Origin of the sequence: Chelatococcus daeguensis (assembly GCF_001887265.1) — a bacterium.
Taxonomy (GTDB): domain Bacteria; phylum Pseudomonadota; class Alphaproteobacteria; order Rhizobiales; family Beijerinckiaceae; genus Chelatococcus_A; species Chelatococcus_A sambhunathii.
In genome coordinates this window covers 57,672-113,808 of the sequence record NZ_CP018096.1, presented here as the reverse complement: position 1 = coordinate 113,808, position 56,137 = coordinate 57,672, and the positions used below count along the sequence as shown (strand labels likewise).

53 protein-coding genes and 2 pseudogenes (2 of these 55 only partly in view) are annotated in these 56,137 nt (G+C 68.0%); 33 read left to right on the top strand and 22 right to left on the bottom strand.

The window, feature by feature from the left end; translation table 11 throughout:
* From BOQ54_RS17455 to BOQ54_RS17425, 7 genes are all read left to right on the top strand, one after another.
* Positions 1-591 carry the 3' portion of an ABC transporter ATP-binding protein gene (locus tag BOQ54_RS17455; protein WP_063188999.1) on the top strand. The gene continues 336 nt to the left of window position 1, outside the view, so only the last 591 of its 927 coding nucleotides appear in the window; its start codon lies beyond the left edge, outside the window; it ends in the stop codon at positions 589-591.
* Positions 588-1,349 (top strand): ABC transporter permease, encoded by a 762-nt coding sequence (locus BOQ54_RS17450; RefSeq protein ID WP_055458788.1) that lies wholly within the window; start codon positions 588-590, stop codon positions 1,347-1,349. Before BOQ54_RS17455 ends, BOQ54_RS17450 begins: the two co-directional genes overlap by 4 nt.
* A 188-nt stretch (positions 1,350-1,537) precedes the next feature.
* Positions 1,538-2,362, top strand: coding sequence for a DUF3100 domain-containing protein (locus tag BOQ54_RS17445; protein WP_055458789.1), 825 nt, complete (start codon positions 1,538-1,540; stop codon positions 2,360-2,362).
* Positions 2,363-2,374: 12 nt separating this feature from the next.
* On the top strand, positions 2,375-2,866 hold the full coding sequence (locus BOQ54_RS17440) for a hypothetical protein (protein ID WP_055458790.1): 492 nt from the start codon (positions 2,375-2,377) through the stop codon (positions 2,864-2,866).
* A gap of 15 nt (positions 2,867-2,881) precedes the next feature.
* Positions 2,882-3,757, top strand: coding sequence for an NAD(P)-dependent oxidoreductase (locus BOQ54_RS17435; protein ID WP_055458791.1), 876 nt, complete (start codon positions 2,882-2,884; stop codon positions 3,755-3,757).
* Positions 3,754-5,292 (top strand): aldehyde dehydrogenase family protein, encoded by a 1,539-nt coding sequence (locus tag BOQ54_RS17430; protein ID WP_071924607.1) that lies wholly within the window; start codon positions 3,754-3,756, stop codon positions 5,290-5,292. Before BOQ54_RS17435 ends, BOQ54_RS17430 begins: the two co-directional genes overlap by 4 nt.
* A complete protein-coding gene (locus tag BOQ54_RS17425; RefSeq protein WP_055458793.1) occupies positions 5,279-6,274 on the top strand; it encodes a LysR family transcriptional regulator in 996 nt (331 codons plus the stop codon). Before BOQ54_RS17430 ends, BOQ54_RS17425 begins: the two co-directional genes overlap by 14 nt.
* A gap of 15 nt (positions 6,275-6,289) precedes the next feature.
* Here BOQ54_RS17425 and BOQ54_RS17420 read toward each other — a convergent pair whose 3' ends face one another.
* The 10 genes and pseudogenes from BOQ54_RS17420 to BOQ54_RS17380 form a co-directional block, all read right to left on the bottom strand.
* Entirely contained in the window at positions 6,290-7,651 is a 1,362-nt protein-coding gene (locus tag BOQ54_RS17420; RefSeq protein WP_210187208.1) for a polysaccharide biosynthesis/export family protein, read from the bottom strand.
* A gap of 114 nt (positions 7,652-7,765) precedes the next feature.
* Positions 7,766-8,665, bottom strand: coding sequence for a LuxR C-terminal-related transcriptional regulator (locus BOQ54_RS20325; RefSeq protein ID WP_083586056.1), 900 nt, complete (start codon positions 8,663-8,665; stop codon positions 7,766-7,768).
* A 148-nt stretch (positions 8,666-8,813) separates the two neighbouring features.
* Positions 8,814-10,202: an oligosaccharide flippase family protein gene (locus tag BOQ54_RS17410; RefSeq protein WP_083586055.1), complete on the bottom strand. Its 1,389-nt coding sequence runs from the start codon at positions 10,200-10,202 to the stop codon at positions 8,814-8,816.
* Positions 10,199-10,912 carry a hypothetical protein gene (locus tag BOQ54_RS19885; protein ID WP_245316399.1) on the bottom strand — a complete coding sequence of 238 codons (714 nt, stop codon included), beginning with the start codon at positions 10,910-10,912 and terminating at the stop codon, positions 10,199-10,201. The genes BOQ54_RS17410 and BOQ54_RS19885 overlap by 4 nt, the downstream gene beginning before the upstream one ends.
* A 3-nt stretch (positions 10,913-10,915) precedes the next feature.
* A pseudogene (locus tag BOQ54_RS20470) lies at positions 10,916-10,966 on the bottom strand (hypothetical protein); the annotation flags it as partial.
* Between the two features lie 13 nt (positions 10,967-10,979).
* A complete protein-coding gene (locus BOQ54_RS17400) occupies positions 10,980-12,515 on the bottom strand; it encodes a hypothetical protein (RefSeq protein ID WP_071924605.1) in 1,536 nt (511 codons plus the stop codon).
* Positions 12,515-14,461, bottom strand: coding sequence for a tyrosine-protein kinase domain-containing protein (locus BOQ54_RS17395; protein WP_071924604.1), 1,947 nt, complete (start codon positions 14,459-14,461; stop codon positions 12,515-12,517). Before BOQ54_RS17395 ends, BOQ54_RS17400 begins: the two co-directional genes overlap by 1 nt.
* Complete coding sequence (locus tag BOQ54_RS20105; RefSeq protein WP_071924603.1) at positions 14,449-15,795, bottom strand: O-antigen ligase family protein; 1,347 nt, start codon at positions 15,793-15,795, stop codon at positions 14,449-14,451. The genes BOQ54_RS17395 and BOQ54_RS20105 overlap by 13 nt, the downstream gene beginning before the upstream one ends.
* A 3-nt stretch (positions 15,796-15,798) precedes the next feature.
* Positions 15,799-17,058 carry a glycosyltransferase gene (locus BOQ54_RS17385; protein WP_071924602.1) on the bottom strand — a complete coding sequence of 420 codons (1,260 nt, stop codon included), beginning with the start codon at positions 17,056-17,058 and terminating at the stop codon, positions 15,799-15,801.
* Positions 17,058-17,966: an XrtA system polysaccharide deacetylase gene (locus BOQ54_RS17380; RefSeq protein WP_071924601.1), complete on the bottom strand. Its 909-nt coding sequence runs from the start codon at positions 17,964-17,966 to the stop codon at positions 17,058-17,060. Before BOQ54_RS17380 ends, BOQ54_RS17385 begins: the two co-directional genes overlap by 1 nt.
* 431 nt (positions 17,967-18,397) lie before the next feature.
* Between BOQ54_RS17380 and BOQ54_RS17375 the strand changes: the two genes are divergently transcribed.
* Positions 18,398-19,447: a FemAB family XrtA/PEP-CTERM system-associated protein gene (locus BOQ54_RS17375; RefSeq protein WP_055458802.1), complete on the top strand. Its 1,050-nt coding sequence runs from the start codon at positions 18,398-18,400 to the stop codon at positions 19,445-19,447.
* A gap of 23 nt (positions 19,448-19,470) precedes the next feature.
* Here the strand turns inward: BOQ54_RS17375 and BOQ54_RS17370 are convergent, their stop codons facing one another.
* The gene (locus BOQ54_RS17370; RefSeq protein ID WP_245280503.1) at positions 19,471-20,781 is read right to left on the bottom strand and encodes a hypothetical protein; all 1,311 of its coding nucleotides are present in this window, start codon (positions 20,779-20,781) and stop codon (positions 19,471-19,473) included.
* 360 nt (positions 20,782-21,141) lie between these two features.
* Here BOQ54_RS17370 and BOQ54_RS17365 point away from each other — a divergent pair, with 360 nt between their 5' ends.
* The 5 genes from BOQ54_RS17365 (at position 21,142) to BOQ54_RS17345 (ending at position 25,115) form a co-directional block, all read left to right on the top strand.
* Entirely contained in the window at positions 21,142-21,861 is a 720-nt protein-coding gene (locus BOQ54_RS17365; protein WP_055458803.1) for a nucleotidyltransferase family protein, read from the top strand.
* Between the two features lie 50 nt (positions 21,862-21,911).
* A complete protein-coding gene (locus tag BOQ54_RS17360) occupies positions 21,912-23,024 on the top strand; it encodes a DegT/DnrJ/EryC1/StrS family aminotransferase (RefSeq protein WP_063188412.1) in 1,113 nt (370 codons plus the stop codon).
* 34 nt (positions 23,025-23,058) lie between these two features.
* Complete coding sequence (locus tag BOQ54_RS17355) at positions 23,059-23,751, top strand: sugar transferase (RefSeq protein WP_055458805.1); 693 nt, start codon at positions 23,059-23,061, stop codon at positions 23,749-23,751.
* 25 nt (positions 23,752-23,776) lie between these two features.
* Positions 23,777-24,823: an SDR family NAD(P)-dependent oxidoreductase gene (locus BOQ54_RS17350; RefSeq protein WP_055458806.1), complete on the top strand. Its 1,047-nt coding sequence runs from the start codon at positions 23,777-23,779 to the stop codon at positions 24,821-24,823.
* Positions 24,824-24,893: 70 nt separating this feature from the next.
* Positions 24,894-25,115: a DUF6894 family protein gene (locus BOQ54_RS17345; RefSeq protein WP_055458807.1), complete on the top strand. Its 222-nt coding sequence runs from the start codon at positions 24,894-24,896 to the stop codon at positions 25,113-25,115.
* A gap of 268 nt (positions 25,116-25,383) precedes the next feature.
* Here the strand turns inward: BOQ54_RS17345 and BOQ54_RS17340 are convergent, their stop codons facing one another.
* The 6 genes from BOQ54_RS17340 to BOQ54_RS17315 all read right to left on the bottom strand — a co-directional run bounded on the left by BOQ54_RS17340 (position 25,384) and on the right by BOQ54_RS17315 (position 31,365).
* Complete coding sequence (locus BOQ54_RS17340; RefSeq protein ID WP_071924600.1) at positions 25,384-25,896, bottom strand: Hsp20/alpha crystallin family protein; 513 nt, start codon at positions 25,894-25,896, stop codon at positions 25,384-25,386.
* A 222-nt stretch (positions 25,897-26,118) separates the two neighbouring features.
* A complete protein-coding gene (locus tag BOQ54_RS17335; protein ID WP_071924599.1) occupies positions 26,119-27,162 on the bottom strand; it encodes a LacI family DNA-binding transcriptional regulator in 1,044 nt (347 codons plus the stop codon).
* A gap of 12 nt (positions 27,163-27,174) precedes the next feature.
* Positions 27,175-28,026, bottom strand: coding sequence for an ABC transporter permease (locus BOQ54_RS17330; RefSeq protein ID WP_055458810.1), 852 nt, complete (start codon positions 28,024-28,026; stop codon positions 27,175-27,177).
* A complete protein-coding gene (locus BOQ54_RS17325) occupies positions 28,023-28,844 on the bottom strand; it encodes an ABC transporter permease (RefSeq protein WP_071924598.1) in 822 nt (273 codons plus the stop codon). The genes BOQ54_RS17330 and BOQ54_RS17325 overlap by 4 nt, the downstream gene beginning before the upstream one ends.
* Before the next feature lie 195 nt (positions 28,845-29,039).
* Positions 29,040-30,176, bottom strand: a complete 1,137-nt coding sequence (locus tag BOQ54_RS17320; RefSeq protein ID WP_055458812.1) for an extracellular solute-binding protein — start codon at positions 30,174-30,176, stop codon at positions 29,040-29,042.
* A 37-nt stretch (positions 30,177-30,213) separates the two neighbouring features.
* Positions 30,214-31,365, bottom strand: coding sequence for an ABC transporter ATP-binding protein (locus tag BOQ54_RS17315; RefSeq protein WP_071924597.1), 1,152 nt, complete (start codon positions 31,363-31,365; stop codon positions 30,214-30,216).
* Positions 31,366-31,792: 427 nt separating this feature from the next.
* Between BOQ54_RS17315 and BOQ54_RS17310 the strand changes: the two genes are divergently transcribed.
* The 13 genes and pseudogenes from BOQ54_RS17310 to BOQ54_RS17250 all read left to right on the top strand — a co-directional run bounded on the left by BOQ54_RS17310 (position 31,793) and on the right by BOQ54_RS17250 (position 45,805).
* Positions 31,793-33,739, top strand: coding sequence for a sigma-54-dependent Fis family transcriptional regulator (locus BOQ54_RS17310; protein WP_071924596.1), 1,947 nt, complete (start codon positions 31,793-31,795; stop codon positions 33,737-33,739).
* A gap of 173 nt (positions 33,740-33,912) precedes the next feature.
* A complete protein-coding gene (locus BOQ54_RS17305; protein WP_055458815.1) occupies positions 33,913-34,959 on the top strand; it encodes an ATP-NAD kinase family protein in 1,047 nt (348 codons plus the stop codon).
* A gap of 42 nt (positions 34,960-35,001) precedes the next feature.
* Complete coding sequence (locus BOQ54_RS17300; protein ID WP_071924595.1) at positions 35,002-35,985, top strand: thiamine pyrophosphate-dependent dehydrogenase E1 component subunit alpha; 984 nt, start codon at positions 35,002-35,004, stop codon at positions 35,983-35,985.
* 35 nt (positions 35,986-36,020) lie between these two features.
* Positions 36,021-37,040: an alpha-ketoacid dehydrogenase subunit beta gene (locus tag BOQ54_RS17295; protein ID WP_071924594.1), complete on the top strand. Its 1,020-nt coding sequence runs from the start codon at positions 36,021-36,023 to the stop codon at positions 37,038-37,040.
* 10 nt (positions 37,041-37,050) lie between these two features.
* Positions 37,051-38,169, top strand: a complete 1,119-nt coding sequence (locus tag BOQ54_RS17290) for an acetoin dehydrogenase dihydrolipoyllysine-residue acetyltransferase subunit (protein WP_063188431.1) — start codon at positions 37,051-37,053, stop codon at positions 38,167-38,169.
* A 106-nt stretch (positions 38,170-38,275) separates the two neighbouring features.
* Positions 38,276-38,404, top strand: a pseudogene (locus tag BOQ54_RS17285) (SDR family oxidoreductase); the annotation flags it as partial.
* 129 nt (positions 38,405-38,533) lie between these two features.
* The gene (locus tag BOQ54_RS17280) at positions 38,534-39,502 is read left to right on the top strand and encodes a GAF domain-containing protein (RefSeq protein WP_071924593.1); all 969 of its coding nucleotides are present in this window, start codon (positions 38,534-38,536) and stop codon (positions 39,500-39,502) included.
* 153 nt (positions 39,503-39,655) lie between these two features.
* Positions 39,656-41,173: an aldehyde dehydrogenase gene (adh, locus tag BOQ54_RS17275; protein WP_055458820.1), complete on the top strand. Its 1,518-nt coding sequence runs from the start codon at positions 39,656-39,658 to the stop codon at positions 41,171-41,173.
* Positions 41,174-41,231: 58 nt separating this feature from the next.
* On the top strand, positions 41,232-41,603 hold the full coding sequence (locus tag BOQ54_RS17270) for a DUF779 domain-containing protein (RefSeq protein WP_055458821.1): 372 nt from the start codon (positions 41,232-41,234) through the stop codon (positions 41,601-41,603).
* Positions 41,604-41,666: 63 nt separating this feature from the next.
* On the top strand, positions 41,667-41,957 hold the full coding sequence (locus BOQ54_RS20320; RefSeq protein WP_071924592.1) for an MBL fold metallo-hydrolase: 291 nt from the start codon (positions 41,667-41,669) through the stop codon (positions 41,955-41,957).
* Positions 41,958-42,628: 671 nt separating this feature from the next.
* Complete coding sequence (locus tag BOQ54_RS17260; RefSeq protein WP_245316407.1) at positions 42,629-43,684, top strand: carboxynorspermidine decarboxylase; 1,056 nt, start codon at positions 42,629-42,631, stop codon at positions 43,682-43,684.
* Positions 43,685-43,718: 34 nt separating this feature from the next.
* Positions 43,719-45,014 (top strand): saccharopine dehydrogenase family protein, encoded by a 1,296-nt coding sequence (locus BOQ54_RS17255; protein ID WP_071924590.1) that lies wholly within the window; start codon positions 43,719-43,721, stop codon positions 45,012-45,014.
* Between the two features lie 161 nt (positions 45,015-45,175).
* A complete protein-coding gene (locus BOQ54_RS17250) occupies positions 45,176-45,805 on the top strand; it encodes a trimeric intracellular cation channel family protein (RefSeq protein WP_055458824.1) in 630 nt (209 codons plus the stop codon).
* A gap of 22 nt (positions 45,806-45,827) precedes the next feature.
* On the opposite strand, the gene BOQ54_RS17245 is transcribed toward BOQ54_RS17250, so the two are convergent.
* The 4 genes from BOQ54_RS17245 to BOQ54_RS17230 are packed head-to-tail and all read right to left on the bottom strand — an operon-like array spanning position 45,828 to position 49,927.
* A complete protein-coding gene (locus BOQ54_RS17245) occupies positions 45,828-46,646 on the bottom strand; it encodes a carbohydrate ABC transporter permease (protein ID WP_071924589.1) in 819 nt (272 codons plus the stop codon).
* Positions 46,643-47,518, bottom strand: coding sequence for a carbohydrate ABC transporter permease (locus BOQ54_RS17240; RefSeq protein ID WP_055458826.1), 876 nt, complete (start codon positions 47,516-47,518; stop codon positions 46,643-46,645). Before BOQ54_RS17240 ends, BOQ54_RS17245 begins: the two co-directional genes overlap by 4 nt.
* A 55-nt stretch (positions 47,519-47,573) precedes the next feature.
* Positions 47,574-48,863 (bottom strand): ABC transporter substrate-binding protein, encoded by a 1,290-nt coding sequence (locus BOQ54_RS17235; protein WP_071924588.1) that lies wholly within the window; start codon positions 48,861-48,863, stop codon positions 47,574-47,576.
* Positions 48,860-49,927 carry an ABC transporter ATP-binding protein gene (locus BOQ54_RS17230; RefSeq protein WP_055458828.1) on the bottom strand — a complete coding sequence of 356 codons (1,068 nt, stop codon included), beginning with the start codon at positions 49,925-49,927 and terminating at the stop codon, positions 48,860-48,862. Before BOQ54_RS17230 ends, BOQ54_RS17235 begins: the two co-directional genes overlap by 4 nt.
* Positions 49,928-50,232: 305 nt before the next feature.
* Here BOQ54_RS17230 and BOQ54_RS17225 point away from each other — a divergent pair, with 305 nt between their 5' ends.
* From BOQ54_RS17225 to BOQ54_RS17195, 7 genes are all read left to right on the top strand, one after another.
* Complete coding sequence (locus BOQ54_RS17225; RefSeq protein WP_055458829.1) at positions 50,233-50,604, top strand: ArsR/SmtB family transcription factor; 372 nt, start codon at positions 50,233-50,235, stop codon at positions 50,602-50,604.
* 2 nt (positions 50,605-50,606) lie between these two features.
* Complete coding sequence (locus BOQ54_RS17220; RefSeq protein ID WP_055458830.1) at positions 50,607-51,134, top strand: arsenate reductase ArsC; 528 nt, start codon at positions 50,607-50,609, stop codon at positions 51,132-51,134.
* 8 nt (positions 51,135-51,142) lie between these two features.
* On the top strand, positions 51,143-51,568 hold the full coding sequence (gene arsC, locus BOQ54_RS17215; RefSeq protein ID WP_071924587.1) for an arsenate reductase (glutaredoxin): 426 nt from the start codon (positions 51,143-51,145) through the stop codon (positions 51,566-51,568).
* A gap of 9 nt (positions 51,569-51,577) precedes the next feature.
* The gene (gene arsB, locus BOQ54_RS17210) at positions 51,578-52,627 is read left to right on the top strand and encodes an ACR3 family arsenite efflux transporter (protein ID WP_071924586.1); all 1,050 of its coding nucleotides are present in this window, start codon (positions 51,578-51,580) and stop codon (positions 52,625-52,627) included.
* Positions 52,628-52,781: 154 nt separating this feature from the next.
* Positions 52,782-52,988 (top strand): hypothetical protein, encoded by a 207-nt coding sequence (locus tag BOQ54_RS20415; RefSeq protein ID WP_055458833.1) that lies wholly within the window; start codon positions 52,782-52,784, stop codon positions 52,986-52,988.
* A gap of 3 nt (positions 52,989-52,991) precedes the next feature.
* Complete coding sequence (locus BOQ54_RS17200) at positions 52,992-53,759, top strand: sulfite exporter TauE/SafE family protein (RefSeq protein WP_055458834.1); 768 nt, start codon at positions 52,992-52,994, stop codon at positions 53,757-53,759.
* Positions 53,759-55,246 (top strand): NAD-dependent succinate-semialdehyde dehydrogenase, encoded by a 1,488-nt coding sequence (locus tag BOQ54_RS17195; protein ID WP_071924585.1) that lies wholly within the window; start codon positions 53,759-53,761, stop codon positions 55,244-55,246. Before BOQ54_RS17200 ends, BOQ54_RS17195 begins: the two co-directional genes overlap by 1 nt.
* An 82-nt stretch (positions 55,247-55,328) precedes the next feature.
* On the opposite strand, the gene BOQ54_RS17190 is transcribed toward BOQ54_RS17195, so the two are convergent.
* A protein-coding gene (locus BOQ54_RS17190; protein ID WP_055458836.1) for an alpha-hydroxy acid oxidase crosses the window boundary here: on the bottom strand, positions 55,329-56,137 show its 3' portion. Its footprint extends 337 nt past the window's final position; only the last 809 of its 1,146 coding nucleotides appear in the window; its start codon lies off the right edge, out of view; it ends in the stop codon at positions 55,329-55,331.

Here is a 56,137-nt window from a genome sequence, read left to right as displayed (position 1 = left end):
GCCTATATCGAGAAGGTACTGAAGGACCTCTCGCTGTGGGACAAGCGCAACGCCAAGATCATGACGCTGTCGGGCGGCATGAAGCGCCGGGTGCTCATTGCCAAGGCGCTGGCGCACGAGCCGCGGCTCCTCTTCCTCGACGAGCCGACGGCCGGCGTCGACGTCGAGCTTCGGCGCGACATGTGGAACGTCGTGCGCACGCTGCGCGACACGGGCGTCACCGTCATCCTCACCACCCACTACATCGAGGAGGCGGAGGAGATGGCGGACCGCATCGGCGTCATCAACCGCGGCGAGCTGGTGCTCGTCGAGGAGAAGGATGAACTGATGCGCAAGCTGGGCCGCAAGGAGTTGACGCTGCATCTGCAGGTGCCGCTCGAGGCGCTACCCCCGGAGCTCGACGGCTATGCGCTCCAGCTGTCGGAAGACGGGACGGAACTGACCTACGTCTACGATACCCAGGGCGAGCGCACCGGCATCACCACGCTGCTGCAGGACCTCTCGGGTGCAGGAATCCGCTTCCGAGACCTGCAGACGCGGCAGAGCTCCCTTGAGGAAATCTTCGTCAGCCTCGTGAGGAACGCCCGATGAACCTTCACGCCATCAGCGCCATCTACCGCTTCGAGATGGCGCGCGCCGGGCGCACGCTGCTGCAGAGCATCGTCTCCCCCGTCATCTCGACCTCGCTCTACTTCGTGGTCTTCGGCGCGGCCATCGGCCCGCGCATGGCCGAGATCGACGGCGTGAGCTACGGCGCCTTCCTCGTGCCCGGGCTCATCATGCTGACGCTGCTGACGCACAGCATCTCCAACGCCTCCTTTGGCATCTATTTCCCGCGCTTCGTCGGCACCATCTACGAGGTGCTGTCGGCGCCGGTCTCGCCGATGGAGATCGTGGTCAGCTATGTCGGCGCGGCGGCGACGAAATCGATCATCCTCGGCCTCATCATCCTGGCGACGGCTGCCCTCTTCGTGCCGCTGCGCGTGGAGCATCCCTTCTGGATGCTCGCCTTCCTCGTGCTGACGGCGGTGACGTTCAGCCTCCTCGGCTTCGTCATCGGAATATGGGCCGACAATTTCGAGAAGCTGCAGCTCGTGCCGCTGCTCATCGTCACGCCGCTCACTTTCCTCGGCGGCAGCTTCTATTCCATCGACATGCTGCCGCCCTTCTGGCGCGCCGTGAGCCTGTTCAACCCGGTCGTCTATCTCGTCAGCGGCTTCCGCTGGAGCTTCTACGGCATCTCCGACGTCAACATCGCGGTGAGCGTCGCGATGACCCTCGCCTTCCTCGTGCTCTGCCTCGCCGTCGTCAGCTGGATCTTCCGGACCGGCTACCGCCTCAAGACCTGAAGCGCGCTCGCGGCCGCCGCTGCAGGCGGCCGCATCCTCCTCAGCGTTGCTCAAGGCGCAACTCTCCGGCACGAAAACAGTTCTATTCGCAACGCAATTTTGCCGGCATGGTGCCCCCTTGCCGGCCAGATCGTGGGCGCGAGCGTTCGAGAATCGACGACGGCCGGCGCCACAGAGGGGGTCTTCTCATGGCTACCAGCCGCGGCGGGGCGATCGGTCCCGCGCTCGTTCTTCATCTGGCGGTTCTCGCTATCGTCGTCGTGTCCGAGATCATCGGCCTCATCCGCGTGCCGATCGGCATCGGGGCGGTGATCCTCCTGCCGATCCTCTACGCCTTCGCGCTGGGCATCATCTTCAATCCCAATGTGCTCAAGGCGACGGGCAGGGTGCTCAACCACGACGCGACGAAGCTCGCCGGCACCATGATCACCATCGCGATCATGCCGTTCATCGCCCGCTTCGGCACGACGGTCGGCCCGCAGATCGAGAAGATCATCGCCGCCGGGCCCGCGCTTATCCTGCAGGAGCTGGGCAACCTCGGCACGATCCTCATCGCCTTCCCGGTCGCGGTCTTCCTCCTGCGCATGGGCCGCGAGGCCATCGGCGCGAGCTATTCCATCGACCGCGAGCCGAACCTTGCCCTCATCGCCGACAAGTACGGGCTCAACAGCCCGGAAGGCGCCGGCGCCATGGGCGTCTATGCCACGGGCACCCTGATCGGCACCTTCGTCTTTGCCCTCATGCCGCCGCTCGTGCACGGGCTCGGCATCTTCGACGTGCGTGCGCTCGCCATGTCCTGCGGCGTCGGCTCCGGCTCGATGCTCGCGGCCTGCACCGGCGGTCTCGTCGCGGCCGTGCCGGACCAGAAGGATCTCATTCTCGCCCTCGCCGCAGCGAGCAACATCCTGACCTATGCCACGGGGCTCTATGCCGGCCTCTTCCTCGCCCTGCCGCTCACCGAGTGGCTTTACCGCACCTGTGCGCCGGCCGACCGCGCCAGCACGATGCACTGAGGAGCCTCAGCCATGAACAACGAGATCGCCATTTCCGATGCGCCGGCCGAGGGTCGTGCGATCGACCTCGCCAGCCATGCCGTTCAGCTCCTCGTCGTCTGCGCCGTCGCGCTCGTCGGCAACTGGGTGGCGACGAACGTCTCGCCGCTCGAGGCATTGCCGGGCATGGCGTGCCTTTATGCCATGACGATCGTCGGCCTCGTCATTGCCAAGTACATGCCGTTCTACCTGCCGAGCGTCGCCTGGATCTCCCTCGTCGCCATCATCGCGACAATCCCCGGCGTGCCGGGAGCCGCCTTTGTCAACGAGGCGGTCGGCAAGCTGAACTTCCTCGCCATGGCGACGCCGGCGCTCGCCTATGCGGGCCTCGCGCTCACGAAGAACGAGTTCGCGATCGCCCGCAAGTCGGGCTGGAAGATCGTCATCGTCGCCATCTGCGTGATGTTCGGCACCTATATCGGCTCGGTCGTCATCGCCGACCTCGTGCTGCGCATCACCGGCTGAGAAGGTTCCCGAACCATGGCAGTGCAAAAGGTTGCGGTCGTCGGTCTCGGCCGCATGGGACAGGGCATGCTCGCGACCCTGGCGCGGGCGGGCGTGCCGGTGATCGGCTATGACGTCGCTGCCGGCGCCCGTGAGGCGGTGGCAACGGTCCCCGGCGCCGAGGTCACCGCCGACCTCCCCGCTATCTGGCGCGAGGCTGAGACGATCGTCCTGTCGCTGCCCTTCCCGGCCACCGTCGAGGCGGTGCTGACGGGGGAGGGCGGCCTCGCCGCCTCGCCCGCGAGCGGCCGGCTCGTCATCGACACTTCGACGAGCGATCCGGACCTGACGCGCGCCTTGCACGCCCGCCTCGCCTCGGCCGGGCACACGCTCGTCGATGCGCCCGTCAGCGGCGGCCCTGCCGGCGCCGCGGCCGGCACGCTCGCCATCATGGTGGGCGGGACGGCCGAGGCGGTGGCCCGCGCGAGGCCCGTGCTCGACATCCTCGGCCAGAAGGTCTCGGTCGTCGGCGGGCCGGGCGACGGCCACATCGCCAAGCTGGTCAACAACGTGCTCGTCGCCGGCCAGCTCATCCTCGCCGGCGAGGCGATGCGCGTCGGCGTCGCCGCGGGCGCCTCGCAGGAGGGGCTGATCACGGTCGTCAACGGCGCTTCCGGCCGCAGCGCCGTCACGGAGGTGAACTATCCGCGCTGGATCGCGAGCGGCAGCTTCGATTCCGGCTTCACCATGGGCCTCATGGCCAAGGACGTCGGCCTCGCGCTCGCGCTCGCCGAGCGCACGGGCCTCGCCATCCCCATGCTGCGCGAGGTGCGCGAGCGCTGGAATGCGCTGACAAGGGGCTGGGGACCGGCTGCCGACTTCAACCGCGCCGCTCTGGGAGATCCTGCATGACCGACCCTTCCGCGACCGCCCTTTCCGCAGCACCTGCCGACGCGCGCTCGCTCCTTTCGCCGTTCTGGGGGGAGGAGGCCCGGGTGGCGAGCCTCGTCGCCGGCCGCCTCGTCGACGGCGCCGGCGACACGGTGACGGTCGCCGACCCGGCGAGCGGGCGCACCCTCCTCACCTATGCCGATGCGGGCGAGGCGCTCGTCGCCACCGCCGCGGCGGCGGCCGATGAGGGGCGCAAGGCGTGGTGGGGGCTGACGGCTGCCGAGCGCGGCCGCATCCTCCATCGCGTCGGCGCACTGGTGCGCGAGCGGGTGGAGGATCTCGCCCGCATGGAGGCGGTCAATGTCGGCAAGCCGCTGGCCGATGCGCGCGCCGAGGCGATCAAGGTCGCCGAGATGTTCGAGTACTACGCCGGCTGGTGCGACAAGATCCACGGCGAGGTCATCCCCGTGCCGACCTCGCACGTCAACCAGACCATGAAAGTGCCCTACGGCGTCGTGCTGATCATCACGCCGTGGAATGCACCGCTCTTCGTCGCCGGCTGGAATGTGGCCCCTGCGCTCGCCACCGGCAATGCGGTGCTGCTCAAGCCTTCCGAGAATACGCCGCTCACCGCGCTCGCCCTCGGCCGGCTCATGATCGAGGCCGGCGTGCCCGAAGTAGCCGTCGGCGTGCTGACCGGCCTCGGCCACACGACGGGTGCGGCCGCCATCCGCCACCGCGCCGTGCGCAAGGTGGCCTTCATCGGCTCACCGGCCACGGGCCGGCGCATCGCGGCGCTATGCGCCGAAGGCGTCAAGCCCTGCGTGCTCGAGCTCGGCGGCAAGTCAGCCAATATCGTCTTCGCCGATGCCGACCTCGAAAAGGCCGTGGGCGGCGCCGCCGGCGCCATCTTCTCCGGCGCGGGCCAGAGCTGTGTCGCCGGTTCGCGGCTCCTTGTCGAGCGCAGGATCTACGGTGAGGTCGCCGAGAGGCTCGCCGCGCTCGCCGAGAAGATCGTGGTCGGCGCGCCGCTGGCGGCTGGCACGCAGGTTGGCCCCGTGCAGAACGCGCGTCAGCACGCGCGCATCGAGACGATGGTGGCACAGGCCCGGCGCGACGGTGCCCGGCTTCTTGCGGGCGGCGCCCGGCCGGCGGGATGTGACGACGGCTTCTTCTATCGCCCGACGGTGCTCGCCGATGTTACCAACGACCTCGAGATCGCCCGCGAGGAGGTGTTCGGCCCGGTGGTCGGCGTCATTCCCTTCGACGGGGAGGCGGAGGCGCTCGCCATCGCCAACGACAGCGACTTCGGCCTCGCCGGTGCGGTCTGGACCCGCGACGTCGGGCGCGCCATGCGTATCGTCTCGCAGCTCGAGGCGGGCACGCTGTGGGTCAATTCCTACAAGACGATCAGCGTGATGACGCCGTTCGGCGGCTTCAAGGACAGCGGCTTCGGCCGCTCGAGCGGGCGCGAGGGACTTGACGAATACCTGCAGACCAAGAGCATCTGGATCGAGACAGCAGAGAAGCCCGGCTTCAGCTTTGGCTACGGTTGATGGAGATGGCGGCGCGCGCAGCCGGCGGGGCCTGACCCAGGCCCGCGGGCGGCTGGCGCGCGCCCTGCGCTCCATCGACGACCGCTCGTTGCAGTATTTCCGGGCCGCCTTCGATGCCGGTTCCATCCGCGGCGCAGCCGAGGCCATGGGCGTCGCGCCCTCCGTGGTGAGCCGTGCCGTGCGCGCCATCGAGCTCAACCTCGGCGTGCCGCTGCTGGAGCGCGGGCGGCGCGGCATCCGCGCCACCGTCGCGGGCGAACTCCTGGCGCAGCATGCGCAGGAACGCTGGCGGCTTGACGAGCGCCTCATCGAGGAATTGTCGGCCGTCGAGGGCGGGGAGCGCGGCATCGTGCGCTTCGCCATCGGAGAGGGCTTCATCGCCGCCACCTTCCGCACGCGCGCGGCGCGCTTCCTTGCCACCCATCCCAATGTGACGCTGCATGCGGAGACGGCGGGCACCGAACAGATGCTGGAGCGCCTCGGCGCGGGCGAGCTCGACCTTGCCCTCGCCTTCAGCCCGCGCCTCACGCCCGCGCTCGATTGCCTAGCCGAGGCGGCGACGCCGGTCTTCGCGGTGATGCATAAGGGCCATGCCTTCGCCGGCGCGGAGCGTCTGCCGCTGTCGGCCTTCGCCGATGTGCCGTGCGCGCTCCAGCTGACACGTTACGGCACGCGCCGCGCCATCGAGCAGGCGGAATGGCTCGGCGGCTTTCGCCTGCGCAAGCAGGTGGAGAGCAATTCCATCGCCCTACTGCTCGAATTCGCGCGCGAAGGCAGCGGCGTCACCTTCCTGCCGCGCTTCGCCATCCACGGCATCGATGGCGGGCTCGCCACCGTCGCCCTAGCCGACGGGCCGCTCGTGGGGGCCCGATCCATGCTGCTGAAAAAGCGGGGCCGCGCCCTCGGCGCCGCGGCACAGCTCTTCGCCGCCGACATCACGGCGATGATGGCTCGGCTCGGCCGCATGGACGAGGCGCACTGAGGAGTGCCCGGCGCTTCAGCGCACCGCCACCGTTCCGTTCGCGGCGCCACCGCTCGCGATGCCGCCGGGTGTCACCGCGCTGACGGAAACCTGCAGCACGTCGCCGGGATAAAGCTCCGTGTCCTCGTCCGCGAGGAAGCGCGCGCGGCCTCCATCGTCCTTGCGGACGATCATCACCTGGGGCTTCAACGCGGCGCTCGGGCCGGCGTCGGGCAGGTCCAGCGTCCGCTGCCGCACGAGCATCAGGCCGTTGATCCGCGAGCGCAGGCCTTCGGCCCTGCCGTTCGCTTCCTGCAGGTCGCGCAGCAGAACCATGCGTAGCTCCACATCGAGCCGGTCGAGCTGTGACTGCATCTCGACGCGCAGCCGCCGGACCTGCATCAGGCGCGAGGTCGTTTCGAGCCGCCGGGACGCCGACAGCATCACGGCTCGCCGCGCATCCGTCACCCGCGGGCTGATAAGCTCGCCGCGGCCGTAGAGCTTGGTGGCGCGCTCCAGTTCCTCGGCATCGTCGGCGGCGCTCTTGTCCTCGACCTTCTGGCGCTCGGCCAGGACCTCGATCTCGTCGTCGCATTCCTTGAGGGACCGCACGAGGGCGTCCCGGCGGCGCTGCTGGTCAGTCTCGACGGCGGCGACGCGTTCGGATTCGAGGGTCAGGATCTGGGTGGCGCTCGCACGGGTGATGGGCCCGCCGACGAGGGTGGAGAAGTCGAAGGGTGCGTCCTGCCCCAGCAGCTTGCGCAACCCCCAGATCCGTGCCTCGATCCGCACGTATTCCGCCCACAGGGCGCCGAACTCGGCCTCGAAATTGGCCGTCTCGGCGAAGCGGTCGCCGGTGCCGAAACGCACGAGCGAATAGCTGCCGGCGGCCGTCACGGCCTGACGCACGGTCATGGACGGGCGATAGACGTATTCGCCCGGTTTCAGAACGTCGCCGTTGACGTAGATCGGTCGGTATTCGACGACGCTGGCCGTGACCTCGTCCGGGCCGATGATGATGTCGACTTGGCTGCCATCGGGCATCCGGCGCTGAAAGACCTTGGCGGCGAGCGCCGCCTGGACCTGGTCCTGCAGCTCCGCGGCGGTGAGCCCGGCGACCTTCATGGTGCCGATCAGCGGAAACGCGATATGGCCGTCGATGCGCACGGGCAGGCGGCGCTGCAATTCGGGTGCTGCCGTCACGACGATCTCGATCACGTCGCCAACGTCGACCCGGAAATCTGCCCTTGCCGGGACGAGGAGGACGAGCAAGGCGGCCACGAGGACGAAGGGAAAGGGAAGCCGGGCGGACAGCCGGCGAGGAAGCGGGACCAGCATGGCCTCGCCGGCAAGCCGCCGTGCGACACCGCTGCCGCCATCACCCGTATCGTGCCACATGCGGCAAGAAGAGCCTGTCAGATCCATGGTCGTGGCCCCGATGGTTGGTTTGGCGGTGCCCCTCCGAACCTGCCCGTGCGCGATCCGGTCGGGCCGGTCCCGCAGGGGCCCGCGTCACGTCAGCGCCCGGCAAGGGCTGCGTGCCGCTGTGGATGCCGCCGGGGCCTCGGCGAGCGAGCGCTCCTCTGCATCGTCCGCCACCGTCGACAGGTAGGATTGATGGCTGAGGGCCCAGATGGCCGCCTGGGTGCGGTTGCGGACCTTCATCTTTCTGAGCAGCACCTTGAGATGCGCCTTCACCGTGCCTTCGCTGACGGCAATCTTGCGCGCGATGAGCTTGTTCGAGTCGCCTTGGACGAGGCAGCGCAGGATGAAGTGCTGACGCGGCGAAAGGGCAGGCAGCCCATGCTCCGGGACGTGCGCGAAGGATGTTGCGGCCGTCTCCATGCCGAATGCCGCTAGCTTGACGTCGGCGCCCGGCTCCGGCTCCGGATCAGAGCGCTTGGGGGTGTCGTCGTCGCCGCCCGCCGCGTCGCTGCGATCGGGCGAACGCTCGGTGTCGTCGGCGAGATTGAGCGCCCACAGCACCGGCTGCACGACCGGCTCGCCCAGCATCACGAGCTCGAGCGCCTTGATGAAGACGTCGCAGGCTGACACATGGGCAAAGCACGCATTGGCGCCGGCCCTGAGCGCGGTGGCAATGTCGCTGCGGCGGAGGCTCTCGCCGAAGACCGCAATGCGCGCCGTCGGGCAGGCGTCCCTGAGCGATCGGATCTGCCTGATCTTGTGATCAAAGTCGGAATCGACATCGACGATAATCAAAGCCGAGCCCGAGACGGGAAGAGCCGATATATCGAGCCCGTCGAGTGCGGGGGCTGACATGATCTCCGTAAAACTGGCGCCACTCAGAACCCGCGCTAAACCTTCCCTTAGAAGTGTATTTGAGGATACAACAATAGTAATGGCAGGAATTTGTCTCATCCCCACATCCCCTGCCAGCGTGATCCCGGACATTAAAAATTTATCTTAAATGATGCATGTGTCAACGCGGGGCAGTTAATCTGTTTAAATTAGCTGCCGGAATTTGGCGTTGCCGCTCATGGGTTTCAGACCTTTCTCCAAGGATCGATTGGGGCGGGCGGCGTCCTGCGGGGCCGCGCCGTCAGGACCGCGGCGCGGCCAGGCGCAGGAGACCGGGCGCGAGCCCCAGCCGCCGCCAGATCCAGAGCGCCATGGCGGCATTCCAGGCGAGCAGGGTGCCCGCCGATCCGAGGGCCGCGCCGGCGACGCCGAAGAACTGCACCAGCACCAGGCTGACGACGATGTTCGCGCCGGCTGCGCCGACGAGCAGTGTCGCGGCGCTGCGCTCGTGCCCCGTCATGGTCATCACATAGAGTTGAGATCCGGCCCCGACGGCGAGCACCTGCGCGACGAGCAGGATGCGCAGCGGCACGACGCCCTCGCCATAAGCTGTGCCGAAGGACGACATCAGCGGTTCGGCGACAACGAAGATGACGGCCGCGATGGCCGCGGCCGCGGCGAGCGTCCACTGGGCGGTGCGCTGTACCAGCGCCTGCAGGGCGTGCCGGTCCCCGGCCGCGTGCAGGCTGGAGATTGCCGGCGCAAAAAGCGTGTTGACGGCCACCCGCGGCAGGGTCACGAGCAGCGCGACATTGAACGCCAGGCTGTAGATGCCGGCTTCCGTCGTATGGTCCATCCAGCCGAGCACGATGACGCCGGTGCGGTTGAGCAGCACCTCGGTCGCCCCGGCGATCATCAAGGGCAGGGCCGCGTTCCGCCAGGCGGCCGTATCGTACTCGGGCGGGACCTCCGGTCCGGGCAACGGATGATGGGTCCGCATGGCGTAATGGGCGAGCAGCAGGCCGGTCACGGCACCGGCGAGGGCGGCGGTCAGGGCCCATTGCGCACTGATCTGGCGGCCGACAAGAAGGGTCGCAATCGTGACGAGCACGACGAGGCTGCCTTCCCGGACGATGCGGTCCGGGGCGAGAGCGGCGACGACGGCGCCCGAGGCCCGAAGCACGGTGCATTGGACCCGCAGCAGCGCGACGAAAGGAACCGCGGCAAAGCCGATGAGAAACGGCACGGCCAGGTCGTCGTCCGGCTGCCAGGCCAGCGTCAGGCAGGCGCTCGCAAGGGTGAGGGTCAACCCGACGACGGCGACGCTGCGCCGGGCGTAGCGCACGACGCCGCGCATCAGCGCCCAGGCTTCCTTCGCTCGGTAGACAGGCACGAAACGCAGCAGCGCGACATCGAAGCCGAGGGTCGAGACATAGATGAGGACCGTCGCCCAGGCCGTCACATAGGCGTAGATGCCATAGTCGTGTACGCCGATGAGGCGCGCGACGACGAGCTGCGAGAGATAGGTGATCGCATAGCCGGCGCTGTAGACGAAGAAGGCGACGAGGCCGCCACGCCGCACGCGCCCGGCAGCCGCGGCAGCCGAGAAGAGATGCGCCTCCGCGCCTTTGCCGTCGGCCGGTTCGCCCGCGGGGGCGTCTACTGCCGGCACGGTCTTCATCGGTTTCATCCGCCGGACCTCCTCAGCTCCTGGTGCTGCGCGGAACGGTATTGACGAACCACCTCCTGCTCGATCCGCTCGAGGCTGCTCTCGGTCGAGGGATCGTCCACCGAGCAGGCACACAGGACCGGATGTCCGCTGCGGACGAGCAGGTCGCGGAGCTGGTGCGCGACCGGAACGAAATCCGGCCTGTCGCGGCGCTCGAAGAAGCGCTCGATGAGCTGCAGGCGCGACAGCCGCTCGATCGTCCGCTTTTTCAGCAGCGTCGGGGATACGCTCACGAGCACCGAGAGCTGCGCGAGCGGGATGCTTTCGAGGAGCGTGACGAGCGACGCGACGTCGGCGTGACCGGAAAGGATCGCCAGGGAGCAGAGCTCCTGGACGAGCCCTTGGTCGAAGATCGTGATCCGCCCCAGTCGCGCGGCGCCGTACCAGGCCTGCGCCATGCGGCAGATGTATTGGGCCTCGCGCAGCCGCGTGAGGATGCCGCGCGGGGGCAGGGTTTTGAGCATGCGGTTCGCGAGGGCGATCTGCTCGGCATTGGCGAGGGGGTGGCGAACGATCGACAGGGTTTCGGCGACGGACCTGCGCATGCGGCGGATGGGGGCGAGCTGGCGTGTGAGGCGGTCCGGCCCGCGCAGTGGAACGAGTTCCGTCGGCCTGCTGCTGTGCCAGAGGACCGTGTCGTAGCCCTGCGCGTTCAGCCGTGCGGCGAGCATGCGCGCCAGCGTCGTTTTGCCGGCGCCCGGAGGACCGAAAAATTCGACGATCATGGGGCCTGCCTTTCTAGAGGCGCTGCCAGATTTCTCTCTTTGCCCGCAGGATCACCTCCTCGAGTGGCCGGTCGGCATCAAGGCAGACGATGTCCGCGCCGCCGAAGGCGAGTCCGGACAAGGCGTCGAGTCTTTGACGGATCACTGTCGGATCCATGGCGGGCTCGCGCAGCGCCAGGGACTCGGGTGCCGCCAGGAGCTTGAGCACCAGGTGGGGTGGCAGCCGCCGGGCCCGTTCGTAGACCGCCCGTTCGTGCCGCCGCAGCCAGCCCGGCACCGCCGGCAGGCGCTCCAGCAGCGGGCCGTCATTGAAGCGCCGGCTCTCGCACTGCGGATAGCGGTCGGTCAGCACGAGAAGGCCGCGGTTGGCGCCCCGCCATGCCGCGGCGAGCTTGGCACGCTTGTCGGCCGCCACCGCCAGGGCCCAGACGGTGAGCAGAAGGCCGTAAGCAAAGGACGGAGCGGCGGCCGAGGGCTTGCCGTGCGAGGCGACACGCGGCTTGCTGCCGGCGGCGCGGGTCGCGAGCGGCAACAGCCATTTGAGCGGCCGCAGGACCAGCGACGGGCGACCGTCACCGGTGCCGAAATAGATCGGCAGGACGTCGAACTTCGGACTGAGCCATTGCGTGAGGGCCGAGAGCAGCGTGGATTTGCCGCTGCCGTCGACCCCGACGAGCGCCACCACGAGGCCGCCGGCGGCAGGGCGGCGGTTCCACGGGCGCGGCAACTGCACGACGTCGCGGTTGAACCGTCCGAGAAGCCAGGACATCGACCGGCCTGCGCTGCGCAGCGCGCTCTCCGTCCCGTTGTAGGCACGGGCGCCGTCGGCCAGATGGTGCCGGATCGCCCGGCCGAGGGGCGAGTGGCGGTCCGGCAGGGGGCCGTTCAGGGCATCGGAGAACGCCACCGCGAGATCGTCCGGCAGCAGCGCCGCGGCCAGCGCATACACGTCTTCGCGCGACACCTTTCCGCGAAGGCCCTGCCGGGCGGTAGCGAACGCCGCGCGTTGCGCGCGCCCGCGGCGCAGCGAGACGGGGTCCCAACCGCCGCATTCGAGGCAGCAGCGCGTCAGAAGGAGCAACGCCTCCGAGGCCGGGTCGAGGTGCCTCACGGGCAGGTGCTCGTGGGAGACGGCCCGCGCCAGCACCGCCTCCTCCCACGGCAGGTGCCAGTGCCGCGTCAGCGGTCCGCCGCTCACCAGCCGGGTGTGCAGGTGGATATGAACGAGACGCCCGTGGCCTTCGTCGAAGCCCAGATAGGTGAAGACTCCGACCGGTTCCCGATCCCTGACGGAGGGGAAGAACTTGAAACCGGCGGACAGCAGGATCGCCTGGGCCCGGCCGTGGTCGGCGCGCGAGACGAGGAGATCGAGGTCGCCGTCGCCGCCGAGGGCAGCGGCGAGCTTCTCCGTGCCCTTCCAGTAGCAATAGCAAATCTGTTGCTGGCCGAAGCGCGCGAGGAGGTCGAGGACGAGATCCGGCCGCGGCGCGTGCGGTGGCATCGGCCGCAGGGCCCGCAGGCGGCGCTCGGCTCGGTGCGGTTGGACCATCAGGCGCTCCTCTCGACAGGGCCGGCGTCCTCGGCCGTCCGTGCGGAGGGGCGATCGGCCGGTGGCCGGTCGGGACCGGGGCCGAATGCCGGTGGGTCACCACCGGTGTCGCCGAAGGAGAGCCGCGCCTGCTGCTTGAGCTTCACATGCGAGAGCACGGCAAAGGTCGCGCCGGGGCCGGGCTCGTCCATCGCGCGGAATCGGCGCAGGAAGCTCAGCGCATGTTCGGCGACGTCACGCTTCGTTGATGCCCAGCGCACAACGAAGAGCACCTGGTCGGCGATGGACGGCAGCAGCCGAGCCTCCGACGCGCCCAGCACCGGCGGTCCGCCCACGACGATGACGTCGTAGGACTTGCGCAGGTCCGTCAAGAGCCGCGGCAGCCCTTCCGGCTCGAAAAACAGCAGCGGATCGACGCCAAGACGCGACAGGCCGAGATAGTCCACTCCGAGCTCGGGCTGGGGAGCAATCATCTCCCGCATTTGCTCGCGCGAGGGCGAGCGCCGGTTGCCTGCGCGCGCCGGCTCGCGCGAGCGTTCCGCTGCCGGAAGGATATCGAGGTCGATCAGGAGGACCCGGCGGCCAAGGGTGCCGAAATAGGCCGACAGTGCCGCTGCAAGCGTCGACTTGCCCTCGCCGGCGAGGCTCGAGGTGACCAGGACGACCCGCGAGCCGCGGCCGGTGTGATGTGCCTGCAGGGCTGCCGCGATGTTCCGCACCGCTTCCGAATAGGGTGAACCGGGATGGTTGAGGATGTGGAGCCTCGGCGCACCGATGGCGCCGGCGCGCACCCGCGGGAAAAGGCCGATGCATGGAATCCCCAGGACCCGCTGAACTTCCCGGTCGCTGCGCAGGCTGCGGTCCGCTCGTTCCAGGATCAGTGCGAGCCAGCAGCCCGCCATGAGGGACAGGAAGGCGCTCGGCACCACGAACAGGAGCGGATTGTGCGAGCTCGGCCAAGTCGGCACGGCGGCACGCGATTGCACCCCGATGCCCGGCCGGATGCTCGCTTGCGCTTCCTTCATCTCCGTGCGGCGGCGCAGCAGGTTTTCGTGGAACTCGGCGGCCTCGCGGCTGAGGCGGGTCAGGTCGCGGATCTCGCGGTCCGCGTCGACAGCGCCGCCCGGCCCGGAAGGCGCTTCGACGCGGCGTCGGATCGCATCCTGCACCGCCTGCTGTGCAGCCTGCACCTCGCGCCGCGCGGCGTCGACCTGACGGTCGATGTCGTGCAGCTGCGCCACCGCATCCGCCTCCATCTGTTGTTGGAGGCTGTCGACATAGGCCTCAGCGATGCGGTTGGCATAGATGGCTGCGGTACGCGGGTCGGGCGAGGTGAAGGCCACCGTGATCAGCCGTGAGCGCCGCTCCTGGAGGACCGTTGTCCTGCGGTAGAGGTTCTCCAGGAAACGGTCGGCCTCGCTGCGTCCCGACAAGGACGGGATCCAGACGGTGAGACGCTGCAGCATCCGCTGGCCGATATCCTGTCCGGCTGCCTCGGAGCGGCCTCCGGCCGCGCTCTCCGGCGCACCGAACGACGGTGCAGCGGGCGCCTGAGCGTCGGGTTTCGCAAGTTGCAGCGGCTGCAGGCGGCTCGCGACACGCCGGAGGTGGTCCCGGGAAGCGATGAGGGCGAGGTGAGTGTCGATGATCTCATCGAGGATGCGCTCGGGTGCCTGGCCGCCGCCGTCGGGGCGCTCCACGGTCAACTGGGCCGTCGCGGTGTACTGGGGCGGCACAACGAGCGCGAGGATCGCAGCCAGCAGCGTCCCCGCGGCGGCGATGGCGACGATGAGCCAGCGCCTGCGCAGAAGCGCCTGAATGAGGTGAAGGAAGGGGGGAGCAGCCGTCGGATCCTGGAGCGGTCCATGCCCGCGATCGTCGGCGAAGTTCTTGGACCGGCCGGGTTCGGCGAGGCGCAGGATGCCTTCCGTGTTCAGTACGCGCATGGTTCCCGGTCTCCCGTTGGAAAGGCCGCACCCGTCCTTTGTCGGGCGTCCGCGGGGAACGGCCCGGCCGTCGCCGCGAGGCAGAAGACCAGAGCGAACCAGACGACCGGCTGGCGCAGGATGAAATGAAACAGGCTGTAAGCGGCGAGGCCGCACACGAGCGTCGTGACGGCATCGAGCCGGCCGCGCCAGGCGCCCACGAGGATGCCGCCGATCAGCCATCCAAGACCGAGAAGGGCCGGGAGCCCGCCCTGCACGAAGACGTCGAGCACGGTGTTGTGCGCCTCGAAATTCGGGGCGAGCCTGACCTCCGGCTGCGGAACGTCTTGCGGCCCGCCGCTCGTGCTGCGGCGCCCGATGGCAATCTCATCCGGGATCTTCAGGTGCGGGCCGGGACCGAGGCCGAGCGCCAGGGCCTCGAGCCCGCGGCGCATGGCTTCGCTCCAGATGGCGATGCGCAGATTCGCCGTTTCGCGCGTCTCCCGTTCGCCGCCGCCACGCATGGCATGCGCGGCGACAGCCTCTGCCTGCTGCGCGAGCGACGAGCCGAAGGGAGCGGCGAGCGCGACGGCAAAGGGCAGGGACAGGGCGAGTGCCCAGGCCGCGGCCGAGCGCAGCGGCAGGGGGTTCACCTCGGCGAGCATCCACGTCCTCAGCTTCATGAGGACGTAAACGACGCCGGATACCGCGATGACGAGGAGGAAGGCATCGCTCTTCGTCAGGCGCCCCACGACGACGGCGACGACGATGCATAGGCCTGCAGCCAGCCGCGGCAGCGGCTGCCGCGCGGTGTCGGCGAGGTGGAGCGCGAGGAGCCCGATGATGGCGCTCGTCAGGGCAAGCTGGTTGGCGTTCTCGGTGAGGCCGCGCAGCCGGTCCCATTCCCAGGTTGCGAACTGCCCGCCGCCCGCATCGAACCAGCCGAGGACCGCCTGAAGCGCAAGGAGCCCCGTGCCGAGACCGACGAACAGCCAGATGCGCGGACGCAACCGGCCGCTTGCCTCGAGATGGATGACGCCGAAGCAGCTGATGAGGGCGGCGAGCCCATAGGCCGCGATGTCATGATAGAACCAGCGGGGGTCATGCATGTCGCCCATGGCATAGCCCGTCATAGCACCGAGACAGAGGGCGGCGGCGAAGGCCGACCAGAAGATCAGGAGGCGGCTCAGGGCGTGCGTCAGTGGTGGGCCGAGCCGGGCCATCTCGCGGGTCGCCGCGATAGCGAGCCACAGGAGGAGGAGCGCCTCCCCCGGGCCGATTGGAATGGCAGCCACGCGCAACTGTGAGGTCGTGGAGAGCAGAAGGCCAATGATGAGCATGAGATCCAGCAGCATGGCTCACCCCGACGACGATACGCTCGGGCCCGAGGCTGCGGCTCCGGACCTTGCAGCGAGCTTGGCGGGCGGCAGCGGCGCATAGGCCGGCCATAGCCGAGCTGCCCCGCCGAGCCGGCAGAGAATCTCTTCATAGAGGGCCGCGTAGCGCTCGACGGTGACGTCGAGATTGAGCTCCTTGCGGACATGGGCCGAGGCGCGCGCGGCGTAATTCCGCGCCGTGGTCCGGTCGCGCAGCAACTGAAGGATGGCCTGCGCGAGGCGGGCCGGCGAACGGGCAGGGACGACGAGCCCGCTTGTGCCGTGGTCTATCACATCTGTGCACCCCGGCATGTCCGTCGTTACGCAGGGCAGGCCCGCAACGCAGGCCTCCATCAGCGCGCGGGGCACGCCCTCGCGCAGCTCGGTCGGAAAGGCGAAGACATCGGCCATGCGCAGCAGCGACGGCACGTCCGCCCGTACTCCGAGCGCGCGCACATAGGGTCGATGCCGGTCGATCTCTGCCTTGCCGATGGCCAGCGGACCCTCGTTCTCGCGCGGGCCGATGAGGAGGAAACGCACGTCAGGCACCTGCCGATGCACGATGGCGGCCGCCGCGAGCAGCGTCGCGATGCCCTTCTGTCGCGTCAGACGCGCGACGGTCACGACAACAGGTACCTCGCCGAGCGCGAGTTCGGCGCGAAGCGCCGTGGGCGAGGGTCCGTCCGCCACCGCGCGGTCGAACCGCGCGATATCGATGCCCGAGCCCGGGATGACCCGATGGCCGGCCGTGCCGAGGAGACGGTGTCGGGCGAAGAACACCTCGTCGTCCCGGTTCTGGAAGACGAGTTCGGTCGTCAGGCGGGAGGCCTTGCGCTGCAGGAGGGTAAAGACCGGCCTGAGGCCGAGGGCAAGCGGCGACCGAGACGAATGGAGCCAGCCGAGCCCCGTGATCGTGCTGACGACCGGCACGCCGCCCGCCGCATGGGCGGCGAAGGGCACGAGGATGTCGGGCTTCGTATCGAAGCACTGGATGATCGTCGGCCGCAATTCGCCGATCAGCCGGGACAGTGCCGCGATCGCCGCCCGGTCGGTGCGCGGGGCGAGGAAGCGGCTCATGGCATAGGGATGATAGTCGATCGCCGCATTGGCGAATGCGCCCGCATCGCCCGTGCCGGCCGCCGACACGTTGAGGCCGCGCTCGCGCAGCGCGAGGAGGAAGGGAATGCGCAGGGCGTGGTCGTCACCGCCGATGCACAGGAGATGCGGACGCATGCCGTGCATCACGCCCTCCCGGACATGGGGGTCGCCTGCGCCCGTGCAGCCATTGGCCGGCACGCGGCCGGCGCCGTGGCGGGCTCTGCGATGGCTTCGCCGATGGGGCGCCAGGACAAGGCGCCTGCCAGGGCGTCCAGACGTCCGGCACAACGGGTGAGATTCACGCGCTGACGCATGGCATCGAGCGTGCGCATGCCGGCCACGTGCGGCTGCCCGGGGTCCATGTCCCAGGGGTGAATGTAGAACACATAAGGGATGCCAGTGCGCAGGATCCGTTCGACACCCACGCGCCACAGCCCGTAGGGCACCAGCCGGAAATAGCCACCGCCCCCCCAGGGCAAGGCGAAGCGGCCCATGGGAAGGCAGGAGATGCAGATTTCGTGGAGCCCGTCGATCACCTCGAAGGGGCCGGTGCCCGGGCTGATGCCCTCGAGGCGGCCGTAGCGGTCGTGCGCCGTGGTGGGGAAGAACGAGGAATCATAGGCGAAGCCCAGATCGCGCAGGATCGGCAGTGCCCAGTTCGTGATCGAGAAGCAGGGTGCGCGATAGCCGCGCACGGGCCGGCCGGTGATATCCTCGAGGACCATCTTCGATCGTCGCACATCGTCGCGGAATTGGTCGGGAGTCAGCGAATAGACGGGTTCGTGCCAGTAGCCATGCGACGCCACCTCGTGGCCGGCACCGGCGATGCGGCGAACGAGATGCGGATAGCGCTCGCCGACCCATCCGAGGATGAAAAATGTGCCGCGGATCGAGCGTCGTGCGAGGATGTCGAGCACGCGCGAGGTATTGTGCTCGACGCGGCTTTCATAGTCCGGCCAGCGGTCTTTCGAGACCAGCGATCCATAATTGTAGCTGTGAAACCAGTCCTCGACATCCACGGTCATGAAACAGGCGCGCGCCCCGTCCGGCATGTGACTTCTCCCCTTCACTCCTGAACTCGGGCGCTTTGTTCGTTCTTGCTGCTCCGGCGTTTGGATGGAGATTGACTGGCACCTCCCGGTTCTGTGCTTGCCGAGTTATGGGAAGAAACGCGGCAGGCATGGCGGGCGCTGATTTTTTCTTTCCAGCGCCAAGTGGAACCTTTTCAGAATACCACACGGGCATGGTTGGACGCCGGTTCTGTAGGGGTATATCCCTAAAGTGGCGGCCGGCATGCGACGCACGCGGACGTGTCATACCCGGAGCGATCTATGAGCGGGATGTATCGCGGAAGATCGCGAGGGGATGCGCGCGCCTGGCAGGAAGAGCCTGCGGTCCTGCCTTTCTGGCCAGCGACGCACCGCCCCCGCGCGTATAGATTCCCGTCGCTAAGGGCAGTGGCGCCGCGGGAGCGTGTGGCACGATGGCATCCATCGAGATCGTGGACTTGGTCGGAACGCGGCTGGAGCAGGCCTGGGATGCCTATGTCGCATCGGCGCCGAACGGCTCCTGCTATCATGCGCTCGTCTGGCGGGAGATCCTGAGCCGCAGCTTCGGCCACGATCCATACTATCTTGCCGCCCGCGCGGGCGGTGCCATCGTAGGCGTTCTGCCGCTCTTCGAGATGAAGAGCTGGCTGTTTGGGCATTATCTCGTCTCCCTGCCTTTCGTGAATTACGGCGGCATCCTCGCCGACCGGCCCGACGTCGAGGCGGCGCTCGCCGAGGCCGCGATGCACCTGGCCGTCCGCCGCGGTGCCGGCCACATCGAGCTCAGACAGTCCTTCGCCTCCGGCCTCGAGGCCGCGCGGGGCTGGCAGGTGCGCCATCACAAGGCGGCGCTTGTCGTGCCGATCGAGCCCGACCCCGAGCGGCACTGGGTGGCGCTGAGCTCGCGCCTTCGTGGAAAGGTGCGCAAGGCCGAGCGCGCGGGCGCGGTCTTCTCGCGCGCCGGCACGGACGGGCTTGACCGCTTCTATCGCGTCTTCGCCAAGAACATGCGCGATCTCGGGACGCCGGTACACCGGCCGCAGTTCTTCCGCACCATCCTCGAGCGTGTGCGCGGGGCGCAGATCCTGCTTGTCGAGCTCGACGGCCGGCCCGTGGCGGCGGCGCTCGCTATCCCTTCGCGGGATACGATCGAGCTGCCCTGGATTGCGTCGGACTACGACGTCTCATCCCGGTACGTGAACGAGTTCCTCTACTGGAAGGCCATCGAGATGGCGTGCGGCGCGGGGGTCCGCCATCTCGATCTCGGCCGCTCCACCATCGGCGCCGGCACCTACACCTTCAAGCTGCAGTGGCAGCCGGAAGTGGTGCCGCTGTTCTGGTCCTACTGGCTGCCCGCCGGCGGGACCCTGCCGGAGCTGGCGCCGACCAATCCCAGATTTGCGCTTGCCATCACCTGCTGGAAGAAGCTGCCGATCAGGGTCGCGAACGGCATCGGCCCGCACATCGTGCGCAACATCCCCTGAGAAGGTGGCACGGGTCGCGGCCGTCAGCGCACGGCGTCGGGCCATTCGATGCGCGCAACGTAGTCCGCCACCGGGCCGCCGGGCACGCCCCAGTTGCTCGACCAGATGACCTGCGAGCCGTCCGGCGATGGCGAGGCATGGATCTCGCTGTCATAGTCGGACCGGTCGTTGTAGGTGTGCACGATGCGCCGCAGTTCGCCGCTTCCGTCGGTGCGCAGTGCGACGATCTCTCGGTAGAAGGGCGCCCAGTCCGGCGCCTCCGCAACCTTGTCGTAGGTGCCCTCGTAGCTGAGGAAGACCCAGCCGGGGCGCCCGATGTTGCGCACCGAGGCGTGCGACGCATAGCCGGGCGGGGTGAGGTCGGTGACATGGCCGTCCTCCAAGCGCCGCTTGATCACGTGCCACTTGTCCGGGTCGGCCTTGCTGATGCCGATGTAGACGTCCCGGCCGTCCGCGTCGATCGCCATGTCGCCATGCCCGGGCCGGTGATGTTCCGGCCAGAGCTGGACCTGTCTCCCGTCGACGGTAAAGACATGCACCGTCTCCGTGCGCGTTGGCAGGGTCTGGAAGCACATGATGAACCGACCCGTGGCGGAGATGCCGCAATAGCCGTTGTCGCCGGGCAGGGCGGAGACGGCGATGTCCGGGAATTTCCGGCGCTCTTCGAGATCGTAGGCAAAGGCAACGAGCGCGCCGGACTTGTTGCGGGCGCCGAGGACGAGGCGGCGGCCGTCTGCCGAAATGTTGCCCTTGTAGGGGCCGAAGGAAAGGTCCCAATAGCCGTCCGGCCAGTAGACCACACGATGCTCGTCCTTTTGCGGCGACCAGAGGGTCACACGGTCGTCGTAGACGCAGACCATCTCTTGTGCCCGCGTCGGATGCCACTTGCAGTCCTCGTCCATGGGGCGGTGAAACAGCGGCTCGTACGTGCGACCGTCGAGGAAGCACATGCCCGAGCATCCGTTGGTGATCGCGAGCAGACTCTGGTCCGCGTTCCACGCCTGCGTGCTCGAATAGCGGTGCCGGCAAAGCGCAGCGTCGCAGGCCATGGTCCTGCCCATCCGGCCGCCGGGATCGGTGACGCGCGTGAAGGAGGTACCGAACACGGGGTCGCGAACGGTCTCGAGATAGCGCGGCCGGGGCATCGCCGGCGTCGAGACGACGACAGGACGGGAGGGAAAGGCGGCGCTCCCGGCAAGAGGCAGGACCTCGGTCGCCCGGCCGGCGAGGCCGACCGGCAACAGTACGAGAACGCACAGAAGGATGCCACGCACGTGGGCCGACGTACTGCCGGGATCGGGCCTGCCGTCTGGTTCGCGGGATTGGCGTCGCATCACCCTTCGCCCTGAGGATTGTGCGCGTCAGGGTGGAATTGGCAGCACCGGCCGGTCAATTGCCCGAAAGGAAATTTCAGGGGGAGCATTCGGCAGGGTGGACCGCGAGCCGGTGTCCGCCCCTTTCGCCGGACGGGACAGGGTTCGAGCCCGCCGACGCCCGCCCCGCCTTCGTCGCACGATCGATGCGCTCAGGTGGACGGACCTCTCGGCCCGCTTGCGGTGAGAGGACGCGGCCGCCGGCTGGATTTACTTCGGACATCTACCCTTTTGCGCCCTGTACACGTCGAAAACCTCGCTGTTTCATCGTCAGGTGCGGCCGATCTGCGTATTCCGGTGCCGCTGGCGAGGGAGGACAAGATGAAGGTCGTCATCCAGTGCGGAGGCCTTGGCACGAGGCTGCGTCCCTATACCATGGTGCTTCCGAAGCCTCTCATGCCGGTCAAGTCGAAGCCGGTCCTCGAACTCCTCCTGCAATGGCTGCGGCGCAACGACTTCACCGACGCCTACATCACCACCGGCTACCTCGGGCATCTCATCCGCAGTTTCTGTGGCGACGGCCACCAGTGGGGGATGAATATCAGCTATACCAGCGAGAAGGAGCCGCTCGGCACCATCGGCCCGCTGACTATGCTGCGCGAGGAGCTCGACGCCACTTTCCTCGTCATCAATGGCGACGTGCTGACGGACCTCAGCCTCGGCGCCTTCACCCAGGTTCACCGCGAGCAGGGGGCGCTCGTCACCGTGGCCGCATCGGTACGCAAGACCAAGCTCGACTTCGGCGTCATCGAACAGACCAACGGACGCATCGTCGGCTTCAAGGAGAAGCCTTCGCTCACCAACATGATGAGCATGGGCGTCTACTGCATGGAGCCGCGCGTGCTGGACTACATCCCGGCCGGCGTGCCCTTCGGCTTCGACGACCTCATTCATACGCTTCTTGCCCGCGGCCTACCGGCCCACACCTTCGCGCATGATGGCCTGTGGCTCGATATCGGGCGGATCGAGGACTTCCAGATCGCGCAGGAACTCGCCTGGGACGACCAGTTGCCAGCCTTCGAGGTCGTGGCGGCCGCCTGAGCGGCTGCCACAGCCAGCGTCGACATGGCTCGGGGTTTTGGGGGCTGACGATGTTGCTCGTATCGGAACCCGTTCTTGGCACCGAGGAGACCTCAGCGCTGTCGGAGGTCATCGAGAGCGGCTGGATCACCATGGGGCCGCGGGTGCGCGCCTTCGAGGAAGCCTTCGCCGCGGCGCACGGCCTGTCCGACTGCATCGCTGTGAGCTCATGCACGGCGGCGCTGCATCTCATCCTCCTCGCCGCCGGGATCGGCCCCGGCGACGAGGTGCTGGTGCCCTCGCTCACCTTTGCCGCCACGGCCAACAGCGTGATGTACGTGGGGGCGAAACCGGTCTTCGTCGATATCGAATCCCTCGATGTGCCGCTCATCTCGCCCGCGCGCGCCGAACAGCTCTGCAGCGCCAGGACGAGGGCGGTGATCCTCGTCCATTATGCAGGAGCGCTGGCGGACAGGGCCGCCTGGCGTGCCCTGGCCAATCGGCACGGCCTGCTGCTCGTCGAGGATTCGGCCCATGCGGTCGGCGTCGAGGGACCCGGCACCATCGGCGACGCGGCAGCCTTCAGCTTCTACGGCAACAAGAACATGACGACCGGCGAGGGCGGCGTCGTCACGGCGCGTGATCCGGCACTGCTCGAGCGGGTGCGGCTGCTGCGCGGCCACGGCATGACGAGTGGCACCTTCGCGCGTCTCAACAGCCGCACGCCGCACTATGACGTGACGCTGCTCGGCTTCAACTACCGGATGGACGAATTGAGAGCCGCCGTCGGCCTCGTCCAGCTCGCTCACCTGCCGGCGTGGAACGCCAGCCGTCGTGCCTTCAGCAGGCTCTACCGTCGGCTGCTTGACCGCGTCTGCCCGGACGTGCGCGTGCCCTTCTCGGACGAGCGGGCGTCGTCGCACCACATCATGCCGGCCCTCCTGCCGGCCGCAGCCGATCGCGACCTCGTCATCGAGCGGCTGCGGGACGCGGGCATCCAGACGACCATCCACTATCGGCCGGTGCATCACCTCACCCTCTACCGAGAGCGGCCGGATATCGGGCCGCTGCCGGTGACCGAGGAATTCGCCAGCCGCGAACTGACGCTGCCCCTGCATCCCAAGATGACGGCCGCGGATGTCGAGCACGTGGTCAACGCGCTCGCCACCGCCCTTCGCACCTAGGGTGTAACGCTGCAACGGACTTGGCGAGGCGCACATGACGACCAACCGGAGGCGGGCCTATCATGCCGGGCTGGCACGCCTGTTCGACATCAGCTTCGCTACGATCGGCCTCGCGGTGCTGAGCCCGGTAATCGCGCTCGTCAGCATCGCCATCGTCGCCGAGACGGGCAGGCCGGTCCTGTTCGCGCAGACCCGGCTCGGCGTTGGCGGCCGCCATTTCCGGATGCTCAAGTTCCGCAAATTCCGTCCGGACACGCGCAACGCAGGCTTGCCGCTGACGATGAAGGGCGATGACCGCATGTCGCGCGTCGGGCGTTTCCTCGCCCTCAGCAAGCTCGACGAACTGCCCCAGCTCGTCAACATCCTGCGCGGTGACATGGCCGTCGTCGGCCCGCGCCCGGAGAGCCTCGAGCTCGCCGACTGCTTCACCGAAGCGACCCGCCCCGTTCTCGCCTACAAGCCCGGCATCTTCGGGCCGAGCCAGTGGGCCTTCCGCAACGAAAGCGCGCTCTTTCCGCCCGACGTCGATCCCATCGCGTTCTACCGGCAGACGCTGTTCCCGGCCAAGGCGCAGCTCGACCTCGCCTATTATCCCGGACGCACGCTCGCATCCGATGTCAAGTGGATCGCTCTGTGCTGCCTCGCCATCCTTGGCTTCGGCAGCGAGCCGGAGCGCGCCATCGCGGATGCCGGCGTGACGGAAACCCCACCGCTTCACCTGCGCTAGCAGCATGCCAGTCGAGAGGCACGCCATGGAACGCCCTCCCATCATTCCATCGCAGCCGCACATACCGGACTACAAGAAGGCGAGGGTGCTGGTGACGGGCGCCGACGGCTTCATCGGCTCGCACCTCACCGAGCGGCTCGTGGAGACGGGTGCCGACGTGACCGCGCTCGCGCTCTACAATTCCTTCGACTCCGTCGGCTGGCTCGACCATCTGCCGGCGGATGTCGTGACAAGGCTCAGGATCGTGCGCGGCGACGTGCGCGACGCCGCCTTCGTGCGCCGCCTCCTCGCGGAGCAGGAAGTCGTGTTCAACCTGGCGGCGCTGATCTCGATTCCCCATTCCTATTCCGCGGCCCAGTCCTATGTGGAGACCAACGTCCTCGGCCTCATCAACATCCTCGAGGCCGCGCGCGAGCACCGCGTGCGGCGCGTCGTGCAGACCTCCACGAGCGAGGTCTACGGCACGGCGATCACGGTGCCGATCGGCGAAAGCCATCCCCTGCAGGGGCAGTCGCCCTATTCGGCCTCCAAGATCGGCGCCGACATGATGGCCGAGGCCTACGCCCGGAGCTTCGACATGCCCGTGGCCATCCTGCGCCCCTTCAACACCTTCGGCCCGCGCCAGAGCGAGCGCGCGGTCATCCCGACAGTCCTGCGCCAGATACTCGATCCCGACGCCGCGACCGTGCGTGTCGGCGATACCTCGACGAGCCGCGACTTCACCTACGTGGAGGATACGGTGGCGGCTTTCCTCGCCATCGGCTGTGCGCCGGACATCGAATTCGGGCGGCCGTACAACGCCGGCAGCGGCAAAGGCATCGCCATCGGTGAACTGGTCGATCTTCTCATGGCGCTGACGGACCGGCAAAAGCCCGTCGAGCAGGACACGAACCGGCTGCGCCCCGCCAATTCGGAGGTACGCGTCCTCCTGGCGGACAGCACGCGCTTCATGAAGGCAACCGGCTGGCGCCCGAAGGTGGAATTGCGCGAGGGGCTCGTGCGTACCATCGCCTTCTGGCGCGAGCGTTTTGCCCGCAATGCTGTCCGCAGGGACAGGTCACATGTCACGTAAGGCCGGGCAATCCTGCTTCAACCGGCCCGCTCCGAAAGCCTCATCAGGCCCGCAGGGACAGGAGGTGCCATTGCGGTACTATTTCCATCTGTCGACAGGGCGCGAGATCGTGCTGGACGACTGCGGTCTCGAGCGGTCGGACCTCGATGAGGTTCGTACCGAGGTCATGCAGGCCATCGAAGAGTTGCGCGACGAGAATCCGTTCGCGAACTGGGACGGGTGGCGGTTCGACATCACCGACGCCACCGGCAGCAGGCTCTTTTCGGTCTTCCTCACGAGCCCCCTGCACTGACATCATTGCTGCGGCTGGTGCGTATCGGCGGCGGCCGGCCCAGAAGACCAGCCGATAGCCGCCACCGCAATCTTAGCTCGAATGGACGGCGCTCGTCGTCGGCCCCGCGCTCGCCTTGCGCCTTGCGCCGGGCCGGGCGCCGCAGCGCAGGCGCGGGGCCCATCCCCGGTTTCGGACGCAGCGGTCAAGCGCGACAGCGCCAGGGTCGATGCACCACTCCTCACCCGCCCGGATCCTCGGTGCGGACGAGCCGTAGCGCGTTCGGCGATTACCGTTTCTCGGTGCCGATGGCGATGCGTTTCGCCTTGCTTGCGGCTTTCTCGCTCTTCGGCAGCGTCACCGTGAGCACGCCGTTCCGGAAGCTCGCGCTCACCTTGTCGTCCTCGATCTCGTAACCGAGCCGGATGCGGCGCTCGAAACGACCGTAGAAGCGCTCCGAGAACTGGCGATCCTTGTCCTCGGTTTCGGCCTTCTTTTCTCCGCGCAGCGTCAGGGTATCGTCATCGAGGAGCACCTCGACGTCCTGCTCCTCGAGGCCGGGCAACTCTGCCACGACACGGATCTCCTTGTCGTCGTCGCTGACCTCGATGCTCGGCCAGGCGGCGGAGAATCCGGCGAGGCGGCCGGGCCCGTCGCGGAAGGGCCTCTCGAAGCCCCGGAAGACGTCGTCGAACAGCCGGTTCACCTCGCGATGAAGGGCGAGGAAGGGGTCGCGCTCCCGATAGGCGACGGGGGCGGTTTCGTCGTTTCGACCCCAGGGGATGAGATCGCGAATGGTCATGAGTCTCCTCCATTGCTCGGGATGAAGCGGCTCCGAAGCGGAGCGCCGGCTTGGCGCGGCAGAAGCCGGAGGAGAGCGGTCGAGCGCGACCCGTTCTCCATGCCCTCGACAAGCGGCATGGAGCAGCGGGCGCTGCGGAGCGGACCCGCGGTCCGCCGGCCCCTGTCGCGGCAACCGGCATCATTGATCTAGGTGGAGACCGGCGGGCTTCAAGAGGCCCGCTCATGGCTTGGGAACGAAGCTGTGCCGCACCACGAGCCGGGCTTCGATGCGCTCGCTGATAAGGGGGCCTGTCGGGCGCCGCTGGCGCGCATCGAGCACGGCGACGGCCCGGCCGGCCATCAGCTCCGCGTCCTGGCGGAAGGTCGTCAGCCGATAGGCGAGCCAGTCGGCTTGGGGTATGTCGTCGAAGCCGATCACGGCGACATCGCCGGGCACGGTGAGGGCAAGATCCGTACGCGCCGCATCCGTGACGCCGAGCGCGACGAGGTCATTGACGCAGAAGATCGCTCGCGGCCGCGGCTGTCCGGCGAGCAGGGCGCGGCCGGCGGCAAGGCCCCCAGCATAGTCCGTGTCGGTCCCGCGTGCGACGGCGACCCTGGCGCCGAGGCGGGCGGCCTCGTCGCAGAACGCCTGTTCACGCTCGACGATGCTCGGTGTCGCCGATCGCGAGCCGGCGAGACCGAGCCGCGTGAAGCCGCGCGCCACGAAGAGGCGGGCCGCGAGGCGCGCGGCGGCGCTATTGTCCACCATCACGTGATCCGTTTCCGGCTCGGAGCGACCGATGACGACGAGGGGCTGCCCGTTGCGCCGGGCGAGATCGACGAAGGAGGCCGGCGGCGAGCCGGAGAGGATGATGGTCGCTTCGGCGCGATGGCCGAAGAGCGTCTGCTGGGCTGCGGCGAGTTCGTCCTTCGTCTCGCCCGTGTTGATGAGCAGCGGCACGCTGCCGCGCCGGATGAGCGCCTTGGCGAGCGCGGCGGAGAGATCGGCTCGGAACCCGACTTCTGGCTTGGTCGCGACGATGCCGACGAGGCGGCTGTGGTTGGCGAGAAGGCCGCGTGCAAGGTCGTTGACCTGATAGCCGAGCTCGGCGGCGGCCTTGATCACCTTCTTGCGCGTTTCCTCCGCGATGCTGGCGCCGGGCGTGAAGGCGCGCGAGACAGCCGAGCGCGACACGCCGGCGCGGTGCGCCACGTCCTGGGCGCTGACGAAGCGCGGCTTGCCGGTCGTTCGGATCCTGGCGGCGGTGTCGTCCACGGTCATGCGGCTTTTGCTTCAGTGGCCGACGCGCGACAGCACGTCCGCCTTGAGGAAACGTTCCACCACCAGCATGAAGGCGATGGAGGGCACGAGCAGCAGCAGCGCCGTGATCGAGGCGATCTGGTAGTTGCCGCCGGCGCCTGCCGTATAGAGCAGAAGCGGCAACAGGTTGACATCCGGCGCGCCGACGAAGAACGAGCCGGTGAATTCGTCGAGGGATTCGAGGAAGACGAAGATGGCGCTCGCCATCAGCCCCGGGGCGGCGAGCGGCAGGGTGACGTCGCGGAAGGCGCGCAGCGCGCTCGCGCCGATGGAGCGGGCGGCCTCCTCCAGCTCCCGGTCGACCGCCGAGAAGGCGGCGGTGGCGATCCACACCGCATAGACGAGCCCGTGCGTGACGTGGACGAGGACGACGCCGGGAATGGTGCCGTTGAGACCGAGTCCGTAGAACAGCCGCGCGATGTTGACGTAGACGGGCAGGTTCGGGAACGCCTGCGGGATGAGGAAGGCGATCAGGATGAGGCTGCGCAGCGGCAGCTTGAGCCGCGCCAGCGCATAGCCCGCCGGCACGGCGAGCGCGAGCGCCGCGATCACCGTCAGGGTTGCGACGAAGACGCTGTTCGCCAGGGATTCCATGGCATTGCCGCGCGGCGAGAAGACACGCTGCCAGTAGCTGAAGCCGTATTCCAGCGGCAGCGCGTGCGGGAAGTACCAGCGCTCCGCCACCGTCCACAAGACGAGATTGGTGAGCGGCCCGAAGATGATGAAGGCGAGAAGGCCGAGGACCAGCCCGCGCGGCAGCCACCAGAGGTCGATCCGCGGCAGCCGGCGGCCGGTAGCCGGTGTCGTCGTCGCGAGGCTCGTCATGCCCGGCTCCTCACGTTGTGCCTGAGGTAGATCCAGGCAATGCTCGCCGTGATGAGCAGCGAGATGAGGCCGAGCGCATTGGCGACGCCGTAGTCGCGATAGGCGTTGAGGCGGAAGGCGATGTCGGCGGTGATCATGGTCGGCGACTGGGCGTTGATCATGAGCGGCACCGACAATACCGACATCATGGTGACGAAGGACAGGACGAGCCCGACGATGAGCGTCGTCGCCACCTGCGGCACGACGATCTCGATGAGGATGCGCAGGCGCGAAGCACCGAGGTTGCGCGCCGCCTCGATGGTGCCGCGGTCGAGCGAGGCCATGGCGCCGGAGACCAGCAGGGCCACGAAGGGCGCCTGCTTCCAGACGAAGGCGATGACGATGCCGCGCCAGTCGAGGAAGCTCGTCGTCTCGAGCGGCGTCAGGATACCGAGGGAGACGAGCGTGTTGTTCATCATGCCGTTCTTGGCGAGAAAGGTTCGCAGCACCTGGCCGACAACGATGAAGGGGATGAACAGCGGCCAGCGGTAGAGCCAGCGCAGGACGGCGACGGCGTGCGGGTTCTCGCCGAGCGTGAGATAGCCGCCGATGGCGATGGCGACGAGGCCGATGATCGCCGTCGACAGGCTGACGATGACGACCGTGAACAGGATGTCCTGGCTGTAGAGGGCGAAGGCCTTGTCGAAATTGCCGAACCCGTAGCGGCCCTCGACCTCGAAGGCGCCGACGACCGAGGCGCCGAGCGGCACGATGAAGAGCAGCGTGATCGTGGCCAGCGCCGGCAGGACGAGGATGAGGCCGAGGAGGCGTTTCGACATGGGGTGATCCGGTTATGCCGGGAACATTGTAGTGGAACGGTGCCGCCCCTCCCCCCTTATGGGGGAGGGGGCAGGGAGGGGGGCAGCAGGCAGGAGGTCGTGCTCCTGCGTCGCGACGCCCACCCCCGGCCCTTCCCCCACAAGGGGAGAGGGGCGAATGGCGCCCGGCTGTTCCGCCGGGCGCCAATGGCCCGCTCAGTTCGAGACCTGCCGCTCGTAGGCCTCGAGGATCGCGTTGTTGTAGGGCGCGATCGGGAAAGGCTTGCCGTTCTTGGCGAGGTCCTCCGGAGTGATGTCCTTGAACAGCTTGTTCCAGGTCGCGTCGTCGAGCTCGGCCTGGACGTGCTGGGCGTCGATGCCGGGATACCAGTTGAAGCGCTTGACGATGCCCTCGGCCTGTACCTTCGGGCTCGTCGCCATGGCGACGAACTTCTCGGCAAGCTCCCGGTTCGGACTCTTCGCCGGCACCACGTAATGCATCGGCTGGCCGGGCATGCCGGGCTCGGGCAGGATGAGCTTGAGGTCCGGCGGCAGGCGCCCGTCCGCCTGCCAGGAATAGAACATGTCGACCCACACCGGGCCCATGGCGATTTCGCCGCGGCTCAGGAGGTCGAGCGTGCCGGCGTTGCCGGGGGTGAGGGTCGCGTGGCGCGTGAAGTCCTTGAGGCTGGCAAGCGCCTTGTCCCACTTCTTCGTCTCGGCTTCTTCGAAGGGGCCGTTCTGCAGCTTGCCGGCGTCGCCCTCGCCGAAGGCGTAGATCCAGCCCATGACGAAGCTGACACCGGAGGCGCCGCCCTTGATGCCGTTGTAGCCGAACTGCTTGGGGTTCGCCTTGGCCCATTCCGCGAGCTCGGCATAGCTCTTCGGCGGGTTGGCGAGAAGATTGGGGTTGTAGGCGAGCGCCGTTTGGCTGTTGAACATCGGCATGACATAACCGCTCACCCTGGTGCCGAGCGCCATGTCGGCATTGCCGCGGGTGACGAGCTTGCCGCTCGGGATCTTGTCGCGATAGGCCTCGAGATAGCCCGCCTCCACCATGGGGCCGGCGAACTTCTCGTGCACGACGGCGACGTCGACGTCCCATTTGGCGCTGCCGGCCTTGGCCTGGGCCTCGAAGCGCTCGAGGATCTTCTGCGAGCCGGCATCGCCGGGCCCGGTACCGACCACGCGCACCTTGGCGCCGGGATTTTCCTTTTCGAACAGCGGGCCGAGATATTCACTCACATATTCGACCATGTTCTGGTCGCCGGCGGTGACCACCGTCAGCTCGGCTGCCGCGGCCGGCGTGGCCGCCAAGCCGAGGGCGAGAGCCGCATTGAACAACGTTTTCATCGTTCGGTCTCCGTTATGGCGGGCGCGGGGCCCTGTGTCAGGCTCCGGCCAGTTCGCTGGCCTTGTCTGTCTTGTGTCCGGCAAACTCGGCCGCGGCCGGTTCGGCGCCGGGCGGGTTGAACAGGAAGAGCGCCTCAGGCGGCACGCACACCTTCACGGCCGCGTCCGGGGCGAAGGCCTGCGGCGCGTCGGCGAGAACGGTGTCGGGGCCGACGGCGACGGCGTGGCGCCAGTGGCCGCCGGGATAGCTCGCGCTCTCGATGCGGCCGGATAGAACCAGCGTGCCCTCCGGGACATGCGCGGCATCGCCTGCCGGCACGAGCTTGGCCGCCTCGGCGCGGAAGCGGGCGACGACAGGTCCGTCGGCGAGCGGCCGCCCCGAGAGTGGCACGGCACAGGGCTCGTTCGTCGGTCCGGCCGTGATGGCGAAGCGGTCGCCCGCGACGGTTCCGACAAGGCCGATGCTGTTCTCCGCACCCATGAAGGCGGCGACAAAGGACGAGACGGGCCGGTTGTAGACCTCCTCCGGCGTGCCGGCCTGAGCGATGCGGCCGCTGTCAAGGATGACGATGCGGTCGGCCATCACCATCGCCTCCTCGCGATCGTGCGTGACATGGATTGCGGTGATGCCGAGCCGGCGCTGCAGGGCGCGGATCTCGTGCCGCACGGAGAGGCGGATGCGGGCGTCGAGGTTCGACAGCGGCTCGTCGAGCAGCAGGATCTCGGGATCGATGGCGAGCGCCCGGCCGAGGGCAACGCGCTGGCGCTGGCCGCCCGAGAGCTCGGCCGGCTTGCGGCGCGCGAGGCCGGTGAGACCGAGCAGCGCCTCCATCTCCGCGACACGCCGGGCGATCGCCTCGGCCGGCTGGTGACGCAGCTTGAGGCCATAGCCGATGTTCTGTGCCACGGTCATGTGCGGCCACAGGGCATAGGACTGGAAGACGAGAGCCATGCCCCGCTTGTCCGGCGGCAGGCGCGTCACGTCGCGGCCCGCGACGGAGACGGTTCCCGCCGAGGGCATCACAAAGCCTGCGATGGTCCGGAGCAAGGTGGTCTTGCCGCAGCCCGAGGAGCCGAGCAGGGCGACGAATTCCCCCTTGGCGATGGCGAGGTCGATGCCGTCGAGCACCGTTGTCGCGCCATAGGCGACGCTCGCCTTCTTGACCTCGAGAAACGGCGCCAGTGTCATCGAGCCCCCCGTTGCACAGGTGTGCATCGCGGAACGGCGATGCCCTGCAAGCCAGGTCGGGACATAGGTCCCATTCATAACATCCCGATGACGGTTTGGGCAGACCGGTTGCGGCGTTGCCGCCCCCTTGAGCAGGACGCTTTCTTCCCCCGGGAGCGGTTCTTGTGGGATTGTGAATGAGCGGGTGGGCCGCCTCTCCGCTCGCCATGGCCGGCCTTATCCCGGCCATCCACGATTTCGAGGCCCGCGTCAGGCGCGGGTATGACGGCGCAACGGGTTTGAGACGGTTTCACACGCACGGTCAACGGTTTGAAGCGAGGTGGAAGGCGTCGCGAGGGTTGGCCGTGCCGTCGCGGCTTGATCGGACCGGCGTCCGGGGCGACACTTCACGAAAAAATCGAACAGACATATGGGGAGGAGCGCAGCCATGAGGCAGGAGCAGGCCGCCCATATCGACGAGGTCGTGCGGGTCGCCGTCGGCGAGCGGACAGCGCGCGATGCGGTGATTCAGGAGTCGTGGCGGCGGTGCGTGGACGAGCACAAGCTCGATCCCGTCGTGCTGCGCGATGCGCAGATCCTGCCCCAGGCGCAACTGCGCGAGCATCGCGACGCCATGGACGAGTTCCTGCACACCGCGCGCGTGGGGCTCGAGACGCTCTATCGGCAGGTCTGCGGCCTCGGTTATGTGCTGCTTCTCACCGATGCCAAGGGGGTCACAGTCGATTTCATCGGCGATCCCACCTTCAACGACCAGTTGCACCGGGCCGGGCTCTATCTGGGCGCCGACTGGGCCGAGACGCATATGGGTACCTGCGCCGTCGGCACCTGCATCGCCACCGGCGAAGCGCTGACGGTGCACCAAAGCGACCATTTCGACGCGACGCACATTCCACTCACCTGCACTGCCGCCCCAATCTTCGATTCAGGCGGCACGCTCGCAGGCGTTCTCGACATCTCGGCACTGAAGTCGCCGGAGCCGAAACAAAGCCAATACCTCGCGCTCCAACTCGTCAAATCCTATGCTCACAAGATCGAGAACGCCAACCTCCTCAACAATTTCCGCAGCGAGTGGATCCTCAAGCTGGCGGCGAGCCAGGAATTCGCCGACGTCGATCCCGACTGCGTGCTGGCGATCGATGCGGGCGGGCGCATCATCGGCTTCAACGACCGCGCGCGCCGCCTCCTGCTGCGCGAAGCCGCCTTGCGCTCGATGCGCAATCCGAACCCGCTCGGGGCGATGATCAGCGACTATCTCGACTGCCGGATCGACGACCTGCCCCTCTTCGCCCATTCGCTGCCGACGCGCCAGCGGGCGGTCCGGCTGCTGGCGAGCGGCACGACCCTCTTCGCCCAGAGCCTGCCGCCGCCGGCTCGCGCGTCGCAGCAGCCTGCGCCGGCACGGAAGGCGGCCTTGGCTCGTCCGCTCGAGACGCTCCATGGCGGCGACCCGATGATGGAGGAAGTCGTCGCCAGGGCCGCCCGGCTCGTCAACACGCAGATGAGCATCCTCATCCATGGCGAAACGGGCACCGGCAAGGAGCATCTCGCCAAGGCCATCCACGCTGCGAGCGCGCGAGCGGGAAAGCCCTTCGTCGCCGTGAACTGCGCGGCGCTGCCCGAAACGCTCATCGAGAGCGAATTGTTCGGCCACGAGCCGGGCGCCTTCACGGGCGCTGCGGCCAAGGGCAAGAAGGGCCTCGTCATCGAGGCCGACGGCGGCACGCTCTTCCTCGACGAGATCGGCGACATGCCGCTCGCGCTGCAGACCCGCCTGCTGCGCGTGCTCGCCGAGCGCGAGGTGACGCCCGTCGGCCGCACCCGGCCGGTGCCGGTTAACATCCGCGTCATCGCCGCCACGCACCGCGATCTCGTCGAGCTGGTGCGGGCCGGCGAATTCCGCGAGGACCTCTACTTCCGCCTCAACAGCGCCGTGCTCGCCCTGCCGGCGCTGCGCCAGCGCGCCGATCTCGTCTGGCTCATCGGGCACCTCATGGCCACGCACGGCGACGGCGCGCTGCCGCGGCGGCTCTCGCCCGCCGCCATGAACGCCCTTAAGGCCCATTCCTGGCCCGGCAACATCCGCGAGCTGGTCAATTGCCTCGACTATGCCCGCGCCGTCGCGACGAGCGACGTCATCGACGTTGCCGATCTGCCGCCGACCATCTTTGAGGAGGCACTGCTTCATTCCCCGGTGCCATCGCCGGCCCGCGCCGCCGTCCCGGAGGAGACGGCGCGGGCGGAGCGCCTCGTCGAGGCCTTGCGCGCGCGGCAGTGGAACGTCTCGGCGGTGGCGCGGGAATGGGGTCTCGACCGCTCCACCATCCACCGTCGCATGCGCCGCTTCGGCATCGTGCCGCCGCATAAATTGAGCTGACGGGCGCCACACCTGTTGCAGGCGGGGCGCCACAGCTGGGGCGCCGGCGCCTCACCAGTCCCGCCTGAGAGAACAGCCGGATTGTTTGTTTGCAATGACTTGGCGCTGATCGCGCCGTTGGCATCGTCCTTGCCGCATCCTTCGCAAAAGACGACAAGCGAAGGGAGGACGGCTTGGGGCCCATCGTCGGCATCATTGCCAATCCGGTCTCGGCACGCGACATCCGCCGTGTCGTCGCCAATGCGGCGAGCCTGCAGATCGCCGATCGCGCCAACATCGTGCTGCGCGTGCTCGCCGCGCTCGCCGCCTGCGGCATCGAGCAGGTGGTGATGATGCCGGAGCACGGCGGCATCCGCGGCCACGTGATGCGCGGCATCGAGCGCTCGCGCAACCAGGGCGAGACCCGCTTTCCGCATGTCACGCATCTCGACATGCCGGTCACCGGCACGGCGGAGGACAGTGCGCGTGCCGCCCGCCTCATGCACCGCGCGGGCGTCGCAGCCATCGTCGTGCTCGGCGGCGACGGCACGCACCGGGCCGTGGTCAAGGAATGCGGGCGGGTGCCGATCGCCGGCATCTCGACGGGCACCAACAACGCCTTCCCGGAGCATCGCGAGCCGACGATCACCGGCCTCGCGGCCGGCCTAGCCGCCACCGGGCGCGTGCCGGCCAGAGTCGCCTTCGCGTCCAACAAGCGCCTCGACGTCGCGGTCGGCGAGCGGCCGGCGGAGATCGCGCTCGTCGACGTCGCCTTCGTCACCGACAGCTATATCGGCGCCAGGGCGCTGTGGCGCACCGAGACCTTCCGCGAGCTCTTCGTCACCTTCGCCGATCCGGAGGTGATCGGCATGGCGGCCATCGCCGGGCTGATCGAGCCGGTCGGGCGCGGGGAGGCGGGCGGCATGATGGTTTCGCTGGCGCCCGCCGCGACGGCGCGCACCGTCCTCAGCGCTCCCATCGCACCCGGCCTCGTGGTGCCCGTCGGCATCGACGACTGGCGGCGTATGCCGGCGGGCATCCCCTTCCACCCGCATCTGGCCGCCGGCTCCGTCGCTCTCGACGGCGAGCGCGAGATCTTCTTCGACGGGCGGGAGGCTGTCTCGGTGACGCTCACGGCCGATGCCTTCCGCACCGTGAACGTGCCCGCCGTCATGCAGTTCGCCGCGACGCACGGGCTCCTCAGGGCCGGGGCATCCCTGCTCGCCACGGCTCTCGCCTGAACCAACGACAACCCCAAGGGTCGACCAAAGGAGGAAATGCCGATGTCCACCAATCCCTTCCCGCTCGACAAGGCGGACCTGATGAAGGCCTACCGCACCATGCGGACCATCCGCGAATTCGAGGAGCGGCTGCATGTCGAGTTCGCCAAGGGCGACATTCCGGGCTTCGTCCACCTCTATGCGGGAGAGGAGGCCTGCGCCACCGGCATCATGATGCACCTGACCGACGTCGACCGCATCGCCTCCACGCACCGCGGCCACGGCCACTGCATCGCCAAGGGCGTCGATGTCCACGAGATGATGGCCGAGATCTACGGCAAGGCGACCGGCGCCTGCCGCGGCAAGGGCGGTTCCATGCACATCGCCGACCTCGCCAAGGGCATGATGGGGGCGAACGGCATCCTCGGCGCCGGCGCCCCGCTCGTCTGCGGCGCCGGCCTCGCGGCCAAGTTCCGCGGCGACGGCGGCGTCGGCATCACCTTCTTCGGCGATGGCGCCTCCAACCAGGGCATGGTGCTGGAGAGCATGAACCTTGCCGCCGTGTGGAACCTGCCGGTCATCTTCGTGGTCGAGAACAACGGCTATGCGGAATCGACCTCGGTCGATTACGCCACCGCCGTCGATTCCTATGTCGACCGCGCCTCCGGCTTCGGCCTGCCGGGCGTGACCGTGGACGGCACGGACTTCTTCGCCGTCTACGAGGCGGCCGGCGAGATGATCCGCCGCGCGCGCGAGGGCGGCGGGCCGGCGCTGCTCGAATGCAAGATGGTCCGCTTCTTCGGCCATTTCGAAGGCGACGCCCAGACCTACAAGGCCAAGGGCGAGAACGACTACAACCGCGAGCACCGCGACTGCCTGAAGATCTTCGCCGCGCGCGTGCGCGAGGCAGCCGTTGTCACGGCGGACGAATTCGCGGCGATCGACCGGGAGGTCGGGGCGCTCATAGAGGATGCGGTGGCTTCCGCCAAGGCCGCGCCGCTGCCGTCGGCACGCGACCTCACCACCGACGTCTACGTCGCCTACTGACGCTCGACAGCCAAGAACATCCGGAGGAAACCGTCATGGCCCGCAAGATCAGCATGAAACAGGCGATCAACGAGGCGCTCGACCTCGAGATGCGCCGCGATCCCGCCGTCATCGTCATGGGCGAGGATATCGTCGGCGGGGCCGGCAGCCCCGGCGAGGAGGATGCCTGGGGCGGCGTGCTCGGCGTCACCAAGGGGCTGCACGCCAAATATCCCGGCCGGCTGCTCGACACGCCCCTGTCGGAATCGGCCTATATCGGCGCCGCCATCGGCGCGGCCGCCTGCGGCATGCGCCCGGTGGCCGAGCTGATGTTCCTCGATTTCATGGGCGTGTGCTTCGACCAGATCCTCAACCAGGCGGCGAAGTTCAAGTACATGTTCGGCGGCAAGGCCAAGACCCCCGTCGTCATCCGGGCCATGGTGGGTGCCGGCTTCCGCGCCGCGGCCCAGCATTCGCAGATGCTGACGCCCGTCTTCACCCATGTGCCGGGGCTCAAGGTCGTCTGCCCGTCCAATGCCTATGACGCCAAGGGCCTGCTCATCCAGGCCATCCGCGACGACGATCCCGTCATCTTCTGCGAGCACAAGAACCTCTACGGCCATGAGGCCGACGTGCCGGAGGAGGCCTATGTCATCCCCTTCGGCGAGGCGGCGGTGGTGCGCGAGGGCAAGGACGTCACCATCGTCAGTTACGGGCTCACCGTGCACCGGGCGCTGGAGGCGGCCGAGCGGCTCGCCAAGGAGCGCATCGAGGCCGAGGTGATTGACCTGAGGACGCTCTCGCCCATCGACTGGGACACGGTCCTCGAGAGCGTCGAGACGACCGGCCGGCTCGTCGTCGTCGACGAGGCGAACCCGCGCTGCTCCATCGCGACGGATGTGTCCGCGCATGTGGTGCAGGAGGCCTTCGGGGCGCTGAAGGCTGCGCCGCAGATGGTGACGGCGCCGCACACGCCGGTGCCGTTCTCGCCCGTGCTCGAGGACCTCTACATCCCAACGGCGGATGCGATCACCGCCGCGGTGTCGAAGATCGCGCCGCGCGCCATGGCAGCTTGAGGGGAAGGACATGACGGATCAGCGCATCAAGCCGGTGGTGATGCCCAAGTGGGGCCTTGCCATGGAAGAGGGCAAGGTCACGGGCTGGCTGAAGCGGCCCGGCGACCGAATCGCCGTCGGCGACGAGATTGTCGAGGTCGAGACCGACAAGATCGCCGGCGTCGTCGAGGCGAGCGAGGCCGGCGTCCTGCGCCGCGCCATCGGCGAGGTCGACACGGTCTATCCGGTCAAGGCCCTCATCGGCGTCGTCGCCGATGCCGACGTGCCGGAGGCGGAGATCGACGCCTATGTGGCCGGCTATGTCACCCCTTCCGCCGACGAGGCGGGCGAGGAGGAAGCCGGCCCGACCTACGAATTCGTCGAGACGCCCGCCGGCCGGCTGCGCTATGCGCGGCGCGGGGAGGGCGCCGAGACGATCGTGCTCGTGCACGGCTTTGGCGGCGATCTCGACAACTGGCTGTTCAACATCGATGCGCTGGCGGACAAGGCGACGGTCTATGCGCTCGACCTGCCGGGCCATGGCCAGTCGGCCAAGGCGATGCCGGAGGGAGGCGTCGAGGGCCTCGCCCGCGCCCTCCTCGGCTTCATGGACGCGCTCTCGATCGAGTGCGCCCACCTCGTCGGCCATTCCATGGGCGGCGCCGTGTCGACGCTCGCGGCCAGCGCCGCGCCGGGGCGGGTGAGATCGCTGACCCTGATCGGCTCGGCCGGGCTCGGGGAGGAGATCAATGCCGACTACATCGCCGGCTTCGTCTCGGCCGCCTCCCGGCGGGAGCTGAAGCCGGTGGTGGAACAGCTCTTCGCCGATCCGTCCCTCGTCAGCCGCCAGCTCGTGGAGGACCTCCTCAGATACAAGCGCCTCGACGGCGTCTCGGCGGCGCTCGAGGCGCTGTCCGGCGCCTTCCTCGCCCACGGGCGGCAGAAGACGCTCGTCGCCTCCTCCCTTGCCGCACTCGACATCCCCGTCCTCGTCGTCTGGGGCGCGGAGGACCGCATCATCCCGGCCGCCCATGCCGAGGCGCTCAATGGCCGCGCCAAGGCCGAGGTCATCCCCGGCGCCGGGCACATGGTGCAGATGGAAAAGGCAAGCCGCGTCAACGAGCTGATCGGCGCCCATATCACCGCCTGAAGACCGCTGAGAACGCCGTAGACCTGCAACGGAGGCCGGCCCGTCGTGGCCGGCCGAGGAGAAAGCCATACCGTTCGGACTGAAGGACAGGAGCATCATCGTGACCGGCGCCGTGCTCGGCCGGGCGTCGACGGCGCAGGATCTTGTCGGCGTGGCCTGCTTCCTTGCGTCGCCGGCCTCGGACTTCATGACCGGCCAGTCACTGCTCGTCGACGGCGGCATGGTCTTCGTCTGAGCGAGAGGCTGGCCGGTTCGCGCCATGCGGCCTTAAGTCTAGGGTCACACGGCTTGTCCGCTCGGGCCGGCGCCACTATCGTCGGTGGCAAGGGGCGGCCATAACGCCCGCACGGTGGGAGGAAGCCACATGCGCGATGCGTCGGTGGCACGCCACGTTGACCGCATCGAATCAGCCATCGCAGGCAGCGAGGCGGCGCATTCGGCCCTCGTCGCGTCCTGGCAGCGCTCCTGTGCCCTGCACCGGCTCGATCCCGCCGACGCCCGTGGTCCGCAGACGCTCACGGGTCCGGAGCTGCAGCGGGCGCGCGAACGGCTGGATCTGCTGATCCGGTCGGCGCAGGACAGCCTCGACCGCCTTTACCAGGCGGTGGGAGGCGTCGGCTGCTGCGTGCTCCTCGCCGATGCCGACGGGGTGCCCGTCGACCGGCGCGGCGCCCCCGCCGACGACGAGACCTTTCATCGCTGGGGCCTGTGGACCGGGACGGTCTGGAGCGAGGCGAGCGAGGGGACGAACGGCATCGGCACCTGCCTCGTCGAGCAGCGTCTCCTCACCATCCACCGCGACCAGCACTTCCACGCCCGCAACAGCGGCCTCAGCTGTACCACCGCCCCGATCCACGACCATGAGGGCCGGCTCGCGGCGGCGCTCGACGTGTCGTCCTGCCGCGCCGACCTCACCGAGGGCTTCGTCAACCTCATCGCCGTCGCGGTGAGCGACGCGGTGCGGCGCATCGAGGCGGAGAATTTCCGGCGCGCCTTTCCCGACGCCCGTGTGCTCCTGGCGCCATCGCCGGAGCGTGGCGGGGGCGGACTGATCGCCGTCGACCGGCACGACCTCGTCATCGGCGCGACGCGCGCCGCCCGGCTTGCCTTCGGTCTCCACGACGACGACCTCAGGGGCTCGCTGCCGGCCGCGGATCTCCTTGCCGGCGGGCCGGGAGGACGCGAGCAGCTGGCGGATGCCGAGCGCGGCGTCATCCAGCGCGCGCTGGCGCGCTCGCACGGCAATGTCTCGGCGGCGGCCGCCTCGCTCGGCATGAGCCGCGCCACCTTCTACCGGGCACTGAAGCGGCTGCGCCTCGACGCCGCCCACTGATCCCGACCCGAAAATCTCCCGCCGAACTGTCTCAGTTCTGAAACACTCGCCGGCCGGCAGGCGTGCGGGAGCGGCTGACGGACTCCGGTCCGGGGGGCAAGCTTCCTCACCGGCTCGCAGCAGCCTTCTCGCAGAGCCTTGGGAGGAAAGAGAATGAACAAGGTCGATGTCTCGCGCACCGCGCGCTCGCCGTTCGCCGCCCGCTACGGCAATTTCATCAACGGCACCTGGGTCGAACCGAAGGCCGGCCGCTATTTCCAGAACACCTCGCCGGTGAACGGGCAGCCGCTCTGCGACATCGCCCGCTCGGACGCGGCGGATATCGAGGCCGCGCTCGACGCCGCCCATGCCGCCAAGGGCGCCTGGGGGCGCACCAGCGCTGCCGAGCGCGCCGCCGTCCTCAATGCCATCGCGCAGCGCATGGAGGATAACCTCGACTTCCTCGCGCGGGCGGAGACCTGGGACAACGGCAAGCCGATCCGCGAGACGACGGCGGCGGACATTCCGCTCGCCATCGACCATTTCCGGTATTTCGCCGGCGTCGTCCGCGCCCAGGAGGGCTCGATCGGCGAGATCGACCATGACACGGTGGCCTATCACTTCCACGAGCCCCTCGGCGTCGTCGGCCAGATCATCCCGTGGAACTTCCCCATCCTGATGGCGGCGTGGAAGCTCGCGCCGGCGCTTGCGGCCGGCAATTGCGTGGTGCTGAAGCCGGCGGAGCAGACGCCGGCCTCCATTCTCGTCTGGGCCGAACTCGTCGGCGACCTTTTGCCGCCGGGCGTGCTCAATATCGTCAACGGCTTCGGCCTCGAGGCCGGAAAGCCGCTCGCCTCGAGCCCGCGTATCGCCAAGATTGCCTTCACCGGCGAGACCACGACCGGCCGGCTCATCATGCAATATGCCAGCCAGAACCTCATCCCCGTCACGCTCGAGCTCGGCGGCAAGTCGCCGAACATCTTCTTCAAGGACGTGCTCGCCGAGGACGACGACTTCCTGGACAAGGCGGTCGAGGGCTTCGTCATGTTCGCGCTCAACCAGGGCGAGGTCTGCACCTGCCCGAGCCGCGCGCTCATCCACGAGGCGATTTATGACCGTTTCATGGAAAAGGCGCTCGCGCGCGTCGCCGCGATCGTGCAGGGCGATCCGCTCGACCCGGCGACGATGATCGGTGCGCAGGCCTCCGGGGAGCAACTCGAGAAGATCCTGTCCTACATCGACATCGGCCGGCAGGAGGGTGCCGAGGTATTGGCTGGCGGGGAGCGCAACGCGCTGCCCGGCGACCTCGCCGGCGGCTATTACGTCAAGCCCACGGTCTTCCGCGGCCACAACCGCATGCGCATCTTCCAGGAGGAGATCTTCGGCCCGGTCGTCTCCGTCACCACCTTCCGGGACGACGAGGAGGCGCTGTCGATCGCCAACGACACGCTCTACGGCCTCGGCGCCGGCATCTGGACGCGCGACATGAACCGTGCCTATCGCTTCGGCCGCAGCATCGAGGCCGGGCGCGTGTGGACCAACTGCTACCACGCCTATCCGGCTCACGCCGCCTTCGGTGGCTACAAGCAGTCCGGCATCGGGCGCGAGACGCACAAGATGATGCTCGATCATTACCAGCAGACCAAGAACATGCTGGTGAGCTACAGCCCGAAGAAGCTCGGCTTCTTCTGATACCGACAGGGAAGGGCGGGTCCGACCCGCCCTTCCGCAGCGATGCAGGGTGCTACCCATGGACATGGCGGAGGAAAAGGGCACGTCGCGCGTCACGGCGACGGCCGCGGCGCTTGCCTTCATCGCGGAACTCGTCGCCGAGCACGGTCCGGTCCTCTTCCACCAGTCCGGCGGCTGCTGCGACGGCTCCTCACCCATGTGCTACCGGCGGGACGAGTTCATGCTCGGGGACGGCGATGTCCTCCTCGGGCACATCGGCGGGGCGCCGTTCTATATCGGCGCGGCCCAGTACGAGGCCTGGAAGCACACCGCGCTCATCATCGACGTCGTGCCGGGGAGGGGCGGCATGTTCTCGCTCGACAACGGGCGCGAGCGCCGCTTCCTGGTCCGCTCGCGGGTCTGCGCCCTGCCGCAGGCCGTGCAGCGCTGAATCAGACCGCCCGAAGGCGCCACGCTCTACAACAACACCAGCCCCGAGCGGGTGGAGGAGGTCTTGGCGGCCGCCTTCCTGCGCTCGCCCGTCGATCTCTCGGTCAACGCCATCCTCGTCAACACCGGCGAGCGGCTCGTTCTCGTCGATGCCGGGACGGGCACCCTGCTGGGCCCGACGCCCGGGCGGCTGCCCTCGGCGCTGATGGCCTCCGGCTATTCGCCCGACCGGGTCGACGACGTCGTCCTCACCCATGTCCATACGGACCATTCGGGTAGCCTCGTCGTCGATGGGGGCAGGTCTTCCCCAATGCCACCGTCCACGCCCACCGCCGCGACATCGACTACTGGCTGAGCGAGGCCAATCGCGTCGCGGCGCCGGCGAACAAGAAGGAGCTCTTCGAGGGCGCCGTCGCCTCGCGGGAGCCCTACCGCAAGGCGGGCCGTCTCGTCCCCTTCGACGACAACGCCGAGCGCCATCGGGTCGTTCCGGCATGGCCGGAAGGCCCCTCACTGTTGCATTCGGGCCATCGATGCTATAAGGCCGGACGACCTTTTGCAGGTTTCATCTGCTGGTTGGGGAGGACGCCATGTCTCACGACGCCCTCTTCCAATTGGGGATGGGCTCAGTCGGACTGGATGCCACCCAAACGGAAGAACCTTTTGGGGCGCGCGCCAAGAAGGCGCACGCGACGGCGCCATGCGCCACGGATCGGGGCATCTGTCCTGATGCGGTGAAATGGCCGCCCGCACGAACAGCGGACAGAAAGACACGCGAACGGGGCAACAGCGCCAAAGCGCTTTTCCCCGCGGCGGGTCTTGCGGCCTGCCAGGCATAGCCGTTCCCCGCCCATAACAGTCGTTCCGCGCACCGGCACCGATGGCCATGCGGCCACCGGATGGTCTCGCGCCAGACGGCATTTCAGCGCTGCGGCCGGGGGCCGCGGCGCGCCAACCATCAACCCGGACGGGCAAGACATCTTGAAGCTGCAGACGCCCTATTACCTCATCGACAAGAGCGCGCTCATGCGCAACCTGCGCGTGATCGAGCGCGTGCGCGAACATTCCGGCGCGAAGGCGCTGCTGGCGCTCAAGTGCTTCGCCACCTGGTCCGTCTTCGACCTCATGCGCGAGTACATGGACGGCACCACCTCCTCCTCGCTCTTCGAGGTCCGGCTCGGGCGCGAGACTTTCGGCGGCGAGACGCACGCCTACAGCGTGGCCTTCGCCGATCACGAGATTGACGCGGTCGTGGCGAATGCCGACAAGATCATCTTCAACTCGATCGGCCAGCTCGAGCGCTTCGCCGATCGCGCCGGCGCGCTGGCGCGCGGGCTGCGCCTCAACCCCGGCGTCAGTTCGTCGGACTTCGACCTCGCCGACCCCGCCCGCCCGTTCAGCCGGCTGGGGGAATGGGACCCCGAGAAGATCGCCCCCGTCGTCGACGAGCTAGACGGCTTCATGATTCACAACAACTGCGAGAACGCGGATTTCGGCCTTTTCGACCGGATGCTCGGGCAGATCGAGAACAGGTTCGGGGCCTTTCTCTCCAAGGTCGATTGGGTCAGCCTCGGCGGCGGCATCCATTTCACGGGCGAGGGGTACCCGCTCGAATTGTTCTGCGAACGGTTGAAGGCCTTCTCGCAGCGCTTCGGCGTCCAGGTCTATCTGGAACCGGGCGAGGCGGCGGTGACGAGGAGCACCACGCTCGAGGTGACGGTGCTCGACACGCTCCACAACGGCAAGGACCTTGCCATCGTCGACAGCTCGACGGAGGCGCACATGCTCGACCTGCTGATCTATCGGCAGAGCGCCAAGGTCAGCCCCGACAAGGGCCCGCACCGCTATATGGTCTGCGGCAAGTCGTGCCTCGCCGGCGACATCTTCGGTGAGTTTTCCTTCGAGGCTCCGCTGAAGCCGGGCGACCGCATCTCCATCAACGATGCGGCCGGCTACACGATGGTCAAGAAGAACTGGTTCAACGGCGTCCACATGCCGTCCATCGTCGTGCGTGAACTCGACGGCAGCCTTCGTGTCGCGCGCGAATTTTCCTTCGAAGACTACAAGTCGAGCCTGTCCTGAGGCTCATGCGGAACGAAAGGAGATCCGAGCCCAAATGAAGAAGAACGTTCTGATCATCGGTGCCGGTGGCGTGGGCCAGGTCGTGGCCCACAAATGCGCGCAGCATAACGACGTCCTCGGCGATATCCATATCGCTTCGCGGACTTTCGCCAAGTGCGAGGCGATCATCCAGTCCGTCCACGAGAAGAAGAGCCTGAAGACGGCCGGCAAGCTCGTCGCCCATGCGCTCGACGCCCTTAACGTGGAGAAGACGGCAGAGCTCATCCGGGCCACGAACAGTCAGATCGTCATCAACGTGGGCTCGGCCTTCCTCAACATGTCGATCCTCACCGCGTGTATCCGCACCGGTGCGGCCTATATCGACACGGCGATCCACGAGGATCCGCTGAAGATCTGCGAGACCCCGCCGTGGTACGGCAACTACGAGTGGAAGCGGCGCGAGGAATGCGCCAAAGCCGGCGTGACGGCCGTGCTCGGCGCCGGCTTCGACCCGGGCGTCGTCAACGCCTATGCGGCGCTCGCGCGCGATGAGCATTTCGACCGCATCGACTCGATCGACATCATCGACGTGAATGCCGGCGACCACGGTCGCTACTTCGCCACCAACTTCGATCCCGAGATCAACTTCCGCGAGTTCACGGGGCAGGTGTGGTCGTGGCAGAAGGGTAAGTGGACGTCGAACAAGATGTTCGAGGTCCGCAAGGACTGGGACCTGCCGGTGGTCGGCACACGCACGACCTACATGACCGGCCACGACGAGATCCACTCGCTCTCGCAAAACCTCGGCGTGCCGGACATCCGCTTCTGGATGGGCTTCGGCGAGCGCTACATCACCGTCTTCACCGTGCTGAAGAACCTCGGCCTTCTTTCGGAGCAGCCGATCCGCACGGCCGAGGGGCAGGAGGTCGTTCCGCTCAAGGTGGTGAAGGCCGTGCTCCCGGATCCCTCGTCGCTGGCCCCGGACTACACGGGCAAGACCTGCATCGGCGACCTCGTCAAGGGCGTCAAAAACGGCAAGCCGCGCGAGGTCTTCATCTACAACGTCTCGGACCATGCGGAGGCCTACGGCGAGGTCGGCAGCCAGGCGATCTCCTACACGGCGGGCGTGCCCCCGGTCGCGGCCGCGCTCCTCATCGCCGAGGGGACCTGGGACGTCGGCCGCATGGCCAATGTGGAGGAACTGCCGCCGCAACCCTTCCTCGGCCTTCTCGGGCGGATGGGCCTGCCGAGCCGCATCAAGGACGAGGCCGGCGACCGGCCGCTGACCTTCGATACCGACGGCGGCGGCGTGGCGGCCAAGGTGGCCGTGCGGAGGGCGGCAGCCGGCTGACACGCATGGGCTTTTCGTCGGGCGGCGAGGCCGTCATGTCCCCGTCGCCCCGCGAAGCCGCAGGTTCGGCTTAGGTTTGCCCCTGTGCTGAAAGCTTTTGTTGGCTTTTCGCGCGTACAGTTGCGCTGACCGACGGAGCCCCCTCACGCCGCGCGCCGAGCATGCAATCCGAGCAGATCCTCAACGTCCTTTATATCGTGGCGATCGTTGCGGAGGCGATGACGGCGGCCCTTGCCGCCGGCCGGCGTTCCATGGACTGGCTGGGCGTCGCGATGCTCGGAGCCATCACCGCGCTTGGCGGCGGATCGGTACGGGACGTGCTGCTCGGCCGCCATCCGCTCACCTGGATCGAGCATCCCTCCTATCTCCTCGTCACGGCTGGGGCGGCGCTCGCCACGGTCTTCATCGCCCGCTACATGCATCACCTGCGCCACCTCTTCCTCTTCCTCGATGCGGTCGGCCTCGTCGTCTTCACCGTGATCGGCTGCAACATCGCGCTCGCGCTCGGCATGCCCTACGTCATCGTCATTGCCTCGGGCATGATCTCGGGCTGTGTCGGCGGCGTGCTGCGCGACATCCTGTGCACCGAGGTGCCGCTTCTGTTTCGCGCCGAACTCTATGCGACGGTTTCGATCCTGGCAGGCGCCCTTTACATCGGGGGCCAATATGCCGGCCTGCCGCATGCCCTCGCCATGGGAATCGCGATGCTCACGGGCCTTGCGCTGCGTCTGCTTGCGCTGCGCTATGGCTGGAGCATGCCGAAATTCGTCTATACCGAGAAGCTGCACTGATGCCGACGGCGGTGATGGCGGTTCAGCGGATGCCGGCGCGCAGGAAGGACTGCACGAAGGCGCGCTGGAAGATGAGGAAGGCGACGAGGAGCGGCGCGGCCGTCATCAGCGTGGCGGCCGAGATGATCGACCAGTCGATGCCCTGGTCGGTGGAGGAGAACACCGCGAGCCCCACAGTCAGCGGGCGTGTCTCGACCGAATTGGTGATGATGAGCGGCCACAGGAAGTTGTTCCAGTGGTGGCTCACCGAGACGAGGCCATAGGCGACGAAGACGGGTCGCGCCAGTGGTACGTAGACTCGCCAGAGCACGCCGAGGGTGGAGCAGCCCTCGACGATCGCCGCTTCCTCCAGTTCCTTCGGTACGGTCATGAAGGTCTGGCGCAGGAGGAAGATGCCGAAGGCCGAGGCCATGTAGGGCAGCGCCACCGCGCCGATGGTGTCGACGAGGCCGAGGCCGAACATCGTGCGGTAATTCTCGACGATGAGGATGTCCGGCATCACCATGAGCTGCATCAGCACCAGCGCGAACAGCACCGATTTGCCGGGAAAGGTATAGCGCGCGAAGGCATAGGCCGCGAGCGTGCAGACGAGGAACTGCCCGGCGAGGATCATGGTGACGATCGCCGTCGTGTTGAGGAGATAGCGGCCGAAGGGCGCTGCCTCCCAGGCGGCGACGAAGTTCGCGAGCGTCAGTGGCGCCAGGAGATCGAAGCGCGTGGCATAGGCCGCAGGGTGGAAGGCGGTCCACACCGCATAGGCGAGCGGCAGGATCCAGAGGAGGCCGAGAAGCCAGGCGCCGACCGTCTCGATCGCGCCGGCAGAGCGGTCGGCGATGCTCATCGATAGTGGATCCGTCGCTCGAGGAAGAGGAACTGCACGGCGGCCAGCACGGCGAGGATGGCAAGAAGCACGGTCGTCAGGGTCGCCGCATAGGCCGAATCCCAGAAGCGGAAACCGATCTCGTAGATGTAGTAGAGCAGCAGCGCCGTGGCATTGTCTGGCCCGCCGCGGGTCATGACCACGATGTGGTCGACGAGGCGGAAGGCGCCGATGACCGCATTGACCAGCACGAACAGGGTCGTCGGCATCAGGAGCGGAAGCGTCACGCGCCGGAAGAAGGTGAAGCGGCTCGCCCCCTCGATGGCCGCGGCCTCGCGCAGGTCGTGCGGGATCGTCTGCAGGGCGGCGAGGTAGAAGATCATGAAGAAACCCGCCTCCTTCCACACCGCAACCGCGATCACGGCATTGAGGGCGGTGTCGCGCGAGCCGAGCCAGTTCGTCTGCGCCACGCCGAAGAGGCCGAGGACCTGGTCGAGCAGGCCGTAGCCGGGCGTGTAGAAGAAGAGCCAGATATTCGCGACCGCGATCATCGGCAGCACGGTGGGCGTGAAATAGGCCATCCTGAGCGCCGCCCGGCCGGGCAGGCGGGCATCGACGGCGAGCGCCATGACGAGCGCGAGGATGACCGAGAGCGGAATGGTGAGGGCCGCGTACCAGACGTTGTTCGCCATCGCCTGCCAGAAGACGGGATCGTCGAGAAGATGACGATAGTTGTCGAGGCCGATGAAGACCTCCGGCCGGTTGCCGCGCGGCGTCGTGTAGAGCGCGCCGATGAAGGTGCGCACCGCCGGCACGTGCGTGAAAGCCGCCAGCAGCACGACGGCGGGCAAGAGCAGCAGCGAGGCGTGGATCGAGGCGCGCAGACGACTCACGGGCGGGTCCGGAAAGGGCCCGCGCGGGTGAGGAAACCGCGCGGGCGAGGTCGGGTCACTGGAAGGGGCGCAGGACGCGGTCGGCCTCGGCCTGGGCGTCCTTCATGGCCTGGCCCGGCTCCTTGGCGCCGGTCAGCGCCGCTTGCAGGCCGTCGTTGAGGGCCTTGGTGACGCGCTGGTTGTCGTGGGTCGACAGTTCCGCCACCGCGACGTCGAGCTGGTCGCGGGCGACCGCCGCAGCCGGGAACTCGGCGACATATTTCTTCATCGCCTCGGTCTCCCAGGCGGCGGGCGTGACGGCGACATAGCCGGTGGCGATCGACCAGGCGGCCGCCTGCTCCGGCGCCGTCGCCCACTTGATGAAGGCGAGGGCGGCCTTGCGCTGCTCGGGCGAGGCGTTCTTGAAGACATAGAAGTTGCCGCCGCCGGTGGGCGAGCCACCGCGCACCTTGGCCGGCAGCATGGCGACGCCGAAGGGGAAGGGTGCGTTGTTGCGCACGTTGGTCAGGTTGCCGGTGGTCGTCCACATCATCGCGACCTTGCCCTCGAAGAAATCCTTCGGGGTGGTGCCCCACTCGACGATGCCTTGCGGATGCACCTTGTACTTCTTCGAAAGGTCGACCCAGAACTGCAGCGCCTCGACGACGCGCGGGTCGTCATAGGTCACCTTCGTGCCGGCCTCGTTGGCGAGGATGACGTCGTTCTGCGTCGTCAGGGCCTGGAACAGCCAGTAAGGGAAGCCCGACGACGGGATCTGCACGCCCCAGCGGGTCACGTTGCCGGAGGTGTCGCGCTTCGTCAGCTTCTCGGCGGCCGCGACCATCTCGTCCCAGGTCTTCGGCGCCACATCCGGATCGAGCCCGGCCTCCTTGAAGGCATCCTTGTTCCAGTACTGCACGATGGTGGAGCGCTGGAAGGGGATGCCCCAGGTCTTGCCGCCGGTACGGCTGTTGAGCATGAAGCCCGGGTAGAAGCCGTCGAGCCAGGCCTTGTCGGCGTCGGACACCAGCTCCTCGAAGGGGACGATCGCGTCCTCGTCGATCAGCGTGAACATGTCCGTCGAGAGGATGACGGCGAATTCCGGCGCATTGCCGCCCTTGAGCGCGGTGACGACCTTGGTGATCGTGTCCTGGTAGCTGCCGGAATAGATCGGGTTGACCTTGATGTCCGGATTCGCGGCCGAGAAATCGGCGACCATCTTGTCGATGATCTTGGTGATGGGGCCGCCAACCGCGACCGGATAGTACATGTTGACCGTGGTCTCGGCCGAGGCCGGCGCCACGGCGAGCGCGAGCGACGCGGCAAGCGCTGCCGCCCCGCAGCGGACCTGCGTGAAGAACTTCATGCCCCTTCTCCCCGTTCGGGTGCGTTGCAGCCGTTGCCGTTCGCCTCGACGCGCCGGCCGCTGCCCGCGTCGAAGAAATGGAGATCGCCCGCCGCGCAGCTGACGCCGACGACCTCGCCGATCCGATGGCGGGCATGCCCGTCGGTGCGGGCAATGAGCTTCGCCCCGGCGGCGTCGAGGGTCAGCAACGTATCGGCGCCGAGATATTCGATGGCCTCGATCGAAGCCGCGAGCCCGCGCCCGGGGGCGCCGACCCGCAGCCGCTCCGGCCGGACGCCGATGCTGCCGCCAGCGGCGGCAGGGACACCGGGCAGGAGGCCGGCACCGATGGCGGCGGGCAGCAGGTTCATCGGCGGCGTGCCGAGGAAGCGGGCGGCAAAGCCGCTCGCCGGGCAATCGTAGAGCTCGGCGGGCGTGCCCTGCTGCTCGATGCGCCCCTCGCGCATCAGCACGACCCGGTCGGACATCGTCATGGCCTCGACCTGATCGTGCGTGACATAGATCATCGTCATGCCGAGCCGCCGCTGCAGGCTGCGGATCTCGGCGCGCATCTCCTGGCGCAGCTGGGCGTCGAGGTTCGACAGCGGCTCGTCCATGAGGCAGACGGCGGCATCGGCGACGATGGCGCGGCCGAGGGCGACGCGCTGGCGCTGGCCGCCGGAGAGCGCGGCGGGCTTGCGGTCGAGAAGCTGCGTGAGGCCGAGCGTCTGCGCCGCCCGCTTCAACCGCTCGTCGCGCTCGGCGCGCGGCACGCGCCGCACCTTCAATCCGAACAGGATGTTCTCGGCTACCGAGAGATGCGGAAACAGCGCGTAGGACTGGAACACCATGGCGATGCCGCGCTCGGCGGGCGAGCGGCGCGTGACGTCGCGCCCGCCGATGGCGATGGCGCCCGCGCTCGGCTGCTCGAGCCCCGCGATGAGGCGCAGCGTCGTCGACTTGCCGCAGCCGGAGGGACCGAGCAGGACCGTGAATTCACCCGACGCGCAGGTAAAGCTGATGCCGTCGACCGCCGGCGAGCCGCTCCATACCTTCGTCAGATTGTCGACGACGATCTCTGCCATGTCCCGCAACGCTGTTTGCCCATCCTGACCAGTCATGAAACGTTATCGGGCAGTGATCGGCGTTTCGATTGTTTCTGTTATGACACAGGGTGTGAATTGAGCAACCAGCGCTCGGGTATCCGGCAAGCGGCGTAGCGAAGGCGGGTGACGCTTCGATGAAAGATCGGCGACAGTTCCGTGACGCTCCGCCGGTCCTTGTGGATGTCCGGGCGGCCTGCATGTCGGCGGCGTTGGTTGCGTGTCCTACGACCGGAACGGCGCCATGAGCCGTTGCATCATGTCCATATGTCGGGTAGTCTCGACATATGGAAAATGAACAGGCTCTTCTCGCCTTTGCGGCCTTCGCCCAGCCCACCCGTTTCGAGGTGTTCCGCCTGCTCGTCGAGAGCGAGCCGGACGGGCTCGCGGCAGGCGAGATCGCACGGCGCCTCGCCGTGCCGCACAACACGATGTCCTCCCACCTCGGCATCCTCGCGCGGGCCGGTCTCGTCAGCGCCGCGCGCCGCAGCCGTTCCATCGTCTACCGGGCGGAACTCGACACGGTGCGCGCGCTGACGGCCTTCCTGCTCAAGGACTGCTGCGGCGGACGTCCCGAGATCTGCGCGCCGCTCGTCGCCGAGCTTGCGCCCTGCTGCCCTCCTGCCCGAGCGAACGTCCAAGCCACCCACGAGGCCTGATCATGGCTGACCCGATCTACAACGTGCTCTTTCTGTGCACCGGCAATTCCGCCCGCTCCATCCTGGCCGAGAGCATCCTCGCCAAGGACGGGGCAGGGCGGTTCCGCGCCTTCTCCGCCGGCAGCCGGCCCAAGGGCGTCATCCATCCGCTGGCGCTCAAGGTGCTCGAAGGTTACGGCTATCCCACCGCGGGGCTGCGCTCGAAGAGTTGGGAGGAATTTGCCGGGAGTGACGCGCCGGTGATGGATTTCGTCTTCACCGTCTGCGACAGCGCGGCTGGCGAGGCCTGCCCGCTGTGGCCGGGCCAGCCGATGACGGCCCATTGGGGAATCGAGGACCCCGCCGCCGTCGAGGGAACCGACATCCAACGGGAGGCTGCCTTCGTCGCCGCCTTCCGCTACATGAAGAACCGCATCTCCGTGTTCACGGCGCTGCCTGTGCGGAGCCTCGGCCATATCGCGCTAGGCTCCCGGCTCGCCGAGATCGGGCAGCTCGAAGGGGCGACGAAGCCGCGCCCGAGCGCGGCATGAGGACCGTCATGGACGTCATCATCTATCACAATCCCGCCTGCGGCACCTCGCGCAACGCCTTGGCGATGATCCGTAATGCGGGCGTCGAGCCGCATGTGATCGAATATCTGAAGACGCCGCCGACGCGAGCCATGCTGCACTGGCTGATTGCGCGCATGGGTATCCCGGCGCGCGCCCTGCTGCGCGAGAAGGGTACACCCTATGCCGAACTAGGCCTCGCAAACCCGGCGCTGAGCGACGATCAGCTCCTCGACGCCATGCTCGCCCATCCGATCCTCATCAACCGGCCCATCGTGGTGAGCCCGAAGGGCGTGCGCCTGTGCCGCCCGTCGGAGGAGGTGCTCGACCTCCTGCCGCCGCAGCGCGGCGAATTCGTCAAGGAAGACGGCGAGCGCGTCATCGACGAGCACGGCCGCCGCGTCGCGACGGCCTGAGGAATTCCCATGTCCACCTTCGAACGCTATCTGACCCTGTGGGTCTTCCTGTGCATCGTCGCGGGCGTCGCGCTCGGCTCGCTGGCGCCTTCCGTGTTCCACGCCATCGCCGGGCTCGAGGTGGCGCGCGTCAACCTGCCGGTCGCCGTTCTCATCTGGCTCATGATCGTGCCGATGCTGGTGAAGATCGACTTCGCCGCTCTGCGCGAGGTTGGCCGGCACTGGCGCGGCATCTCCGTGACGCTCTTCGTCAACTGGGCCGTCAAGCCGTTCTCGATGGCGCTGCTCGGCTGGCTTTTCATCGGTTACCTGTTCCGGCCCTATCTGCCTGCCGACCAGATCGACAGCTATATCGCCGGCCTTATCCTGCTCGCGGCGGCGCCGTGCACGGCCATGGTCTTCGTGTGGTCGAACTTGACGAAGGGCGAGCCGCACTTCACCCTGTCGCAGGTGGCGCTCAACGACGCCATCATGATCGTTGCCTTCGCACCGATCGTCGGCCTGCTGCTCGGCCTGTCCGCGATCACCGTGCCGTGGGACACGCTCATCCTGTCGGTGGCGCTCTACATCGTCGTGCCGGTCATCGCCGCGCAGGTCATCCGCGCCCGGCTTCTCAAGACGGGCGGCGAGGCGGCGCTGGCGCGCTTCCTCGGCGTCCTGCAGCCGCTCTCGCTCGTCGCGCTGCTCGCGACGCTGGTGCTGCTCTTCGCCTTCCAGGGCGAGCAGATCCTGGCACAGCCGCTCGTCATCGCGCTCCTTGCGGTGCCGATCCTGATCCAGGTCTATTTCAACTCCGGCCTCGCCTACCTCCTCAACCGCATGAGCGGCGAGGCCCATTGCGTCGCCGGACCCTCGGCGCTCATCGGCGCGTCCAATTTCTTCGAGCTCGCGGTCGCCGCCGCCATCAGCCTGTTCGGCTTCAACTCCGGCGCGGCGCTCGCCACCGTCGTCGGCGTGCTCATCGAGGTGCCGGTGATGCTGTCCGTCGTCTGGATCGTGAACCGCTCGCAGGGATGGTACGAGGCGCGGGGCGCGCGGGTCTCCGAGGCACCGCGTTGAGCGGCGGGGCAACCGTGCATGTCTTCCCCGGCGCTTCCGTCCCCCGGTGATGCGCAGCCACGAGGGGAATCGCCCGCGCGACAATCTATAGATTGATCAGGACGGCGAAGTACTGGCACATTCCGCGCGCATCACGCGAATCCATGCCCGCCTCGTGCTCCACCTGAAGTCCCTCGTGAACGAAGCCTCCATCCGCGGCCGGCCCGCGCAGCGCCCGCTCTTCCGCCACTTCGAGGACGATCCGCGCGCCGATGCCGCGCAGGATGCCTGTTTGCATGGGCCGGACGTCATCGTCGCGCCGGTCGTCCGCCGTGCCGGTTCGGCCTTCGCGAAGCTCTTCGCCTGTACGAGGACCCTCTGAGGCATGTCGCCGGGCGAACTCATCGGTTTTCTGGCGCTCGCGTTCGCCGCCGCCTATGCCCAGACGTTGACCGGCTTCGCCTTCGGCCTCATCACCATGGGCGGCGTCGGCCTCACCGGCCTCCTGTCCCTGCCCGATGCGGCGATGATCGTCAGCGTGCTGACGCTCGTCAACGCAACGCAGATGCTGCTGAAGGGCTGGCGCGATGTCGCCTGGCGCGAGTTCGCCTTCGTCATGGCCGCGAGCGTGCCGCTGCTCTTTGCCGGCTACTGGCTGCTCGAATGGCTCGCCGACGCCCGGGCCGACATGCTGCGCCTCGTGCTCGGTGCGGTCATCATCGCCTCCAGCCTGCAGCTGGCCATGCGGCCGGCGCCGCTCGCGCAGAAGTCCGGCGGCGCCTCCTTCCTCTTCTTCGGCGGTATCGCGGGCCTCATGGGCGGCATGTTCTCGACGGCCGGGCCGCCGCTCGTCTATCACTTCTACCGCCAGCCGCTGGCCCTCGCGACGATCCGCGAGACGCTCGTCGGCGTCTTCGCGCTCAATGCCGTGTTCCGCATCGGCCTCGTCGCCTTTTCCGGCAACCTGCCCGGGCCCTCGACGCTGACCGGCCTCTTCGCCATCCCGGCCGTGATGGCGGCGACCTTCGCCGCGCGCCGCTGGCCGCCGCCGATCGCTCCGCAGGTGATGCGGCGCATCGTCTTCGTCCTCCTCTTCCTGTCGGGGGTGTCGCTCGGCGTCCCCGCCGTCCTGCGCCTCCTGGGAGTGCATTGATGACCGTACACGACAAGACAGCCGGCCGCCGCGTGCTCGACCTCAGGGACCCGTCGCTGCTGACGGGCAAGGCCTATGTCGGTGGCGAGTGGATCGAAGCGCCGGACGGCCGGACCATTCCCGTCACCGATCCCGTCGACGGCGCGCTCATCATGGAGGTGCCGGACCTCGGGCCCGAGACCGCCCGCCGTGCCATCGATGCGGCTGAGGCGGCGCAGAAGGCATGGGCGAAGCGCCCGGTGAAGGAGCGCAGCCAGATCCTGCGACGCTGGTACGAGCTCATCCTCGCCAATGTCGACGACCTCGCGCTGATCCTGACGACGGAGCAGGGCAAGCCGCTCGCCGAGGCCAGGGGCGAGATCGTCTCCAATGCCGCCTATCTCGAATGGTTCGCCGAGGAGGCGAAACGTATTGACGGCGACGTCATTCCCGGCGCGCGTCCTGACCAGCGCATCGTCGTGCTCAAGCAGCCTGTCGGCGTCTGCGCGGCCATTACGCCCTGGAACTTCCCCAACGGCATGATCACCCGCAAGGTTGGCCCGGCGCTGGCGGCCGGCTGTACCATGGTGCTCAAGCCGGCGGCGCAGACGCCCTTGTCCGCCTTCGCGCTTGCCGTGCTCGCCGAACGGGCGGGCGTCCCGAAGGGGGCCTTCTCAGTCATCACCGGTGAGGCGCGGCCCATCGGCGAGGAGTTTTGCCGCAATCCGAAGGTCGCCAAGATCACCTTCACCGGCTCGACCGGTGTCGGCCGCTGGCTGATGCGCGAAGCCGGCGACGGCATCAAGCGCCTGTCGCTGGAGCTTGGCGGCAATGCGCCCTTCATCGTCTTCGACGATGCGGATCTCGATGCCGCCGTCGAAGGCGCGATCATCTCCAAATACCGCAACGCCGGTCAGACCTGCGTATGCGCCAACCGCATCTACGTGCAGGAGACTGTGGTCGAGGCCTTCACCGAGAAGCTCGTGGCCAAGGCCCGCGCGCTCAAGCTCGGCCGCGGCACCGAGGACGGCGTCGCGATGGGTCCGCTGATCGACGAACGCGCCGTCGCCAAGATGGAGGAGCACGTGGCGGACGCCCTCGCCAAAGGCGGCCGGCTCGTCCTCGGCGGCCAGCGTTCCGACCTTGGCGGCACCTTCTTCGAACCGACGGTGATGACCGGCATTACCCAGGAGATGAGGGTCGCGAAGGAGGAGACCTTCGCCCCGCTCGCGCCGATCATCGCCTTCCGCGATGAGGAGGAGGTGATTGCGATGGCAAACGATACCGAATTCGGCCTTGCCTCCTATTTCTACGCCAGGGACATGGCGCGCGTCTGGCGCGTGGCCGAGGCGCTGGAAAGCGGCATGGTCGGCGTCAACACTGGCCTCCTCGCCAACGAGATGGCGCCCTTCGGCGGCGTCAAGCAGTCCGGCATGGGGCGCGAAAGCTCCAAGTACGGCATCGAGGGCTTCCTGGAGCTGAAATACGTCTGTCTCGGCGGCCTGTGAGGCAGCGCGTCCACGCTTCTCCTCTGTCAGAAGGTCGTTGTCATGACGACATGGACAGCAGGACGATGGTGCCGGGCGAAGGTCAGCGGAAGCGCAGGTTCTGCCGGGTGAGTTCGCCCACCGAGGCGCAGCCCATCAGCTTCATGTCGCGTTCGATCTCGTTGCGCATCAGCTCGAGGGCGCGCTCGACGCCCACCTGTCCGGCGGCGGCGAGGGGGAAGAGGTAGTAGCGGCCGAGCCCGACCGCCTTGGCGCCCAGCGAGAGCGCCTTGAGCACATGGGTGCCGCGCTGCACGCCGCCGTCCATCATGACGTCGATGCGGTCGCCGACCGCATCGACGACCTCGGCGAGCTGGTCGAAGGCGGTGCGCGAGCCGTCGAGCTGGCGCCCGCCGTGGTTGGAGAGGACGATCCCGGTGCAGCCGATCTCGACGGCGCGCCGCGCATCCTCGACCGACATGACGCCCTTGAGGCAGAACGGCCCGCCCCATTCGCGCACCATCCCCGCGACGTCGTCCCACGACATGGAGGGGTCGAGCATCTCCGTGAAGTAGCGGCTGATCGACATTACGCCGCTACCCATGTCCACATGGCTCTCGAGCTGCGGGAGTCGGAAGGGCTCGTGGAGGAAATGATTGAGGGCCCAGGCCGGCTTGATGGCGAATTGGGCGATGCCGGAGGAATTGAGCCGGAAGGGGATGGCAAAGCCCGTGCGTTTGTCGCGCTCGCGGTTGCCGCCGGTGATGCTGTCCACGGTCAGCATCATCACCTCGATACCCGCCTCCTTGGCGCGGGCCATCATCTCGCGGTTGAGGCCACGGTCCTTGTGGAAGTAGAATTGGTAGACCTGCGGTCCGCCGCTGATGCGGCGCGCCTCCTCGAGGCTGACAG

Coding starts and splice junctions, on each gene's coding strand:
- BOQ54_RS17450 (WP_055458788.1), top strand. CDS start 588: ATGAACCTTCACGCCATCAGCGCCATCTACCGCTTCGAGATGGCGCGC.
- BOQ54_RS17445 (WP_055458789.1), top strand. CDS start 1,538: ATGGCTACCAGCCGCGGCGGGGCGATCGGTCCCGCGCTCGTTCTTCAT.
- BOQ54_RS17440 (WP_055458790.1), top strand. CDS start 2,375: ATGAACAACGAGATCGCCATTTCCGATGCGCCGGCCGAGGGTCGTGCG.
- BOQ54_RS17435 (WP_055458791.1), top strand. CDS start 2,882: ATGGCAGTGCAAAAGGTTGCGGTCGTCGGTCTCGGCCGCATGGGACAG.
- BOQ54_RS17430 (WP_071924607.1), top strand. CDS start 3,754: ATGACCGACCCTTCCGCGACCGCCCTTTCCGCAGCACCTGCCGACGCG.
- BOQ54_RS17420 (WP_210187208.1), bottom strand. CDS start 7,651: ATGTGGCACGATACGGGTGATGGCGGCAGCGGTGTCGCACGGCGGCTT.
- BOQ54_RS20325 (WP_083586056.1), bottom strand. CDS start 8,665: ATGTCCGGGATCACGCTGGCAGGGGATGTGGGGATGAGACAAATTCCT.
- BOQ54_RS17410 (WP_083586055.1), bottom strand. CDS start 10,202: ATGAAACCGATGAAGACCGTGCCGGCAGTAGACGCCCCCGCGGGCGAA.
- BOQ54_RS19885 (WP_245316399.1), bottom strand. CDS start 10,912: ATGCTCGCCGCACGGCTGAACGCGCAGGGCTACGACACGGTCCTCTGG.
- BOQ54_RS17400 (WP_071924605.1), bottom strand. CDS start 12,515: ATGGTCCAACCGCACCGAGCCGAGCGCCGCCTGCGGGCCCTGCGGCCG.
- BOQ54_RS17395 (WP_071924604.1), bottom strand. CDS start 14,461: ATGCGCGTACTGAACACGGAAGGCATCCTGCGCCTCGCCGAACCCGGC.
- BOQ54_RS20105 (WP_071924603.1), bottom strand. CDS start 15,795: ATGCTGCTGGATCTCATGCTCATCATTGGCCTTCTGCTCTCCACGACC.
- BOQ54_RS17385 (WP_071924602.1), bottom strand. CDS start 17,058: ATGCACGGCATGCGTCCGCATCTCCTGTGCATCGGCGGTGACGACCAC.
- BOQ54_RS17380 (WP_071924601.1), bottom strand. CDS start 17,966: ATGCCGGACGGGGCGCGCGCCTGTTTCATGACCGTGGATGTCGAGGAC.
- BOQ54_RS17375 (WP_055458802.1), top strand. CDS start 18,398: ATGGCATCCATCGAGATCGTGGACTTGGTCGGAACGCGGCTGGAGCAG.
- BOQ54_RS17370 (WP_245280503.1), bottom strand. CDS start 20,781: ATGCGACGCCAATCCCGCGAACCAGACGGCAGGCCCGATCCCGGCAGT.
- BOQ54_RS17365 (WP_055458803.1), top strand. CDS start 21,142: ATGAAGGTCGTCATCCAGTGCGGAGGCCTTGGCACGAGGCTGCGTCCC.
- BOQ54_RS17360 (WP_063188412.1), top strand. CDS start 21,912: ATGTTGCTCGTATCGGAACCCGTTCTTGGCACCGAGGAGACCTCAGCG.
- BOQ54_RS17355 (WP_055458805.1), top strand. CDS start 23,059: ATGACGACCAACCGGAGGCGGGCCTATCATGCCGGGCTGGCACGCCTG.
- BOQ54_RS17350 (WP_055458806.1), top strand. CDS start 23,777: ATGGAACGCCCTCCCATCATTCCATCGCAGCCGCACATACCGGACTAC.
- BOQ54_RS17340 (WP_071924600.1), bottom strand. CDS start 25,896: ATGACCATTCGCGATCTCATCCCCTGGGGTCGAAACGACGAAACCGCC.
- BOQ54_RS17335 (WP_071924599.1), bottom strand. CDS start 27,162: ATGACCGTGGACGACACCGCCGCCAGGATCCGAACGACCGGCAAGCCG.
- BOQ54_RS17330 (WP_055458810.1), bottom strand. CDS start 28,026: ATGACGAGCCTCGCGACGACGACACCGGCTACCGGCCGCCGGCTGCCG.
- BOQ54_RS17325 (WP_071924598.1), bottom strand. CDS start 28,844: ATGTCGAAACGCCTCCTCGGCCTCATCCTCGTCCTGCCGGCGCTGGCC.
- BOQ54_RS17320 (WP_055458812.1), bottom strand. CDS start 30,176: ATGAAAACGTTGTTCAATGCGGCTCTCGCCCTCGGCTTGGCGGCCACG.
- BOQ54_RS17315 (WP_071924597.1), bottom strand. CDS start 31,365: ATGACACTGGCGCCGTTTCTCGAGGTCAAGAAGGCGAGCGTCGCCTAT.
- BOQ54_RS17310 (WP_071924596.1), top strand. CDS start 31,793: ATGAGGCAGGAGCAGGCCGCCCATATCGACGAGGTCGTGCGGGTCGCC.
- BOQ54_RS17300 (WP_071924595.1), top strand. CDS start 35,002: ATGTCCACCAATCCCTTCCCGCTCGACAAGGCGGACCTGATGAAGGCC.
- BOQ54_RS17295 (WP_071924594.1), top strand. CDS start 36,021: ATGGCCCGCAAGATCAGCATGAAACAGGCGATCAACGAGGCGCTCGAC.
- BOQ54_RS17290 (WP_063188431.1), top strand. CDS start 37,051: ATGACGGATCAGCGCATCAAGCCGGTGGTGATGCCCAAGTGGGGCCTT.
- BOQ54_RS17280 (WP_071924593.1), top strand. CDS start 38,534: ATGCGCGATGCGTCGGTGGCACGCCACGTTGACCGCATCGAATCAGCC.
- adh (WP_055458820.1), top strand. CDS start 39,656: ATGAACAAGGTCGATGTCTCGCGCACCGCGCGCTCGCCGTTCGCCGCC.
- BOQ54_RS17270 (WP_055458821.1), top strand. CDS start 41,232: ATGGACATGGCGGAGGAAAAGGGCACGTCGCGCGTCACGGCGACGGCC.
- BOQ54_RS17260 (WP_245316407.1), top strand. CDS start 42,629: ATGCGCAACCTGCGCGTGATCGAGCGCGTGCGCGAACATTCCGGCGCG.
- BOQ54_RS17255 (WP_071924590.1), top strand. CDS start 43,719: ATGAAGAAGAACGTTCTGATCATCGGTGCCGGTGGCGTGGGCCAGGTC.
- BOQ54_RS17250 (WP_055458824.1), top strand. CDS start 45,176: ATGCAATCCGAGCAGATCCTCAACGTCCTTTATATCGTGGCGATCGTT.
- BOQ54_RS17245 (WP_071924589.1), bottom strand. CDS start 46,646: ATGAGCATCGCCGACCGCTCTGCCGGCGCGATCGAGACGGTCGGCGCC.
- BOQ54_RS17235 (WP_071924588.1), bottom strand. CDS start 48,863: ATGAAGTTCTTCACGCAGGTCCGCTGCGGGGCGGCAGCGCTTGCCGCG.
- BOQ54_RS17230 (WP_055458828.1), bottom strand. CDS start 49,927: ATGGCAGAGATCGTCGTCGACAATCTGACGAAGGTATGGAGCGGCTCG.
- BOQ54_RS17225 (WP_055458829.1), top strand. CDS start 50,233: ATGGAAAATGAACAGGCTCTTCTCGCCTTTGCGGCCTTCGCCCAGCCC.
- BOQ54_RS17220 (WP_055458830.1), top strand. CDS start 50,607: ATGGCTGACCCGATCTACAACGTGCTCTTTCTGTGCACCGGCAATTCC.
- arsC (WP_071924587.1), top strand. CDS start 51,143: ATGGACGTCATCATCTATCACAATCCCGCCTGCGGCACCTCGCGCAAC.
- arsB (WP_071924586.1), top strand. CDS start 51,578: ATGTCCACCTTCGAACGCTATCTGACCCTGTGGGTCTTCCTGTGCATC.
- BOQ54_RS17200 (WP_055458834.1), top strand. CDS start 52,992: ATGTCGCCGGGCGAACTCATCGGTTTTCTGGCGCTCGCGTTCGCCGCC.
- BOQ54_RS17195 (WP_071924585.1), top strand. CDS start 53,759: ATGACCGTACACGACAAGACAGCCGGCCGCCGCGTGCTCGACCTCAGG.